This is a genomic window from Streptomyces sp. 5-10 (genome assembly GCF_014712245.1).
Classification (GTDB): Bacteria; Actinomycetota; Actinomycetes; order Streptomycetales; family Streptomycetaceae; genus Streptomyces; species Streptomyces violaceusniger.
Window position 1 is genome coordinate 1 of the sequence record NZ_JACVYG010000032.1, and the last position, 57,080, is coordinate 57,080.

General features: G+C 71.5%; 47 protein-coding genes and 1 tRNA gene (1 of these 48 running past the window's edge). 25 read left to right on the top strand and 23 right to left on the bottom strand.

Translation table 11 applies throughout. The features are described from left to right. Positions 1-145: 145 nt before the first annotated feature. Entirely contained in the window at positions 146-1,552 is a 1,407-nt protein-coding gene (locus IEJ02_RS29545; RefSeq protein ID WP_191067622.1) for a S28 family serine protease, read from the bottom strand. Between the two features lie 183 nt (positions 1,553-1,735). Between IEJ02_RS29545 and IEJ02_RS29550 the strand changes: the two genes are divergently transcribed. After that, positions 1,736-2,179: a hypothetical protein gene (locus IEJ02_RS29550; protein WP_020871152.1), complete on the top strand. Its 444-nt coding sequence runs from the start codon at positions 1,736-1,738 to the stop codon at positions 2,177-2,179. Between the two features lie 181 nt (positions 2,180-2,360). Here IEJ02_RS29550 and IEJ02_RS29555 read toward each other — a convergent pair whose 3' ends face one another. Continuing rightward, positions 2,361-6,821, bottom strand: coding sequence for an ABC transporter transmembrane domain-containing protein (locus tag IEJ02_RS29555; RefSeq protein WP_191067696.1), 4,461 nt, complete (start codon positions 6,819-6,821; stop codon positions 2,361-2,363). Between the two features lie 296 nt (positions 6,822-7,117). Beyond that, a complete protein-coding gene (locus tag IEJ02_RS29560) occupies positions 7,118-7,405 on the bottom strand; it encodes a helix-turn-helix domain-containing protein (RefSeq protein WP_191067623.1) in 288 nt (95 codons plus the stop codon). A 74-nt stretch (positions 7,406-7,479) separates the two neighbouring features. On the opposite strand from IEJ02_RS29560, the gene map reads away from it, so the two are divergent. Continuing rightward, positions 7,480-8,247 carry a type I methionyl aminopeptidase gene (gene map / locus IEJ02_RS29565; RefSeq protein ID WP_191067624.1) on the top strand — a complete coding sequence of 256 codons (768 nt, stop codon included), beginning with the start codon at positions 7,480-7,482 and terminating at the stop codon, positions 8,245-8,247. A gap of 197 nt (positions 8,248-8,444) precedes the next feature. After that, positions 8,445-9,437, top strand: a complete 993-nt coding sequence (locus tag IEJ02_RS29570) for a helix-turn-helix domain-containing protein (protein WP_191067697.1) — start codon at positions 8,445-8,447, stop codon at positions 9,435-9,437. Between the two features lie 175 nt (positions 9,438-9,612). Here IEJ02_RS29570 and IEJ02_RS29575 read toward each other — a convergent pair whose 3' ends face one another. The 5 genes from IEJ02_RS29575 to IEJ02_RS29595 all read right to left on the bottom strand — a co-directional run bounded on the left by IEJ02_RS29575 (position 9,613) and on the right by IEJ02_RS29595 (position 16,856). Further along, complete coding sequence (locus tag IEJ02_RS29575) at positions 9,613-12,393, bottom strand: glycosyl hydrolase family 65 domain-containing protein (RefSeq protein ID WP_191067625.1); 2,781 nt, start codon at positions 12,391-12,393, stop codon at positions 9,613-9,615. Positions 12,394-12,559: 166 nt separating this feature from the next. After that, positions 12,560-13,237, bottom strand: a complete 678-nt coding sequence (locus IEJ02_RS29580) for a response regulator (protein WP_191067626.1) — start codon at positions 13,235-13,237, stop codon at positions 12,560-12,562. Beyond that, positions 13,234-14,589 (bottom strand): sensor histidine kinase, encoded by a 1,356-nt coding sequence (locus IEJ02_RS29585; RefSeq protein WP_223864659.1) that lies wholly within the window; start codon positions 14,587-14,589, stop codon positions 13,234-13,236. The genes IEJ02_RS29580 and IEJ02_RS29585 overlap by 4 nt, the downstream gene beginning before the upstream one ends. A gap of 10 nt (positions 14,590-14,599) precedes the next feature. Next, entirely contained in the window at positions 14,600-15,940 is a 1,341-nt protein-coding gene (locus IEJ02_RS29590; protein WP_191067628.1) for an acyltransferase family protein, read from the bottom strand. After that, a complete protein-coding gene (locus IEJ02_RS29595) occupies positions 15,933-16,856 on the bottom strand; it encodes an alpha/beta hydrolase (protein WP_191067629.1) in 924 nt (307 codons plus the stop codon). The genes IEJ02_RS29590 and IEJ02_RS29595 overlap by 8 nt, the downstream gene beginning before the upstream one ends. 205 nt (positions 16,857-17,061) lie before the next feature. Here IEJ02_RS29595 and IEJ02_RS29600 point away from each other — a divergent pair, with 205 nt between their 5' ends. Beyond that, complete coding sequence (locus IEJ02_RS29600; RefSeq protein WP_191067630.1) at positions 17,062-17,496, top strand: VOC family protein; 435 nt, start codon at positions 17,062-17,064, stop codon at positions 17,494-17,496. Between the two features lie 115 nt (positions 17,497-17,611). Here the strand turns inward: IEJ02_RS29600 and IEJ02_RS29605 are convergent, their stop codons facing one another. Beyond that, positions 17,612-18,244, bottom strand: a complete 633-nt coding sequence (locus IEJ02_RS29605) for an SRPBCC family protein (protein WP_191067631.1) — start codon at positions 18,242-18,244, stop codon at positions 17,612-17,614. A 3-nt stretch (positions 18,245-18,247) separates the two neighbouring features. Next, positions 18,248-18,619 carry an ArsR/SmtB family transcription factor gene (locus tag IEJ02_RS29610; RefSeq protein WP_137978066.1) on the bottom strand — a complete coding sequence of 124 codons (372 nt, stop codon included), beginning with the start codon at positions 18,617-18,619 and terminating at the stop codon, positions 18,248-18,250. A 309-nt stretch (positions 18,620-18,928) separates the two neighbouring features. Here IEJ02_RS29610 and IEJ02_RS29615 point away from each other — a divergent pair, with 309 nt between their 5' ends. From IEJ02_RS29615 to IEJ02_RS29625, 3 genes are all read left to right on the top strand, one after another. Further along, positions 18,929-19,132 (top strand): cold-shock protein, encoded by a 204-nt coding sequence (locus IEJ02_RS29615; RefSeq protein WP_020871138.1) that lies wholly within the window; start codon positions 18,929-18,931, stop codon positions 19,130-19,132. A 98-nt stretch (positions 19,133-19,230) separates the two neighbouring features. Further along, entirely contained in the window at positions 19,231-20,652 is a 1,422-nt protein-coding gene (locus IEJ02_RS29620) for a DEAD/DEAH box helicase (RefSeq protein ID WP_191067632.1), read from the top strand. Positions 20,653-20,804: 152 nt separating this feature from the next. Continuing rightward, positions 20,805-21,614 (top strand): phosphatase, encoded by an 810-nt coding sequence (locus tag IEJ02_RS29625; RefSeq protein ID WP_370467153.1) that lies wholly within the window; start codon positions 20,805-20,807, stop codon positions 21,612-21,614. Positions 21,615-21,662: 48 nt separating this feature from the next. Here IEJ02_RS29625 and IEJ02_RS29630 read toward each other — a convergent pair whose 3' ends face one another. From IEJ02_RS29630 to IEJ02_RS29640, 3 genes are all read right to left on the bottom strand, one after another. Further along, complete coding sequence (locus tag IEJ02_RS29630; protein WP_137978069.1) at positions 21,663-22,565, bottom strand: acyl-CoA thioesterase; 903 nt, start codon at positions 22,563-22,565, stop codon at positions 21,663-21,665. A gap of 59 nt (positions 22,566-22,624) precedes the next feature. Beyond that, the gene (locus IEJ02_RS29635; RefSeq protein WP_191067634.1) at positions 22,625-23,782 is read right to left on the bottom strand and encodes an acyl-CoA dehydrogenase family protein; all 1,158 of its coding nucleotides are present in this window, start codon (positions 23,780-23,782) and stop codon (positions 22,625-22,627) included. A gap of 251 nt (positions 23,783-24,033) precedes the next feature. Further along, positions 24,034-24,699: an SACE_7040 family transcriptional regulator gene (locus IEJ02_RS29640; RefSeq protein ID WP_191067635.1), complete on the bottom strand. Its 666-nt coding sequence runs from the start codon at positions 24,697-24,699 to the stop codon at positions 24,034-24,036. A 103-nt stretch (positions 24,700-24,802) separates the two neighbouring features. Here IEJ02_RS29640 and IEJ02_RS29645 point away from each other — a divergent pair, with 103 nt between their 5' ends. The 4 genes from IEJ02_RS29645 to IEJ02_RS29665 are packed head-to-tail and all read left to right on the top strand — an operon-like array spanning position 24,803 to position 31,100. Then, the gene (locus IEJ02_RS29645) at positions 24,803-26,455 is read left to right on the top strand and encodes a carboxyl transferase domain-containing protein (protein ID WP_137978071.1); all 1,653 of its coding nucleotides are present in this window, start codon (positions 24,803-24,805) and stop codon (positions 26,453-26,455) included. A 50-nt stretch (positions 26,456-26,505) separates the two neighbouring features. Continuing rightward, on the top strand, positions 26,506-28,998 hold the full coding sequence (locus IEJ02_RS29650) for an ATP-binding protein (RefSeq protein ID WP_223864671.1): 2,493 nt from the start codon (positions 26,506-26,508) through the stop codon (positions 28,996-28,998). Continuing rightward, positions 28,998-29,930 (top strand): hydroxymethylglutaryl-CoA lyase, encoded by a 933-nt coding sequence (locus tag IEJ02_RS29660; RefSeq protein WP_191067636.1) that lies wholly within the window; start codon positions 28,998-29,000, stop codon positions 29,928-29,930. Before IEJ02_RS29650 ends, IEJ02_RS29660 begins: the two co-directional genes overlap by 1 nt. Before the next feature lie 3 nt (positions 29,931-29,933). After that, positions 29,934-31,100 (top strand): acyl-CoA dehydrogenase family protein, encoded by a 1,167-nt coding sequence (locus IEJ02_RS29665; protein WP_191067637.1) that lies wholly within the window; start codon positions 29,934-29,936, stop codon positions 31,098-31,100. Between the two features lie 582 nt (positions 31,101-31,682). Here the strand turns inward: IEJ02_RS29665 and IEJ02_RS29670 are convergent. Then, complete coding sequence (locus tag IEJ02_RS29670) at positions 31,683-33,356, bottom strand: beta-N-acetylhexosaminidase (protein WP_191067638.1); 1,674 nt, start codon at positions 33,354-33,356, stop codon at positions 31,683-31,685. A 103-nt stretch (positions 33,357-33,459) separates the two neighbouring features. Between IEJ02_RS29670 and IEJ02_RS29675 the strand changes: the two genes are divergently transcribed. The 3 genes from IEJ02_RS29675 (at position 33,460) to glmS (ending at position 36,837) form a co-directional block, all read left to right on the top strand. Further along, the gene (locus IEJ02_RS29675) at positions 33,460-34,383 is read left to right on the top strand and encodes a DUF4429 domain-containing protein (protein ID WP_191067639.1); all 924 of its coding nucleotides are present in this window, start codon (positions 33,460-33,462) and stop codon (positions 34,381-34,383) included. Positions 34,384-34,582: 199 nt separating this feature from the next. After that, the gene (locus tag IEJ02_RS29680; protein ID WP_037953108.1) at positions 34,583-34,858 is read left to right on the top strand and encodes a hypothetical protein; all 276 of its coding nucleotides are present in this window, start codon (positions 34,583-34,585) and stop codon (positions 34,856-34,858) included. A gap of 146 nt (positions 34,859-35,004) precedes the next feature. Continuing rightward, on the top strand, positions 35,005-36,837 hold the full coding sequence (glmS, locus tag IEJ02_RS29685; RefSeq protein ID WP_191067698.1) for a glutamine--fructose-6-phosphate transaminase (isomerizing): 1,833 nt from the start codon (positions 35,005-35,007) through the stop codon (positions 36,835-36,837). Between the two features lie 626 nt (positions 36,838-37,463). Here glmS and IEJ02_RS29690 read toward each other — a convergent pair. Beyond that, positions 37,464-37,985, bottom strand: coding sequence for a universal stress protein (locus IEJ02_RS29690; RefSeq protein WP_137978075.1), 522 nt, complete (start codon positions 37,983-37,985; stop codon positions 37,464-37,466). 498 nt (positions 37,986-38,483) lie between these two features. Between IEJ02_RS29690 and IEJ02_RS29695 the strand changes: the two genes are divergently transcribed. The 5 genes from IEJ02_RS29695 (at position 38,484) to IEJ02_RS49000 (ending at position 41,893) form a co-directional block, all read left to right on the top strand. Continuing rightward, entirely contained in the window at positions 38,484-38,858 is a 375-nt protein-coding gene (locus IEJ02_RS29695) for a hypothetical protein (RefSeq protein ID WP_223864661.1), read from the top strand. Positions 38,859-39,378: 520 nt separating this feature from the next. Further along, the gene (locus IEJ02_RS29700) at positions 39,379-40,701 is read left to right on the top strand and encodes a helix-turn-helix domain-containing protein (protein ID WP_191067640.1); all 1,323 of its coding nucleotides are present in this window, start codon (positions 39,379-39,381) and stop codon (positions 40,699-40,701) included. A 5-nt stretch (positions 40,702-40,706) separates the two neighbouring features. Then, entirely contained in the window at positions 40,707-41,315 is a 609-nt protein-coding gene (orn, locus tag IEJ02_RS29705; RefSeq protein WP_191067641.1) for an oligoribonuclease, read from the top strand. Positions 41,316-41,424: 109 nt separating this feature from the next. Then, positions 41,425-41,497 (top strand) — tRNA-His (locus IEJ02_RS29710). Between the two features lie 165 nt (positions 41,498-41,662). Further along, positions 41,663-41,893, top strand: a complete 231-nt coding sequence (locus IEJ02_RS49000) for a hypothetical protein (RefSeq protein WP_223864662.1) — start codon at positions 41,663-41,665, stop codon at positions 41,891-41,893. A 25-nt stretch (positions 41,894-41,918) separates the two neighbouring features. On the opposite strand, the gene IEJ02_RS29720 is transcribed toward IEJ02_RS49000, so the two are convergent. Next, positions 41,919-42,296 carry a MerR family transcriptional regulator gene (locus tag IEJ02_RS29720; protein ID WP_191067642.1) on the bottom strand — a complete coding sequence of 126 codons (378 nt, stop codon included), beginning with the start codon at positions 42,294-42,296 and terminating at the stop codon, positions 41,919-41,921. A 36-nt stretch (positions 42,297-42,332) separates the two neighbouring features. Then, positions 42,333-42,734, bottom strand: a complete 402-nt coding sequence (locus IEJ02_RS29725; RefSeq protein ID WP_223864663.1) for a helix-turn-helix transcriptional regulator — start codon at positions 42,732-42,734, stop codon at positions 42,333-42,335. Between the two features lie 109 nt (positions 42,735-42,843). On the opposite strand from IEJ02_RS29725, the gene IEJ02_RS29730 reads away from it, so the two are divergent. Next, positions 42,844-43,284, top strand: coding sequence for an STAS domain-containing protein (locus IEJ02_RS29730; protein ID WP_275560415.1), 441 nt, complete (start codon positions 42,844-42,846; stop codon positions 43,282-43,284). On the opposite strand, the gene IEJ02_RS29735 is transcribed toward IEJ02_RS29730, so the two are convergent. After that, positions 43,262-44,011, bottom strand: coding sequence for a Clp protease N-terminal domain-containing protein (locus tag IEJ02_RS29735; RefSeq protein ID WP_191067644.1), 750 nt, complete (start codon positions 44,009-44,011; stop codon positions 43,262-43,264). The two genes, IEJ02_RS29730 and IEJ02_RS29735, sit on opposite strands and share 23 nt — an antisense overlap. 54 nt (positions 44,012-44,065) lie before the next feature. Continuing rightward, complete coding sequence (locus IEJ02_RS29740; protein WP_191067645.1) at positions 44,066-44,338, bottom strand: hypothetical protein; 273 nt, start codon at positions 44,336-44,338, stop codon at positions 44,066-44,068. A 121-nt stretch (positions 44,339-44,459) separates the two neighbouring features. Between IEJ02_RS29740 and IEJ02_RS29745 the strand changes: the two genes are divergently transcribed. Next, entirely contained in the window at positions 44,460-46,061 is a 1,602-nt protein-coding gene (locus tag IEJ02_RS29745; RefSeq protein ID WP_370467154.1) for a N,N-dimethylformamidase beta subunit family domain-containing protein, read from the top strand. 51 nt (positions 46,062-46,112) lie between these two features. Here IEJ02_RS29745 and IEJ02_RS29750 read toward each other — a convergent pair whose 3' ends face one another. Then, positions 46,113-49,004 carry a glycoside hydrolase family 48 protein gene (locus IEJ02_RS29750; protein ID WP_223864664.1) on the bottom strand — a complete coding sequence of 964 codons (2,892 nt, stop codon included), beginning with the start codon at positions 49,002-49,004 and terminating at the stop codon, positions 46,113-46,115. Positions 49,005-49,334: 330 nt separating this feature from the next. On the opposite strand from IEJ02_RS29750, the gene IEJ02_RS29755 reads away from it, so the two are divergent. Together IEJ02_RS29755 and IEJ02_RS29760 are read left to right on the top strand one after the other, a co-directional pair. After that, complete coding sequence (locus IEJ02_RS29755; protein ID WP_191067647.1) at positions 49,335-50,501, top strand: glycoside hydrolase family 5 protein; 1,167 nt, start codon at positions 49,335-49,337, stop codon at positions 50,499-50,501. Continuing rightward, positions 50,498-51,865: a glycoside hydrolase family 6 protein gene (locus IEJ02_RS29760; RefSeq protein WP_191067648.1), complete on the top strand. Its 1,368-nt coding sequence runs from the start codon at positions 50,498-50,500 to the stop codon at positions 51,863-51,865. Before IEJ02_RS29755 ends, IEJ02_RS29760 begins: the two co-directional genes overlap by 4 nt. A gap of 420 nt (positions 51,866-52,285) precedes the next feature. Here IEJ02_RS29760 and IEJ02_RS29765 read toward each other — a convergent pair whose 3' ends face one another. Continuing rightward, positions 52,286-53,995, bottom strand: coding sequence for a hypothetical protein (locus IEJ02_RS29765; protein ID WP_191067649.1), 1,710 nt, complete (start codon positions 53,993-53,995; stop codon positions 52,286-52,288). A 337-nt stretch (positions 53,996-54,332) separates the two neighbouring features. After that, a complete protein-coding gene (locus IEJ02_RS29770) occupies positions 54,333-54,812 on the bottom strand; it encodes an ATP-binding protein (RefSeq protein ID WP_191067650.1) in 480 nt (159 codons plus the stop codon). 331 nt (positions 54,813-55,143) lie between these two features. Here IEJ02_RS29770 and IEJ02_RS29775 point away from each other — a divergent pair, with 331 nt between their 5' ends. After that, positions 55,144-56,007: a helix-turn-helix domain-containing protein gene (locus IEJ02_RS29775; protein ID WP_191067651.1), complete on the top strand. Its 864-nt coding sequence runs from the start codon at positions 55,144-55,146 to the stop codon at positions 56,005-56,007. A gap of 2 nt (positions 56,008-56,009) precedes the next feature. Further along, positions 56,010-56,282: a DUF397 domain-containing protein gene (locus IEJ02_RS29780; RefSeq protein WP_191067652.1), complete on the top strand. Its 273-nt coding sequence runs from the start codon at positions 56,010-56,012 to the stop codon at positions 56,280-56,282. Between the two features lie 88 nt (positions 56,283-56,370). Here IEJ02_RS29780 and IEJ02_RS29785 read toward each other — a convergent pair whose 3' ends face one another. After that, positions 56,371-57,080: the 3' portion of a LacI family DNA-binding transcriptional regulator gene (locus IEJ02_RS29785; protein ID WP_191067653.1), read on the bottom strand. The gene runs 337 nt beyond the window's last position; only the last 710 of its 1,047 coding nucleotides appear in the window; its start codon lies off the right edge, out of view; it ends in the stop codon at positions 56,371-56,373.

Genomic DNA, 57,080 nt, shown 5'->3' on the forward strand with positions numbered 1-57,080 from the left:
ACCACTGAGAACATCGGACTCATTCATCTAGGGGCCCGCCGGTACGCGCACGCCTGCGGCGGGCCACGCGGCGGAGCCGCATATCGGTGCTTCGCCCGCCGGCCACCCCCTGGCGCCCGTGCCCGATCGGGCCCGCGGACGCGCCCTACGGGCGCAGCGTCACCGGCTCGCGCTCCACCTCACGGCGGTCGAGCCTCGCGTCGTGCCGGGCGAGGGGCTTGCTGGTCGGGCTGACGCCCGCCCATCGCTGCACCTCGGCGGTGGCCTTGGCCTTCTGGTCGGCCGTCAGCTGGGCGATGCTGGAGCCGTGGTTGCCGCCGGCCACCGTGTAGACGTACGCGTCCTTGGCGCCCTTGCCGACCCGGAAGCGCTCGGCGCCCCACGGGTCGTTCTGGCCGTAGACGAAGAGCATCCGGTGGGCGTCGTGCCGGACCCAGCGGTCGATGTCCCGCATCACGCCCGGCTTGAAGCGCATCGGGATGTCACGCGGCACGTAGTTGCGCGGGGCGTAGATGCCGGGGTAGCGCAGCAGCCCGTCCAGGTGCGGGGTCTTGAAGGTGGGCGAGCCGAGCTCGGTGCCCGCCTGGTAGTAGTACGGCGTGTAGGTCTCCAGGCCCTGGTCGGTGTAGGCGGAGAAGCCCGAGATCTCGTCGATGAAGCCGTACAGCTCGTCGGTGGACGCGGTCGGGGCGGGGACGTCCGCGCAGTCCTTCAGCAGGTGGTACTGCCAGAAGGCCCACACCAGGTCCAGGACCACGTTCTCGTACGCCTTGTCGGCGCTGCCGACGACGGTGAAGGTCCGCTTCTCGTCGTCCGCCCACTTCTGGTAGCGCTTGACGATCTCGTCGCGCCGCACCAGCGCCTCGCGCTGCACCGCGTTGAGCTTGGTGCGGCATTCGGCGGTGCCCACGCCCGCGAAGAAGCGGTCGTAGGCGGAGTCCTCCTTGTCGGCCACGTCGTTGGGCGCGACATAGGCGACGGTGCCGTCCATATCCCGGGGGTAGAAGCGGCGGTAGTAGGTGGCCGTCATCCCGCCCTTGCTGCCGCCGGTGGCCAGCCACTTCTTGCCGTAGATGGGCTTCAGGGCCCGGAAGAGCCGGTGCTGGTCGCTCGCGGCCTGCCAGATGTCCAGCTTGGACCAGTCGGCGGGCTGGGGCCGGGAGGGAGTGAAGAAACGGTACTCCATGGACACCTGGTTGCCGTCCACGAGCTGTGTGGGCTCACTGCGGCGCGGGGCGGTGGTGACGTTGTAACCCGAGGTGTAGAAGACCGTGGGCCGGTCGGTGGCCTTGTGCAGCAGGGTGAACCGCTGCTGGAAGCTGCCCTTGGAGGGATTCCGGTGGTCCACCGGCTGGGCGTAGCTGAAGACGAGGAAGCGATAGCCCTCGTAAGGCTGCTCCTCGACGAAACGCATTCCGGGAATCGCCAGGACACGTTCCTTGATGTCCGGCGGGGCGGGGGCGGCCGGCGCCGCGGACGCGCTTCCGGCGCCCGCGCCGACCGTCCCCACCAGTATCGCGAGCGCCACCAGCCATCTGAGCATCTTGCGCATGCACCCTCCCCTTTGTTGCCGTGATGACCCATTGCCCCGTGAATTCGCACAGGTCGCCGAGAACCTATCCGGGCACACACTCGCGTCGCCAGATGCCGTGAACGCTCCAACCCGAGGCCGAATACGGAGAGTTGTTACCGCCGCCCTCTTTCGTAGCGGGCTGTGATGGCTCATGCTGCCTGTATGGACCGAGACGAACGGCACGACCGGAGTGAACGGGCCGAGCGACTGACGCGGTATCTGAACGAATTGCAGGAACGGATCGATCCTCGCTCGCTCGAGCTGCTGATGCGGCTGCTGCGCGAGTTGAGCACCTCACCGGCCGTCCGCGGGGGGACGTACGAACTCGGCATGGGGCCGGAGGAGAAAGAGCTGTTCACCCCCGCTCTCCAGGCCGAGCTGCTGGTGCTGTTCGGCCTGCTCACCTCCCAGGACGAGCGTGTGGTGGTCGACCTCGGCGACAGCCCGCACGCCAAGGGCATGAAGGTGCTGGTGCCTCAGGAGCGGGCCGGGGACCCCGACTTCCTACACCGCCACAAGCAGCGGGTGGCGGCCGAGGCGGAGCAGCGGGAGCGGGACCGGCGGGAGGTGGAGGGCATAGCGAGGGCGAGCGGCATGGAACCATGACGTTACCGTACGTAACAACCGGCGAACGCTGAGCGTTACCGGTCGTAAGCCGGATGACCGGTGCGGAAGAAGTCCGCTGCGGTTCGACAGCGCCCCGAAGGGGCGCGGGGCTGTGTCGATGTGCGGCTCCGCCGCGCGGGCGCGACCAGCCACGACGGAGCCGCAGACGGCCAAGCACCGGTTACGCCACGGCGGGAGCCGTCTCACCCGAAAAGGTGCGCCACAGCGCGGCGTACCGCCCGTCCCGCGCCACCAGCTCCTCATGGGTGCCGTCCTCGACGACCCGGCCGTGGTCCAGGACCACCACCCGGTCCGCACGGGCGGCGGTGGTCAGCCGGTGGGCGACGACCAGTGTGGTGCGCCGTCCCGTCAGACGATCCGTGGCCTGGTTGACCAGGGCCTCGGTGGCCAGATCGAGCGCGGCCGTGGCCTCGTCGAGCAGCAGGATGTCCGGGTTCACCAGCTCGGCGCGCGCCAGCGCGATCAACTGCCGCTGCCCGGCGGAGAGATTGCGCCCGCGCTCGGAGACCTGGTGCAGATAGCCACCGTCGAGCGACGCCACCATGGCATGGGCGCCGACCGCCCGCGCGGCGGCCTCCACCTCCGCGTCGCTCGCGCCGGGCCGTCCGTAGGCGATGGCGTCGCGCACCGTCCCGGCGAAGAGATACGGCTCCTGCGGGACCACCCCGAGGTGGCCGCGGTATCCGGTGAGGTCGAGCTCGCGCAGATCCACACCGTCCACCCGCACGGCGCCCCGCGTCGGGTCGTAGAACCGCGCCACCAGCTTGACCAGGGTGGACTTCCCCGCCCCGGTCTCCCCGACGAACGCCACGGTCTGCCCCGCGGGGATCGTGAGCGAGATGCCCGCCAGCGCCTCCTCGCCGTCCCCGTCCCCACCCCCGTACCGGAACCGCACATCGTCGAAGACGATCTCGCCGCGCATCGCGCGCACCTCGCGCGGGGCCTCGGCCACCGGTGTGGTGGTGGGCTCGCGCAGCAGCTCCTGGATGCGGCCCAGCGACACGGTGGCCTGCTGATAGCCGTCGAAGACCTGGGAGAGCTGCTGGACGGGGGCGAAGAACAGGTCGATGTAGAGGAGGTAGGCCACCAGCGCGCCCGCCGTCAGCGTGCCGTCCCCGACCCGCCCGGCGCCCACGATGAGCACCAGCGCGGAGGCCACGGACGACAGCAGCTGGACGAACGGGAAGTACAGCGAGATCAGCCGCTGGCCGCGCAGCCGCGCCTGGCGGTAGGCGTCGCTGCGGGCCGCGAACCGCTCCCGGCCCGACCGCTCGCGCCGGAACGCCTGCACGATCCGCAGCCCCGCCACGCTCTCCTGGAGGTCCGCGTTGACCACGCTCACGCGCTCGCGCGCCAGCTCGTACGCCTTGACGCTGCGGCGCCGGAACACCACCGTGCCGATGATGAGCGGCGGCAGGGTCAGGAAGACCACCAGCGCGAGCTCCACGTCGATGATGAGCAGCGCGACCAGGATGCCGAAGAAGGTCAGCAGGCTGACCACGGCGGTGACGAGGCCGGTCTGGAGGAACGTGGACAGCGCGTCGACATCGGTGGTCATCCGCGTCATGATCTTGCCGGTCAGCTCGCGCTCGTAGTAGTCGAGACCGAGCCGCTGGAGCTGGGCGAAGATCTTCACGCGCAGGGCGTAGAGCACCCGTTCACCGGTCCGCCCGGTCATCCGCGTCTCGCCGATCTGGGCGGCCCACTGCGCGAGGACGACGAGGAGCGCGAGTCCCGAGGCGGCCCACACCGCGCCGAGCGAGAGCCGCTGGACGCCCTGGTCGATCCCGTGCCGGATGAGCACCGGCAGCAGCAGCCCGGCGATCGCGTCCACGGCCACGAGCGCCAGCGCGACCAGGAGCGGCGCCCCGAAGCCGCGCAGCAACCGCCGCAGCCCGTAGGCCTCCTCGGGGCGGGCGGCCCGCTCCTCGTCGATGTCGGGGGTGTCGGTGGCGGGCGGCAGTGCGGCGACCTTGGCGAGCAGCTCGGGGGTGGCGGGCATCCCGGACAGCGCCCCCGCGAGCCCGGGCCCGGCCACGGCCCCGGCCCCCGGGCCCGCGCCCGCCGCCGTGTCGCCCTTACGGCCGTCACCATCCTTATGGTCGTCACCATCGGGCCGCACCCACAGCTCCGGGGTCACCCGAAGCTCGCGGCCCGCCCCGGCCCCGTCGGGCCCGGCTCCCCTCGCGGGACACGGCTCGCTCGGGTCCTCAGCGCCCGGCTCACCGCCGGACGCCCCGGCGAACCCCGTCGCCCCCGCCCGGTCCCCGGCGCAGGCGTGGTCGGGGTCGTCCCCACCGTGCGGGCGGCAGCGCCCCTCGCCGCCGTCGGGCCGCAGCCATGTGTCGGCCGACACCCCGTCGCCATCCCGCCTCAGGCCCGTCGCGGACCCGGTCGCGTCGGTCGCGGCCTGCGCCGGATCATCCCCACCACGCGCCCGCAGGGGCGCCGTCGCGCGGGGGCGGTTCGCACAGCCATGCGCCGTGCGCTCACCATCGGGGGACGGCTCCCCGCCGAGACGGGGCTCGGCCAAGCCGGTGGCGGCGGCCTCCCCGCCGAACGCGGCAGCGAACCCCGCCGCGTGCGCGTCGCCGCCACGCGGCTCGGCATGGTCCGGGGCCGGACGGTCGCCGTCCGTGGACGGCTCACCGTCGAGACACGGCTCGGCCAACCCCGTCACGGCGGCCTCCCCGCCGAACGCGGCGGCGAACCCCGCCGCGGGCGTGGCGCCGCCGCCACGCGGCTCGGCGTGGTCCGGAGCCGGGCCGTCGGCCCCGGCCGATGGCCGGTGGCCGTTCCCGGTCGGCGGCACGGCCGCGTGCCCGGCCGGACCGCCGCCCGGGGCGGCGACGTCCTCGGCGTCATCCGTCAGCAGCCGCCGGTACAGCTCGCTCCGGGCCCTCAGCTCCTCGTCCGTGCCCACGTCCACGACCCGGCCCCGGTCCATCACCGCGATGCGGTCGGCGAGGGCGAGGGTGGAGGGGCGGTGGGCGATCAGCAGGGTGGTGCGGCCCGCCATGACGCCCCGGAGCGCCTCGTGGATCTCGTGCTCGACGCGCGCGTCCACCGCCGAGGTGGCGTCGTCCAGGACGAGCAGCCGGGGGTCGGTGAGGATTGCGCGGGCCAGGGCCAGCCGCTGGCGCTGGCCGCCGGAGAGGGTCAGCCCCTGCTCGCCGACCTCGGTGTCATAGCCGTCCGGCAGCGCGGAGATGAAGCCGTCGGCCTGCGCGGCGCGGGCGGCGGCCCGGATCCGCTCCTCGCTCGCGTCCGGCAGCCCGTAGGCGAGGTTGGCGCGCACGGTGTCGGAGAAGAGGAAGCTGTCCTCCGGCACCAGCCCGACCGCCCGGCGCAGCGAGTCGTACGTCAGCTCCCGGACATCATGGCCGCCGATCCGCACCGCGCCCGACGACACGTCGTAGAAGCGCGGCAGCAGCATGGACAGCGTCGACTTGCCGCTTCCGGAGGCGCCCACGACGGCCAGGGTCTCGCCCGGCTCGATGCGCAGGGACACCTCGGACAGCACCGGCCGCTCGGGGTCGTAGCCGAAGCTCACCCGGTCGAACTCGACCGTCGCCGGGGCGTCCTCGGGAAGCTCCCGGGCGTCGGGGCGCTCGTCGATGACCGGCTCGGTGTCGATGAGCTCGAAGACCCGCTCGACCCCGGCCCGCGCCTGCTGCCCGATGGTCAGCAGCATCGTGAGCATCCGCACCGGGCCCACGAGCTGGGCGAGGTAGGTCGAGAAGGCCACGAAGGTGCCGAGGGTGATCTGGCCCCGCGTGGCCATCCAGCCGCCGAGCGCCAGCATGGCGACCTGGCCGAGGGCGGGGACGGCCTGGAGGGCCGGGGTGTAGCGCGAGTTCAGCCGCACGGTCCGCAGCCGGGCGGCGAACAGCCTGCGGCCGACCTCCCGCAGCTTGTCGGTCTCCTGCGCCTCCTGCCCGAACCCCTTGACCACCCGGACACCGGTCACGGCCCCGTCGACCACGCCCGCGACGGCGGCCGCCTGCGCCTGGGCGTACCAGGTGGCGGGGAAGAGCCGGACGCGGCTGCGCGAGGCGAGGATCCACAGGGCGGGGGCGACGGCGAGGGCGACGACGGTGAGCAGCGGCGAGAGCACCGCCATCACGACGAGCGAGACCAGGAAGAGCAGGATGTTGCCGATCATCATCGGCACCATGAAGAGCAGGCCCTGGATCAGCTGGAGGTCGCTGGTGGCCCGGCCGATGATCTGGCCGGTGGAGAGCTTGTCCTGCCGTCTGCCGTCGAAGCGGGCGATGGCCGCGAACATCTCGGTGCGCAGGGCGTGCTGGACGTCGAGGGCGAGCCGTCCGCCGTAGAAGCGGCGGACGTAGGTGAGGACGTACACCACGAGGGCGGCGACGATCAGCAGGGTGGCCCAGGGGGCGAGGGGGCGATCGTGCGAGACGATCACATCGTCGATGATCAGCTTCGGCACGAGCGGGACGAGCGCCATGACGGCCATGCCGGCGAGCGAGGCGCCGAGGGCGAGCAGCACATCGCTGCGGTACTGCCAGCAGTAGCCGAACAGCCGCCGCACCCAGCCCCGCCCGGCTTCCGGACCGTCCGGGCCCGGCCCACCCGCACCCTTTGCGCCCGCCACTACGTCCGCCACCCGTGAACCTCCCGATCCGCACACGCTTCCGGAAGGCACCAACACACTGATGTGCGGATTTCATCCTGCCGCAACAAATGGGATCGGGGCGGACGCGTCCGCTCACGGGGCGCCCGGCGGGGCCCGCTGGGCACCTCCCAGCTAAGCGGATCGGCGGAAGTCGGCTGCGGTTCGGTACGCCCCGAAGGGGCGCGGGGCTGTGTCGATGGGCGGCTCCGCCGCGTGGGACCAGCCACGACGGCGCCGCGGACGATCGACGGCAGGTCAGGGCAACAGCGGAGCGCTTAGGCCGCCTCCTCCGCCACCCCCTCCCCCGGCTTCGGGGCCGTGACGGCGGCACACCGCTCCGCGATCTCGCCCAGGGTCAGCCCAAGAGTGGCGGCGAGCGCCGCGATGGTGAAGAAGGCGGGGGTCGGGGCCCGGCCGGTCTCGATCTTCCGAAGGGTCTCGGCGGAGATCCCGGCCCCGGCGGCGACCTCGGCCATGCTCCGTTCGCCACGGGCCTGACGCAGCAGGGCGCCGAGGAAGCGGCCGCGTTCACGTTCCAGCGGGGTGAGAGGAGTGCGCACCATGAGCGTGATACTAATACCGGTATAGTAATTGGCACACACCGAACCGGTGGTTCGGTCACCCGAAGGGGTCACCCATGGTGGAAATCAAGACCGACGCGTCCCTGGACGCCATGCGCGAGGCGGGGCGCGTCGTGGCCTCGGCGCTCGCCGCCGCGCAGGAGGCGGCGGCCATCGGCGTCTCGCTGCGCGAGCTGGACGAGGCGGCGCGGGAGGTGCTGCGCGAGGCCGGGGCGAGCTCCCCGTTCCTCGGCTACCGGCCGCAGTTCGCGCCCACCCCCTTCCCCGCCGTCGTCTGCGCCTCGGTCAACGACGCCATCGTCCACGGCATCCCCGACGACTACCGGCTGCGCGACGGCGATCTGGTGACCATCGACTGCGGTGCGACGCTGGACGGCTGGAGCGGCGACGCCGCCGTCAGCTTCACCGTCGGCACCCCGCGCCCGGCCGACCTCCGGCTGATCGAGACCACCCGGCAGGCACTGGAGGCGGGGATCGCGGCGGCCGTCGCGGGGGGCCGGATGGGCGACATCTCCCATGCCGTGGGGACGGTGGGGCGCGCCGCGGGCTACGGCATCATGGAGGACTTCGGCGGCCATGGCATCGGCCGCCGGATGCACGAGGATCCGCCGGTCCCCAACGAGGGGCGGCCCGGCCGGGGCTTTCCGCTGCGGCACGGGCTGGTGCTGGCCATCGAGCCGATGTTCCTGGCGGGCGGCCTGGACTCGTACACCACCGACGCCGACGGCTGGACGCTGCGGACGACGGACGGCAGCCGCGCCGCCCACTGCGAGCACACGGTGGCGATCACGGACGACGGCCCCCGGATCCTGACCGCGCTCTGAGAACACGGAGCTGACCCGAGAAAGCTCCGAGAAGACAGAGGAGACGCGGCGCCTCGCCCGCCGCTCCCGACCGGACACACGCTCGCGGAATCGCCCAGAAGCGGACTGTTCAATACCGGACCGTTCATCAAACACTTAGCAGGGCTGTCTAAGGTCGCGCCCATCGAAAAGCGCACCACCGGCCAGGCGAAAGGATGATGATCGTGACGGTGCCCCAGATCGACGACATCCCGCCCGCGGAACGGTTCGCGGCGTGGCGCGCCCTGTGCGAGCTGACGTCGATACCCATGGAGCTGCGCAGCGACCATGAGCACGACTTCCGCGCGCACGTACGGGGCGGAGTGGACATCGGCGAGGTGATGCTGACCTACACCTCCGTACCGTCACTGCGGAACGAGCGGACGGCGGCCCACATCCGGCGCTCCGACCCCGAGCTCTACCATCTGCGGCTCACCCTGCGCGGGGAGAGCGACGTGTGCCACGGGGACGCCGCAACCACGGTCGGCGCCCGGCAGCTCATGCTCACCTCCACCTCCACGCCGTATCTGGCGGTGTGCGAGCGCGGCAGGGTCGACGGGATGACGGTCACCCTCCGTCCCTCGCTCCTGCCGTTCCCGCCCGCCGACCTCCGGCGGCTGCTCGGGCGGCGGCTGTCCGGGCGGTCCGGGATCGGTGCCATGCTCGCCGACCTCCTCACCCGTCTGGCCACCGAGTCCGACACCTACGGCCCGGCCGACGCACCGCGCCTCGGCACCGTCGTCGTCGATCTGCTCAACGCGCTGCTCGCGCATGAGCTCGACGCCGGTGCCGAGGCGGACGCCGAGAACAGGCTCACCCCCGAGAGCCGTCGGCGTACCCTGCGGTTACGCATCCAGGAGTTCATCCAGCAGAATCTGGACCGCCCGGATCTCACCCCGGCCTCGATCGCCGCCGCCCATCACATCTCGCTCCGGTACCTCTACCGCCTCTTCGAGGAGCAGGGGCACACCGTCTCCGCGTGGATCCGCGCCCAGCGCCTGGAACGCTGCCGCCGCGACCTCGCCGATCCCGCTCTGGGCGACACCCCCATCCATGTCATCGCCGCCCGTTGGGGCTTCGGGCACGCCGCGGACTTCAGCCGTGCCTTCCGCAGCGCCTATGGCGTGCCCCCACGGGACTTCCGCCATAGGGCGCTCGCGGCGAACAGGTGAGCGGGGCTCCCCCCGTAGCAACCCTGCTCACCCGTCACTGATCAGCATGGGCCCGCCGGGGCCGGGATGTCGTTGGCCTCCTGTGCACACTGTCTTGATCCTGCGTGCACGGACCGCGTCCGCCGTGCACGGACCGCGCATCCCGACCCCCAACGGGATCACTTGGCCCCACGGGTCACTTGGCGCGGGTCACCCGCAACTCCTCGATGCCCGCGCGCTTCTTGTCGTCCGCCGACCGCACGGTGACCCGTACGAAGCGGGCCGGGCCGGTCGTCCCCTCGCGCCAGTGGCGGCCGTCGAGCGAGGTCCGCACCTCGTGGGAGGCGGGGTGGGTGCGGGTCCACTCCGGGCTGACCTTCGCCAGCCGCACGGCGCGCCCGAGGTCGGCCGTGAGCGTGCCCTCGGCGGCGTCCGGCACCCAGGCGGTGGCCGCGTTGCCGTCCACGGCGGCGCCCGCGTACATCCCGGGCTCCTCCGTGCTCGCCGTCGCCTCACCGCAGCGCGCGACGTTGTCGGTCGGCTCGAGGTCCGGGCGGCGGGTCTTGAGCACCGCGGGCGCGCCCCGGCTCACGATCCGCTCCCCGCGCCCCGGGGTCCCGATCCGCATCGGCGCGCCCGCCGTCAGCCTTACGGCCGTCTCGTGCGGGCCGATGGCCACGTCGTAGGTGCGGCCCCGCCACCGCAGCCCCCGCAGGGTGACACCGTCGTGGAGCTGCGGCGGCAGCGTCGGGTCGAGCCGCACACCGTCCTCGTCCATCCGCATCCCGGTCAGACCGTGGGTGAAGACCTGGAGGAAGCCGCCCTTACCGGTGAGGAAGTCCTGCGCCGGGGAGCCGGACAGGGGGTCCTGCGCGCCCGCCTTCTCGCCCCGCGCCTCCGAGAAGGTGTCGAAGGGGCCGCGGACGAACGGCTTGATGGCGCGCTGGAGGTAGGTGTACGTGGAGCAGCCGGGCTCGCCGATGGCGGCGGCGTCGATGGCGTGCACCGAGTCCGTCATGGCCGGGCCGTCCGGGTCGGTGCGGGCCGCGTAGTAGTCCAGCGTCCTGGCGGCCGCCTGCCCGGACATCGGCCACTCCAGCGGGTACATCAGCAGCACGGTGTCGGCCTGCTTGATCAGCGAACCCTTGTAGCCGTCGTACTGCTGGAAGACCTGGCTCTTCTCGTCGTACGGGATCCGCAGCCGGTCGGCGATCCGGTTCCAGGCGGCGGGCACCGGCTCGCCGAGGAGGCGGGCGGCGCGGGCCGCGTCGCGCAGGGCGGTGGCGGCCCCGGCGTTGGTGAAGACCGCGTCGTCCACGCCGTTGCTGTACTCGTCGGGACCGGCCACGTTCTTGATGGAGTAGCTGCCGTCGGCGTTGTGCGTGGCGCGTCCCGCCCAGAACTCGGCGATCCCCTTGAGCACCGGCCAGCCGCGTCCGCGCAGCCACCGGGTGTCGCCCGTCGACTGGTAGTACTGCCAGGCCGCCACGGCGATATCGCTCTGGAGGTGGTTCTGGGTGCGGCAGTGCGGCGGGTCCCAGCTGTGGCACTCGGTCCACAGCCCGCCCTCGCTCGCACTGGTCCAGGGGTAGAACAGACCGGGGTAGCCCAGCTTGCGGGCGTTGGCGCGGGCGCCGGCGCGGGTCTTGTAGCGGTACTCCACCACCGACTTGGCGAGTTCGGGATGGGTGGCCAGCAGCCCGGGGTACATCCAGGTCTCGGCGTCCCAGAAGATCAGCCCGCCGTAGTTGTCGCTGCTCAGTCCGGTCGGGGAGATGCTGTTGCGGGAGCCGGCGCGAGTGGCGGACAGCAGTCCGTACTGCGCGGAGCGCACCCAGTCCTGGAGGTCGCGCTGACGGCGCCCGGCCACCTCGACGTCGGAGCGCCACAGCCGCTTCCAGGCGGCGCTGTGGGCGGCGAACAGCCCGTCCCAGCCCTGGTCCGCCGCGCGGCGGGAGGCGGCGAGGGCGTCGGCGCGCGGGGTGGGGGAGGTCAGCGCGGTGTCCACGCCCACGTACTTGGTGAACTCGTAGGAACGGCCGGGGTGGACGGGGAAGCGGAGGGCCTGGCGCGCGGACAGGTCCCGCGCCGCCTCCGTGCCACCGGTCTCCGTCCCACCGGTCTTCATCCGACCCGCCTCCGTGCCGCCCGTCCTCGCCTCGGCCGTCCGGACACCCGGGCCGGGGCGCAGCGTGGAGGCCACGGCTCCGTCGGTCTTCGTGCCGTCCGTACGGAAGGCGACATCGACCGTGCCGTCCTTATGGGCGCCACCGCCGGTCCCGCTCATCCGCCGCGCACCGCGCCCGTCGAGCAGGTCGGTGACGGTCGCGTCCCCGCCCCAGTGCGGGGTCATCCGCATCCTTACGGCGCCCACGTGCGCGTTGGCGCGGTCGGCGACGATGTCATAGGTGAGGTCGGTGGCGCGCCCGTCGGACGCGGTCCAGGTGAGGGAGGTCCGCACCAGACCGCAGCGCATGAAGACCGTCTGCCGGTAGTGGGAGATCCGCCCGGCGGGCGTCCGCGAGCCGAAGGTCTCCGAACGGTCGCCCCCGGTGGCCACGTTCAGCGTGGACCAGGTGGGAATGGCGGCGGCCACCTGCCGGTTCTCGGTCGTCTTCGCGTTGTGCGCGTAGAGGCCGGAGACGAAGGCGCCGTCGTAGCGGGGGGTGAACAGCGGCCATCCGGTCTTGTCGCCACCTCCGGAGTACCCGGTCCCCTGGGGCGGCACCCGCTGCCCCAGATAGCCGTTGCCCACGTACGCGTGGGAGCTGTCCTTGGGGTCGATACGGCTGGAGGAGAGCGCCCAGCCGTCGGACGGCCCGCGCGTGCAGTCCCCTCCGGCGGTGGCGTCGGCCGCCGCGGAGGAGTCGGATTCGGGAGCGGCGGACGCCGGGGGCACGGCGGCGATCAGCCCGCAGACGAGGAGCGGGGCGATCAGCCGGACGGGCCGGGGCGGCCGGAGGGGGGAGTACGTCATCGTTCTCCGTCGTGGTTCGCCGGTGACGGTCGCAGTGACCATAAAGAGGTGAACACGGCAGGTCAATGGATGACGCAATGCCTTCAACACCTGAAGATATGCGGCTCCATCGCGTGGCAGGGGCGGGGAGGGGAAAGGTCCGCCGGACCCCTCTGGGAGAGCCGGGTCAGGACGCCGACGGGCGCACCAGCCCCGTCTCGTACGCGAAGACCGCCGCCTGGGTCCGGTCGCGCAGCCCCAGCTTGAACAGGATCCGGCTCACATGGGTCTTCACGGTCTGCTCGGCCACCACCAGCCGTGCCGCGATCTCCGCGTTCGACAGCCCCTGGGCGATCAGCGTGAGCACCTCGGTCTCGCGCTCGGTCAGATCGCCCACCCGGGCCCGGAGGGGCCCGCGCGGGGCGGCGGCGGTCACCCGGGAGAACTCACCGATCAGGCGCTTGGTGATGTTCGGCGCCAGCAGCGCGTCACCGGCCGCCACCACCCGTACCGCATGGGCCAGTTCGTCCGCCGAGGCGTCCTTCAGCAGAAACCCGGACGCGCCGGCGCGCAGCGCCTCGTAGACGTATTCGTCCAGGTCGAAGGTGGTGAGGACGAGGACCTTGACGGTGGCGCCGGCGGGTTCGGTGAGCCGGCGGGTGGCCTCGATACCGCCCACCCCCGGCATCCGTATGTCCATCAGGACCACGTCCGGGGCGAGTTCGGCGGCCTGGGCGATGGCGTCGGCCCCGTCCACGGCCTGGCCGACGACCTCGATGTCCGGTTCGGCGTTGAGCAGCACCGTGAAGCCCTGGCGGACCATCATCTGGTCGTCGGCGATCAGGACGCGGATGGTCGTCGTCATACGGGATCCTCGGCGGTCTCGGGCGCGGCGGCGGACGGGGCGGGGTGGTCCGTGGGCAGTACGGCGATCACCTCGTAACCGCCGTCCGGCGTCGGGCCGGTGGTCAGCTCGCCCCCTAGCATCGCAGCGCGCTCCCGCATCCCGAGCAGCCCGTGCCCGGCGCCCGGCGAGGGCGGGGCGGGCCGGGCCGGCGCGGTGTTGACGACCCGGACGGTCAGCCCGCGCCGCTGGTACCCCAGCTCCACCCGCGCCTTGGCGCCCGGCGCGTGCCGCATCACATTGCTCAGCGCCTCCTGGACGATGCGGAACGCCGACAGCTCCACGCCCGGCGGCAGCGCCCGCCGCTCCCCGGTGACATCGGTGAGGATCATGATCCCGGTCCCCCGCACCGTGCCCACCAGCTCGTCCAGCCGGTCCAGGGTGGGCTGCGGGGCGTGCCGGGCGCCGTCGGCCAGGGCGTCCTCGGAGCGCAGCACGCCCAGCACGCGGCGCAGTTCGGCCAGCGCCTCGACCGCGTTCTGCCGGATGCCCGCGAGGTTCTCCTTGAGTTCGTCGGAGGGATTCTCGGCGAGGTGCGGGGCGACCTGGGCCTGGATGGAGATCACCGACATGTGGTGGGCGACCACGTCGTGCAGCTCGCGGGCGATGCGGTTGCGCTCCTCCAGCAGGGTGCGCCGGGCCCGTTCCTCCGCGGTGAGCTCCTCCTGCTCGACCAGCCGGGTCCGCGCCACCCGGCGGCCCCGCAGCGCGGCGCCCACCACCACGGCGGTGGTGAAGGACACGATGGCCTCGTCCAGGCCGTCCGCGTGGGTCCGGGTGGCGAGGGCCGAGGTGACCACCCCCACCAGCAGGGTCAGGACCAGCGTCTCGGCGGCGATCCGCGGGCGGACCCGCAGCGCGAGGAGGAACAGGACGGCGGTGTGCAGCGCGATCTGGCCGTAGTTCCAGGGGTAGAGCACATACGCGGGGACGCGGTCGTCCACGGCCAGCGCCGTCACCAGGAGCATGGCGGTCGAGAGCCACCACGCCGGTATCGGGCGGGTCAGCGCCAGTTGGACGGCCAGCGCTTCGAGCACGACGAGCCCGATCAGCGGCACCGGGTCCTGGGCCGTCCCCGGGCGGGCGGGCTCCTGGAACTGCGCCATGCTGAGCCAGGCCATGAGCACCGCGAACAACACCACATGGCCATGGGGCAACCGGCCCAGCCAGCGCATCCGCGGCAGCGGATCGCGCGCCACCGTCCACAGGTCCTCGCGCAGGATGCCCGGCGCCGCGCGCAGGGCCTCGCCCACCGTGCGCGGCAGGGCGCGCAGACCACCCGCCAGCCGGTCCGCGATCTTGCCGCCTGTCATGCCCTTGACTCTAGACACTCCGCTGCTCCACGTTCCGTGCCCGCTGTGCCTGTCGTGCCTGATGTGCCCGATGTGCCTGCTTCCCGGGACGTCCTTCGCGGACGACCCGGCCGCCGCCGTCCTTCCGCGACCGCCCCGCCTCGTACGCGTGGAACGCCGCCCAGCAGATCAGCAGCGCCCCCGCGAACACCGGCAGCCAGCACAGCCGGGCGAGCACCCAGCCGGGTCCTTCGGGCACGGTGTGCAGCCCGGTCTGCGGTCCGGCGAGCCGCAGCGTGGTCACGCTGACCGCCATCATCGCGGTCTGGTGCCACAGGAAGACCGTCATCGCGGCGAGGTTGACCAGCGCCACCACCGCCCACGCGGCGGGCCGCGCCAGCACCCGGCGCAGCGGGCCGCGCAGCAGCAGGGCCGCGCCGCACTGGGCGAGCCCGAAGGTGACGGCCGCCAGGGTGGGCGGGTTGAGGTTGGAGATCGAGGCGCCGGGCACCCCGACCATCGCCGCCGGATAGCCGCCGAGCAGGACGAGCCCGGCGGTGACCGCCGCGCCCCCGGTCAGCAGCACCCACCCGGCCGTCCGCCCGCGCAGCCTGCCGCGGCCCCAGGCGGCGCCCAGGCAGTACGGGACCAGCCAGCCCGCCGCCAGGTTGACCCAGCCGAGCCAGGCGGGGCCGTCGAAGCCGAACCGGATCAGGTCGACATGCAGCACGACGGCGAGCGGCCACAGCGGATGCAGCCGCGCCACCAGCGGGGTCGCGGCCGTGAGCACCGCGTAGACCAGCAGGAACCACAGCGGGGACAGGACGAGTTTGAGCAGCGTGTGCACGGTCAGCAGGCTCACCCCGGCACCGAGCAGCGCCCCCGCCGCCACGGCCCATACGGTCAGCACGGCGGCCACGGGCCGGAACAGCCGGGCCAGCCGGGCGCGCAGCCACCGCCGGTAGCTGATGCCCCGGGCGCGGGCGCACTCGTGGCTCTTGGCGCCCATCTGCCCGCCGACCAGGAAGAACACCGCGAGGGTCTGGAACACCCAGGAGACGGGGGTGAGTCCGGGCTGGTACCGCAGCGGGCTGGCCACGCGCAGGGTGCCGCTGTCGGCCACGAGGGCGGTCACCAGCCAGTGGCCGAGCACCACGCCGAGGATGGCGACGGCCCGCAGACCGTCCACGGCGCGGTCGCGGCCGGACGGGGTGGCGGCCTCGATCCGCCGGACGAGGCCACGTACGCGAACCGCCTCACGCGGCTGGACCGTCTCACGCGGCCGGGGCGTCTTACACGGCCGGACCGTCACACTCGGCCGGGGTGTATCGCTCAGCCGGGGCGTATCGCCCGGCCGGACCGTCTCACGCATCGCGGCCCTCCACGATCCGGCCCAAGCTCGCCAGGGCGACGGACCCGGGCTTGAGGTAGTCGCTGTGCCCGACGTCCCCCGCGTCGAAGATCCGCGCGCCGAACCGCCGGGAGACCGGGTCGGTCCCGAAGCCGATGGTCGTGCCCAGCAGCGGGATCCGCACATGCGGCACCCCGCCGATCCAGTCGTCCCCGCCCCGCCCGGCCCAGACGGTGGCCCGGGTGTGCAGCTGCCGGGCGTCGTCGTACCCCGTCCCGGGGCTGCCGTACAGGACGATGTCCGCGGCGTTCAGCCCCCGTGCGGCCCGGGCGCAGACCACCGAGCCGTAGGAGTGGCACAGGAGCGAGATCCGGGCCCGGGGCGCCGCCGCGTTCAACTCCCGTACGAACGCGGCCAGTCCGGGAGCGGCACCGGCGGCCCGGTCCGTGGTCAGCACCTCGGGCGCCACGGTGCCGGGCGTCTTGTACCCGAGCCAGCCGATGACGGCCGTACGGCGCCCGAGTTGACGGCTCAGCGCGAGCGCCCCGTCCCGGAACCGGTCGTACGTCTCCAGGTTGGTGTCCGACCCCGGCACCAGCACCGCGATGCGCGTGGCGCGCCCCAGATCCCCGTACACCTCGACGGCACGGCCCCCGTTCCGCCCGTCGAAGGACAGGAAGTGCCGCGACGCCCCCCGCATCTTCCGCAGCGCCCGCGCCCGCTCGCGGTCCCCGTGCCGGGCGGCCATCACCTCGGCCGCCCGGATTCCCTCCCGGTTGGCCGCGTACCGGTGCTCAAGCCCCGCGACGCGCACCGGCCCCAGCGCCACCGGCGCGGGCGCGGGCACCTCACTGGGCCCAGCGGCCCCCACCAGGGGCGCCACCACCGAGGCGGTGACGAGCGCCGCCAGCAGGGCGCGGCGAAGACGGGACGCCATGGCTGATTCCTTCCGTACCAACGGATGTCGTGGATACGGAAGGTATGGAGCCGGCCGCGTGGTTGGCGTCCCACCGGGGAGTGCATCTCCGGGGTAGTCCCCAGGTATGACGGGTAGGGGGTGCGGCGGCCGGCCGCCGCCGGGGGCCGACGGCCCTGTTCCCGAGGGCGGCCATGGCGACAGAGCCCCCTGCTATGGTCCGACGATGTCATCGATCAAGCAGGTCCAAGTCACCTTCGACTGCGCGAAACCCGAACGCGTCGCTCGCTTTTGGTGCGAGGTGCTGGGGTACGTCGTACCGCCGCCACCGGAGGGGTTCGCCACGTGGGATGAGTACGACCGCTCCCTGCCGCCTGAGCGGCAGGGAGCGTCGTTCGCCTGCGGTGATCCCTCAGGCGTGGGCCCGCGCCTGTACTTCCAGCGCGTCCCCGAAGGCAAGGTCGTCAAGAACCGGGTCCATCTTGACGTGCGAGTCGGCACCGGGCTCGTCGGTGAGGAGCGCCTCGCCGCGCTCGAGGCCGAGTGCGAGCGACTGGTCGCGCTCGGCGCGACACGCGTGCGCGTGCTGCTCGCCGATGAGCACAATGAGTCGTGCATCCACATGCAGGACATCGAGGGCAACGAGTTCTGTCTCGACTGAGCAGCCCCCGGGAGGGCGCGACAGGACGGCTCCGACGCCGGGACCGGAGATCAGCTCACCCGTGACCAGCGGATACCGGACAGCCCTTACGTGACCAGCGGATACCGGACAGCCCTTACCGCGCGGGCACGTAGAACTCCGTCGTGGCGCGCGTCGTCGCCGCCGCCACCTCCGCCGGGGCCCCCGAGGCTTCGTACGCGGCGCCCCAGCGCTCGCTGCTGCGGGTCATGAACTCCCGCGCCTCGTCCGAGGCCTGCCACGCCTCCGGGTCGGCGGGCGCGCCCTCGCCCGTCAGGTGCAGGGAGAGGCCGAGCAGCGCGCCGTCCCAGCCGACGCCGACCGCGCCGGGGCCGTACTGGTCCCACATCTCGGGCGGTACGACGGCGACGTGCTCCAGCTCGAAGACGGTCCGCTCCTCGCCCTCGGCGGTCAGCCGGACCTCGACCTCGCTGAAGCCGGGGTTCTCGCCGAACAGCCAGCTCACCGCGAGCAGCCGCGGGGGTTCGCAGCGCAGGATCTCGCCGCCCGCGTTGCCCGTCAGCTGGTAGTGGCCGCCGAGCTTCAGGTCGCCGCTCACCGGCAGGAACCAGCGGCTGATCCGCTCCGGGTCGGTGCATGCGTCCCAGACGTCCGCGATCGCGGCGTCGTAGGTGCGCCGCAGCAGGACGGTACGGGCCTCGCCGTCGGGCACCTCACGGGTGCCGACCTCGCGATGGACGTGGTTGATCTGATCGACGATCTCGCTCATGAGTCATGTCTCCGCATCGGTTCCGCTGCCGCCGCCGCGCCCCTCGTCGAGCCGCCGCTGCCGCTTGCCCCGCGCCAGTTCCGTCCCCAGCGCGTCCAGCCGCTGCTCCCAGAAGCCCCGGAACCGGTCGAGCCACCGGTCGACCTCCCGCAGGGGCGCGGCCTCGACGGCGTACAACCGCCGTGTGCCCTCGGCCCGTACGGAGGCGAATCCGGCCTCCCGCAACACCCGCAGATGCTGCGAGACGGCGGGCTGCGAGATGCCGAACTCGGCCCGGACGACGGAGCTGACCTCGCCGGAGGATCGCTCCCCCTCGGCGAGCAGCTCCAATATCCGGCGCCGGACGGGGTCTCCGAGGACATCGAGTGCGTGCACGCCCGGACTATGCCAGCCGCCGCTTATATAAGTCAACACTTAACTTTGCCGCCCCGCGCCGCGGCGGTCAGGCACCACCCACTCGCCGTCCACGCCCCCACGCCACACGCCTCCGCCACTCCGAGGCCGTACGTGATAGGATCTCCTTCAGTTGCAGTTTTGGTACCCATGAACTCTGTGTGCGCCTGACGGTATGTAGCGTCAGGCGCATTTCTCGTTTTTGCCGGTCATTTCCGGATGGGGTCATTTCGGCGACTCGGGATGCATTCCCTGTGCATTCCGGACCGACCCCATATGAAGGAGAAGGACATGGCTACTGGCACCGTGAAGTGGTTCAACGCGGAAAAGGGCTTCGGCTTCATCGAGCAGGACGGCGGCGGCGCCGACGTCTTCGCCCACTACTCGAACATCGCCACCAGCGGCTTCCGTGAGCTGCAGGAAGGCCAGAAGGTGACCTTCGACGTCACCCAGGGCCAGAAGGGCCCGCAGGCCGAGAACATCGTTCCCGCCTGATCGCAGCGCCTGTCACGAGCCGGGGCCCGTGCCTGAAGGGGTGCGGGGCCCCGGCTCGTCCGCGTTTCCGCAGACCGCGCCCAGCAGAAGGCACCACATTGAGCCGATCCGCCCGCTCGTACCGCAAAAAACCCGCACCCTCCCGCTCCACCGGCAAGGGCCGTCCCCGCTCCACCGGCGGAAACGCCCGCGGAAAGGACGGCGGAAACGAATTCGCCCTGCCGCCCGGCTCCGCCCCGGTACTGCCCGCCGTCACGTCGTTCTCCGAGCTCGACATGCCGGAGGAACTGCTCGCCGAGCTGGCCCAGCAGGGCGTCACCGTGCCCTTCCCGATCCAGGCGGCCGCCCTCCCCAACGCCCTCACCGGCCGGGACGTCCTGGGCCGTGGCCGCACCGGCTCCGGCAAGACCCTCGCCTTCGGCCTCGCCCTGCTGGCCCGCACCGCCGGGCGGCGCGCGGAGCCCGGCCGCCCCCTCGCCCTGGTGCTGGTCCCCACCCGGGAGCTGGCCCAGCAGGTCACCGACGCGCTCACCCCCTACGCCCGGCGGCTGCGGCTGCGCCCGACCACCGTGGTCGGCGGAGTGTCCATCAACCGCCAGGCCGAGGCCCTGCGCGGCGGCGCGGAGGTGGTCATCGCGACCCCCGGACGCCTCCAGGACCTGATCGAACGCGGCGACTGCCGACTGGACCAGGTGTCCGTCACGGTCCTCGACGAGGCCGACCAAATGGCCGACATGGGCTTCCTGCCCCAGGTGACCCGGCTGCTGCGGCAGGTCCCCGCCGACGGCCAGCGCCTGCTGTTCTCCGCGACCCTCGACCACAACATCGGCCTGCTGGTGCGCCAGTTCCTCCACGACCCGGCCGTGCACTCGCTCGACCCGTCCGCCGGTGCCGTCACCACGATGGAGCACCATGTGCTGCACATCGAGGACACCGACAAGCGCTCCGTCGTCACCCGGGTCGCCGCCAGGGACGGCCGCGTCATCCTGTTCCTGGACACCAAGCGCGGCGTCGACCGGCTGACCCGGCATCTGCTGACCAGCGGCGTACGGGCGGCCGCGCTGCACGGCGGCAAGTCCCAGCCGCAGCGCACCCGGACCCTGGACCACTTCAAGTCCGGCCATGTCACCGCGCTGGTGGCCACGAACGTCGCCGCCCGGGGCATTCATGTGGACGATCTCGATCTCGTCGTCAATGTCGACCCGCCCGCGGACCACAAGGACTATCTGCACCGTGGTGGCCGTACCGCCCGTGCGGGCGGATCCGGCAGCGTCATCACGCTGGTCACTCCGGACCAGCGCCGGGACATGGTCCGTCTCATGGCCGACGCGGGCATCACTCCCCGGACCGCCCGGGTCCACTCCGCCGACCCCGAACTCACCCGTATCACCGGCGCGCAGGATCCCTCCGGCGTTCCCGTGACCATCAGCGCGCCCGTGCCGCCGCAGCCGCGCCGTGCGGGCCAGGCCGCCCGTCGCCCCGCCAGGAGCCGTCGGCCCCGCCGTCAGGCCCGGTCCTGACGGCCCGGCCGTGAGGGCCGGTGCGGGGCCCGGGCAGCGGCTGTCCGGGCGGACATGCGGCGGCCGTCCGGGCGGACATCCGGCATTTCGCCATGATCGCGTCAGGCCCGACCGACGGTGGATGTCCCCATTCCCCCGTCGGAGAGGCGACAATGGGCCACATGCCGATACCCAGCGCCGTGCCCAGCCGTGCCGAACTGATCGACCATCTCGTCCGTACGCGCATCGCGGGCGACGTCGCCACCCCTCGTGAGAACAACCTCTCCCACTACCGCAAGCTCGCGAACGGCGACCGCCACTACTGGCTGGGCCTGGAGCTGGGCGACCGCTGGACCGATGAGCAGGACGTGCTGGCGGTCATGGCCGAGCGGTGCGGTGTGGTGGACGACCCGCAGCACCGCTCGGGGCAGGACACCATCGACCCGGAGCTGACGGTCGGCGCGCTGGACCGGATGGCGTCGGTGCTGCGGAAGGCGGCGGAGGCGAGCGAGCGGGTGCTGTTCGCCACCGGGCACCCGGGCGGGCTGCTGGAGGTCCACCGGGCCACGGCGGCGGCGCTGCGGGCCGCCGGGTGCGAGATCGTGGAGATCCCGGGCGGGCTGCAGGCGGACGAGGGGTACGTCTTCCAGTTCTGCGATGTGGCGATGCTGGAGCGGGGCGCCACGCTGTGGCACACCCACTCCCCCGCGCCCATGGCGGCGATCCTCGACGGGCTGGCCCACGAGGGGCGGCCGCTGCCCGATCTGGTGGTCGCCGACCACGGCTGGGCGGGGTGCGCGGGGCAGCGGGGCATCGACGCGGTGGGCTACGCGGACTGCAACGACCCGGCGCTCTTCCTCGGCGAGTCCGAGGGGACGCTGTCGGTGGTGGTCCCGCTGGACGACCACGTCACCAACCCGAGGTTCTACGACGCGATGACGGCGTACCTGCTGGACGCGGCGGGGCTGACGGCCCAGTTCTGACGGGCTGGTCCCGGCGGCCCGGTTTCCGACGGCTCCGGGCCGCCGCGTTCACTTCTTCCCGCTCTTCCCGCGCGGCACCCGCATGACCCCCTCCTGGATCACGGAGACGGCCAGCCGCCCGTCGGCGGTGAAGATACGGCCCTTGGCGAGCCCGCGTCCGCCGGACGCGGAGGGGCTCTCCTGGTCGTACAGCAGCCAGTCGTCCACCCGGAACGGCCGGTGGAACCACATGGCGTGATCCAGGCTGGCCCCGACGATGTCGCCGACCGCCCAGCCGCCGCGCCCATGGGCGAGCAGCACGGAGTCCAGCAGCGTCATGTCGGAGACATAGGTCGCCAGGCAGACGTGGAGCAGGGGGTGGTCGGCGGCGCCGTCCAGTTTGCCGTCGGTCCGGAACCAAACCTGCGACTTGGGCTCGCGCGGCCGTCCGACGCTGCCGAACGGCGGCTCGTCCACGTACCGCACATCGACCGCGGCCCGCGCCTGGAGCATCCGCTCGGTCACCCCGGGGCCGAGGAAGAGGTGCTCATAGCGGGGCAGCAGCTCCTCGGCGGTGGGCAGGGAGAGCGGGTCGGGGACGTCCGGCATCGGCTCCTGGTGCTCGAGGCCGTCCTCGTACAGCTGGAAGGAGGCCGAGAGATGGAAGATCGGCTGTCCGTGCTGGACGGCGACCACCCGGCGGGTGGTGAAGGAGTGGCCGTCCCGGATCCGGTCGACCGTGTAGACGATGGGCGCCCCGGGGTCGCCGGGCCGCAGGAAGTACGCGTGCAGCGAATGCGCCGAGCGGTCCTCGGGCACGGTGCGCCCCGCGGCGACCAGGGCCTGGGCGGCGACCTGACCGCCGAAGACCCGCGGTACGAGGGGTGCGGCGTCGCTGGTGCCACGGAAGATGTCCTCCTCAATCTGCTCGAGGTCGAGCAGATCGAGGAGGCCCTGAAGTGCGTCACTCATGATTCAAGCAGTCTTGCAGACCCGTATTGCGGCCCTGTTGCCCCTGGTCATGACGGTCGTCACAGACCCATGGACTTGGCGACGATGGACCGCATGACCTCGCTGGTGCCGCCGTAGATCCGGTTGACGCGGGTGTCCGCGTACAGCCGGGCGATGGGGTACTCCATCATGTAGCCGTAGCCGCCGTGGAGCTGCAGGCACCTGTCGATGACGACGGCGGCGCGCTCGGTGGTGAAGAGCTTGGCGGAGGCGGCGTCGGCGGCGGTCAGCTCACCGGCGTCGTGCGCGTCCAGGGCCCGGTCCACGACCGCCTGCATCGCGTCCACCTCGGACTTGCAGTCGGCGAGCACGAACTTGGTGTTCTGGAACGACGCCACCGGCTGGCCGAAGACCGTACGGTCCCGGACGTACTCGGTGGCGAACCGTACAGCGGCCGCGGCCTGTGCGTACGCCCCGACGGCGATCCCCAGGCGCTCCTGCGGCAGGTTGTGGGCGAGGTAGCCGAACGCCTTGCCCTCCTCGCCCAGCAGGTCCTCCACCGGCACCTTGACGTCGGTGAAGGAGAGCTCGGCGGTGTCGGAGGTCTTCAGGCCCAGCTTCTCCAGCTTGCGGCCGACCGCGTAGCCCTCGCTCTTGGTGTCCACCACGAGGATGGATATGCCGCCGCGGCGGTCCTCGGGGGTGGGCGGGGCGGTGCGGGCGCAGACCAGCACCCGGTCGGCCAGGACGCCGCCGGTGATGAAGGTCTTGGCGCCGTTGAGGACGTAGTGGGTGCCGTCCTCGGAGAGCTTGGCGGTGGTCTTCATGCCCGCCAGGTCGGAGCCGGTGCCGGGCTCGGTCATGGCGATGGCGGTCATCATGTCGCCGGTGACGAAGGAGGGCAGCCAGCGCCGCTTCTGCTCCTCGTTGGCGTACTTGAGCAGGTACGGCAGGCACAGCGCGGTGTGGACGCTGCTGCCACCGAAGCTGACCCCGGCGCGGGCGGTCTCCTCGGTGATGACGGCGTTGAACTTGAAGCTGGTCTCGCCGGCCCCGCCGTACTCCTCGGGCACCTCGATGCCGAAGACACCGAGCTCACCGAGCTTCTTGTAGAACTCGCGCGGGGCCTGGCCGGCCTCCCGCCACGCGTCGTAGTACGGCACGACCTCGGCCGCGATGAAGTCGCGGATGGTCTCCCGGAACGCCTCGTGGTCCTCGTTGAACACCGTGCGGCGCATTTTGGCGGCCCTCCTCGCGGCTAAGCCGCCGCCGCTCCCGCGGATCCGCCCGGCCGCCGTCGTGATTCCTCAATGATGGCTTGGCAACGCTCACCTAAGCGCTTGCTCAGTGAAAGCTACCCGCGAGTTACCCAGCCTGTCCAGCCTTATAGGGCTCGACTCTCCCCCGGCTACCGCTGGGAGGTGTCCCCTGTCGACGACTCGAACGTGCTCGGTCCTCCGCGCGGCGGCAGCCGCATGTCGATCACACATCAGGACCTGCGCGCGCCCTGCTCGCCGACAGCGGCGCGCCCCTTCGGCTCACTCGCCGCGCCGTCCGCGCCATGGGCGCCGTCGAAGGCGCCCAGGGCCAGCCGGTGCAGCAGGGCGGCGGTGGCCGCGCGCCCCGGGAGGGCTCCGGGGCGGCCGAGGTGGGGCGTGGAGTTGAGCAGCCCGAAGACGGCGTGGACACACGCGCGGGCCTCGGCCTCGGCGAGCCGGGGGTAGACCTTGCGCACCACCTCGACCCACAGCTCCACGTACTGCCGCTGGAGGGAGCGCACCAGCTTGCGGTCGGTGTCCCGGAGCCGGTCGAGCTCGCGGTCGTGGAGGATGATCAGCGGACGGTCGTCGAGGGCGAAGTCGATATGCCCCTCGATCAGCGAGTCCAGCACCTCCGCGGGGGCGCGCCCCGCCCCCTCCCCCTCCGCGGCCCGCCGCTTGCCGCCCGTCAGCAGCCGGCCGCTGATCCCGACGAGCAGCTCGGCCAGCATCGCCTCCTTGCCGGGGAAGTGGCGGTAGAGACCGGGGCCGCTGATGCCGACCGCGGCGCCTATCTCATCGACGCCGACGCCGTGGAAGCCGCGCTCGGCGAAGAGGCGGGCGGCCTCCTTGAGGATCTGCTCACGGCGGCTCGGGGCGGGTGCTTGCGTGCTCATGGACGCAATTCTAGACAGCGGGGTTAGTGGTCGTTAACCTGGTGGGGAGTAGTTAACGTTCACTAACGGTACCGAGCGGGACCGAACGAGGGGGCTCGTAGCCATGGAGCAGGCACCGGCGCTGCGCAGCGGCGCCGACCCGGGGTCCGACGCCTGGCAGGCCAATGAGGCCGGGCACCGCGAGCTGGCCGCGCGGCTGCGCGAGAAGCTGGCCGTGGCGCGCCTGGGCGGCGGGGAGAAGGCGCGGGCGCGGCACACCGCGCGCGGCAAGCTGCTGCCGCGCGACCGGGTGGACACACTGCTGGATCCGGGCTCCCCGTTCCTGGAGCTGGCACCGCTCGCGGCCGAGGGGATGTACGGGGGCCAGGCCCCGGCGGCGGGGGTGATCGCCGGGATCGGGCGGGTGTCGGGCCGCGAGGTGGTCGTGGTCGCCAATGACGCCACGGTCAAGGGCGGCACGTATTACCCGATGACGGTGAAGAAGCATCTGCGCGCCCAGGAGGTCGCGCTGGAGAACCACCTGCCGTGCGTCTATCTGGTCGACTCCGGCGGTGCCTTCCTCCCCATGCAGGACGAGGTCTTCCCGGACCGCGACCACTTCGGGCGGATCTTCTACAACCAGGCGCGGCTGTCCGGCTCCGGGATTCCGCAGGTCGCGGCCGTGATGGGGTCCTGTACGGCGGGCGGGGCGTATGTCCCGGCGATGAGCGACGAGGCCGTGATCGTGCGCGGGCAGGGCACGATCTTCCTGGGCGGGCCGCCGCTGGTGAAGGCGGCCACCGGTGAGGTCGTCTCGGCGGAGGAGCTGGGCGGCGGCGAGGTCCACTCCCGGGTCTCGGGCGTGACCGACCACCTGGCCGAGGACGACCCCCACGCGCTGCGGATCGTCCGCTCCATCGTCGCCACCCTGCCGCCGTCCCCGATGCGGCAGGGGTCGCCGCCGTGGCCGCTGGAGCCCTCCGAGGAGCCCGCGGTGGACCCGGCGGGGCTCTACGGGGCGGTCCCGGTCGACTCGCGGACGCCGTACGACGTGCGGGAGGTCATCGCGCGGGTGGTGGACGGCTCGCGGTTCGCCGAGTTCAAGGCCGAGTTCGGCACCACGCTGGTCACGGGCTTCGCCCGGATCATGGGCCATCCGGTGGGCATCGTCGCCAACAACGGCATCCTGTTCTCCGAATCGGCCCAGAAGGGCGCCCACTTCATCGAGCTGTGCGACCAGCGCGGCATCCCCCTGGTCTTCCTGCAGAACATCTCGGGGTTCATGGTGGGCCGCAGCTACGAGGCGGGCGGTATCGCCAAGCACGGCGCCAAGATGGTCACCGCCGTGGCCTGCACCCGCGTCCCCAAGCTCACCGTCGTCATCGGCGGTTCCTACGGCGCGGGCAACTACTCGATGTGCGGCCGGGCCTATTCGCCGCGCTTCCTGTGGATGTGGCCCAACGCCAAGATCTCCGTAATGGGCGGTGAGCAGGCCGCCTCCGTGCTCGCCACCGTCAAGCGCGACCAGATGGAGGCGCGCGGCGAGGAGTGGAGCGCCGAGGAAGAGGAGGCGTTCCGGGCCCCGGTCCGCGAGCAGTACGAGACGCAGGGAAACGCCTATTACGCCACCGCCCGGCTGTGGGACGACGGCGTGATCGACCCCCTGGAGACCCGCACGGTGCTCGGCCTCGCCCTTACGGCCTGTGCCAACGCACCGCTGCCCGGCCGTACGGCCGCCGAACCCGTGGCGCCCGGCTACGGCGTCTTCCGGATGTGAGGGGGATGCACCCGATGAGTGCCACGAAGGCGACCGGCCCGTCGCCCGCGATGTTCGACACCGTCCTGGTGGCCAACCGCGGCGAGATCGCCGTGCGCGTCATCCGCACCCTGCGGCGGCTCGGGGTGCGCTCGGTCGCCGTCTACAGCGACGCGGACGCGGACGCCCGCCATGTGCGCGAGGCGGACACGGCGGTGCGGATCGGCCCCGCGCCCGCCGCGGAGAGCTATCTGTCCATCGAGCGACTGCTGGAGGCCGCGACCCGCACCGGCGCCCAGGCCGTCCACCCCGGCTATGGCTTCCTCGCGGAGAACGGGGCGTTCGCCCGCGCCTGCGCCGACGCCGGGCTCGCCTTCATCGGCCCGCCCGCCGGGGCCATCGAGCTGATGGGCGACAAGATCCGCGCCAAGGAGACCGTGCGCGCGGCCGGGGTGCCGGTGGTGCCCGGCTCCTCGGGCAGCGGGCTGACGGACGAGCAGCTCACCGCCGCCGCACGGGAGATCGGGACGCCGGTGCTGCTGAAGCCCTCGGCGGGCGGCGGCGGCAAGGGCATGCGGCTGGTCCGCGACGAGGCGCTGCTCGCCGACGAGATCGCGGCCGCCCGGCGGGAGGCGCGCGGCGCCTTCGGCGATGACACGCTGCTGGTGGAGCGCTGGATCGACCGGCCCCGGCACATCGAGATCCAGGTGCTGGCGGACGGTCAGGGGCATGTGGTCCACCTCGGGGAGCGCGAGTGCTCGCTCCAGCGCCGCCATCAGAAGATCATCGAGGAGGCGCCCAGCCCACTGCTGGACGAGGCCACCCGGGCGCGGATGGGCGAGGCCGCGGTGGCGGCGGCCCGGTCGTGCGGCTATGTGGGCGCGGGCACGGTCGAGTTCATCGTGCCGGGCGACGATCCGTCGGCGTACTGCTTCATGGAGATGAACACCCGGCTCCAGGTGGAGCATCCGGTGACCGAGCTGACGGTGTCGGTCGGCGGGCGGCCCGGCCTGGACCTGGTGGAGTGGCAGCTGCGCGTCGCCGCGGGCGAGCCGCTGCCGTTCGGGCAGGACGAGATCGCCTTCGCGGGCCATGCGGTGGAGGCCCGTATCTGCGCCGAGACCGCCCGCGCGGCGGCCGACGGCCGGGTGGACTTCCTGCCCTCGGCCGGCACTGTGCTGGCGCTGGACGAGCCGGAGGGCGAGGGGGTGCGGGTCGACTCCGGGCTGAGCCAGGGCACCGAGGTCGGCACGGTCTACGACCCGATGCTCGCCAAGGTCATCGCCCATGGCCCCGACCGCCCCACCGCCCTGCGCCGGCTGCGCGCCGCCCTCGGCTCCCTGACCGTCCTCGGCGTGGACACCAACACCGGCTTTCTGCGCCGTCTGGCCGCCCACCCCGCGGTCGCCTCGGGCGAGCTCGACACGGGCCTGGTCGACCGCGCGGCGGCCCAGCTGATCCCGGCGGCCATACCGGAGGAGGTCTACGCGACGGCGGCCCTGCTGCGCCAGGCGGCCCTGGAGCCCGCCGCTCCGCGTGGCGGCGGATCCGGTGGGCGCCCGGAGCCCGGCGGCTCCGGCCTCGGCGGCCCGGCCGCGGACGTGTGGGTCGATCCGTTCTCGGTGCCGACCGGCTGGCGCCTCGGCGGCGACCCCGCCTGGACGGTCCACCGCCTCCGCGTAGCGGGCCACCCCCCGGTGACGGTCCGCGTGCGCGGCCGCGCGCACGAGGCGGAGGTCCGCATCGAGCACCCCGACGGCAGCACCTGGGCGGCGGCCGCCCCCACCACGGACCGGCCCGGTGGGCCACAGGACGCGGCGGCCGAGGCCACCCCACCCCTGGGCGCCCCGGGCGAAGGCGGCGCGGAGGGCCCGGCCACCCGGACCAGCCCCGGCTCCGCCGTCACCGGCGCCAGTGTGTGCGCCCCGAAAGCGGAGGTGGACGAGCGGGCTGCCGCCGCCCATCACGCGGCGGCGGACCGCCGCCCCGGCGGGGTGCACGAGGCAGTGGACACGGCCCCGCGCGCGACGGACCCGCGCCCGGCCGCCGACGCGGGCGCGGGCACGACCACCGCTCCGGCCCACGCGGGGGCGGACGCCACATGGCGCCCGGCGGCCGACGCGGGTGCCGCCATGCGGGCGCGGCTCGTCGCCCTCGACGAGGGCACCGTGCTGCTGGACCTCGGCGGGGTCACCCACCGCTTCCGGCATGCCGCGCACGGCGCGAGCCACTGGCTGGGGCGGGACGGGGACGCCTGGCGCGTGGTCGGGCACGACCCCGTGGAGGAGGCGCTGCGGGGCGGGGCCGCCGCGGCGCACGCCGGGGAGCTGACCGCGCCCATGCCCGGCACCGTCACCGTCGTGAAGGCGGCCGTCGGCGACGAGGTCGCCGCCGGTCAGGGGCTGCTGGTGGTCGAGGCGATGAAGATGGAGCACCTCATCTCCGCCCCGCACGACGGCACCGTCACCGAGCTCGAGGTGACCCCCGGCAGCACGGTCGCCATGGATCAGCTGCTGGCGGTCGTCACCCCGCACGAGCCGCACCAGAGCGAGGAGCGTGAGTGATGACCCTCCCCATGACCGTCCCCGCCCCCGGGCTGCCCACCCGGGTCCGAATCCACGAGGTGGGCCCCCGGGACGGGCTGCAGAACGAGAAGGCGCTGGTCCCGGCGCCCATCAAGGCCGAGTTCATCCACCGGCTCGCCGAGGCCGGTCTCACCACCATCGAGGCCACCAGCTTCGTCCACCCCAAGTGGGTGCCCCAACTGGCCGACGCCGAGGAGCTGATGGCGCTCATCGACGACGTGGACGCCCGGCTCCCCGTGCTCGTGCCCAATGAGCGCGGGCTGGACCGTGCCCTCGCGCTGGGCGCGCGCGAGATCGCCGTCTTCGCCAGCGCCACGGAGTCCTTCGCCAAGGCCAACCTCAATCGCACGGTGGACGGCGCGCTGGAGATGTTCGAGCCGGTCGTCGCCAAGGCCCAGGACGCGGGCGCGGCCGTGCGCGGCTATCTGTCCATGTGCTTCGGCGACCCGTGGGAGGGCCCGGTCCCGATCTCCCAGACCGTCTCGGTCAGCCGCCGGCTGATGGACATGGGATGCGACGAGATCAGCCTCGGCGACACCATCGGCGTGGCCACTCCGGGCCATGTGCGGGAGCTGCTGGACACGCTCAACGAGGCGGGCGTCGCCGACGACCGGCTGGCCGTGCACTTCCACGACACCTACGGCCAGGCGCTCGCCAACACCCTCGCCGCGCTCGAGCACGGCGTGACCACCGTCGACGCCTCCGCCGGCGGCCTCGGCGGCTGCCCGTACGCCAAGAGCGCCACCGGCAACCTCGCCACCGAAGACCTCGTGTGGATGCTCGACGGCCTCGGCATCGAGACCGGGGTCGACATCGGCCGTCTCACCGCCACCAGCGTGTGGATGGCCCGGCATCTGGGCCGGCCCAGCCCGTCCCGCACCGTCCGCGCCCTCTCCCAGAAGGAGATCTGAGCCATGCCGATCGACCACCGACTCAGCCCCGAACACGAGGAACTGCGCCGCACCGTAGAGGCGTTCGCGCATGATGTGGTCGCCCCCAAGATCGGGGAGTACTGGGAGCACCATGAGTTCCCGTACGAGATCGTCCGCGAGATGGGCCGGATGGGCCTGTTCGGCCTGCCCTTCCCGGAGGAGTACGGCGGTATGGGCGGGGACTACTTCGCGCTCTGCCTCGCCCTGGAGGAGCTGGCCCGGGTGGACTCCTCGGTGGCGATCACCCTGGAGGCGGGGGTCTCGCTCGGCGCGATGCCGATCTTCCTCTACGGCACGGAGGAGCAGAAGCGCACCTGGCTGCCGGGGCTCTGCTCCGGGGAGGCCCTGGGCGCCTTCGGCCTGACCGAGCCTGGCGGCGGCTCGGACGCGGGCGCCACCCGCACCACGGCCCGGCTGGACGAGGCCACGGGCGAGTGGGTGATCAACGGCACCAAGTGCTTCATCACCAACTCCGGTACGGACATCACCGCGCTGGTCACCGTCACCGCCGTCACCGGCCGCAAGGAGGACGGCCGCCCCGAGATCTCCTCGATCATCGTGCCGTCCGGCACCCCCGGCTTCAGCGTGGCCGCCCCCTACTCCAAGGTGGGGTGGAACGCCTCGGACACCCGCGAGCTGTCGTTCGCCGACTGCCGGGTCCCGGCCGCGAACCTGCTGGGCGCGGAGGGCCGGGGCTACGCCCAGTTCCTGCGGATACTGGACGAGGGCCGGATCGCGATCTCCGCCCTGGCCACCGGGCTCGCCCAGGGCTGTGTGGACGAGTCGGTGGCGTACGCCAGGACCCGCGAGGCGTTCGGCCGCCCCATCGGCGCCAACCAGGCGATCCAGTTCAAGCTGGCCGACATGGAGATGCGCGCCCATATGGCCCGGGTGGCCTGGCGCGACGCGGCGTCCCGGCTGGTGCTCGGCGAGCCGTTCAAGAAGGAGGCGTCGATCGCGAAGCTCTACTCCTCCGAGGTAGCGGTGGACAACGCCCGCGAGGCCACCCAGATCCACGGCGGCTACGGCTTCATGAACGAGTATCCGGTGGCCCGGATGTGGCGGGACTCCAAGATCCTGGAGATCGGCGAGGGCACGAGCGAGGTCCAGCGCACGCTGATCGCCCGAGAGCTGGGCTTCGCGAGCTGAGCACCAATGGAGCCCACCCGGCGAGCGCCCGCCCCAACTGGGGCGCCCCGCCCCTACGGGTGTCTGGCAGACCACGCGGCGGAGCCACACATCGATGCTGCCCCTCCCCGCCCCTACCAGCAGTACCGATACGCGGCTCCCCCGCACGGCAGACGCTCCGCCACACGGCAGGACCCCGCCGCACGACAGAGGCTCCGCCACACGGCAGGCGCCCCACCGCACGGCAGAGGCCCCGCCACAAGGCAGGCGCCCCACCGCACGGCAGGACCTCCACCGCACGGCAGGGGCTCCGCCACACGGCAGGGGCTCCGCCACACGGCAGACGTTCCACCGCGCGGCAGGGGCTCCGCCCCTGGGTTCCGGGGGCTGGGGCGGGGCCCCAGTTGTGGGAAGGGGCGGGTAGGGGAAAGCAGCCCGCCGCAGGCGTCACGAGCCACCGGACAACACACCTAGCGCCAGGGCCGCCCGTAGCGTCGAGGTCGCGGCCCGCGCTGGGCGGGGCGGAGCCCCGGGCCTCGGCCGAGCGGAGGCCCGGGGCCCTCGGCCACGCGGAGGCCCGGAGCCCTCGGCCGAGCGGCGGCCTCAGCTCGTGGGCCAGGGGATCTGCGGGGAGCGGTAGTACGCGATGCCCATCGCATCCCAGCGGGGCCCCTGCGCGGCCACCCGCATCCGATAGTCGCTCCAGTCGTGCGTGCTCGCGGGCGACCAGCCGAGCTCCGCGATGCCGGGGAGGCGAGGGAAGGCCATGTACTCGATCTGCGGGCTGGTCTGGAGGGTCTCCGACCACAGCGGCGCCTCGACACCGAGCACCGATGACGCCGGGGCGTCCTTGATGTACGTGCCCGGGTCCCAGTCGTAGGACTGCTTCGCCTCGACGTACCCCGCCCAGTCGAGCCCCAGGGGCGTATTGGCGTCGTACTTCATGTCCAGATAGGCGCGGTTGGCCGGGGAGAGGACCAGCTTGGTGCCCGTCTTGGCCGCGTCCGCGACCTCCTTCTCGCTCCCGTTCGTCCCCCAGTACTGGGCGATCGCGCCCTTCGCGGGGTGCGCACCGGTCAGCTGGTGCCAGCCGACCACCGTCTTGCCGTACTTGGCGACCACCGGCTGCACCCGGTCCATGAAGGCCACATAGTCCTCATGGCTGGTGGAGTGGGCCTCGTCACCGCCGATGTGGAGATAGCGGCCGGGGGTGAGCGCGGCGAGCTCGCGGATGACGTCGTCCACGAAGTCGTACGTCACCTCCTTCGGCACGCACAGCGAGCTGAAACCGACCTCGGTGCCGGTGTAGAGCGGCGGGGCGACGCCGTCGCAGTTGAGCTCCGCGTACGAGGCGAGCGCCGCGTTGGTGTGGCCCGGCATGTCGATCTCGGGGACGACGGTCAGCTCACGGCTGGCCGCGTAAGCCACGATCTCGCGGTAGTCGTCCTTGGTGTAGTAGCCGCCGGGCCCGCCCCCGACCTGTGTGGAGCCGCCGTGCCTGGCCAGCTTCGGCCAGGAGTCGATCGCGATCCGCCACCCCTGGTCGTCCGAGAGATGCAGATGCAGCTTGTTGATCTTGTAGAGGGCCAGCTGGTCGATATAGCGCTTGACCTGGTCCACACCGAAGAAGTGCCGCGAGACATCGAGCATCGCGCCCCGCCAGGCGTAGCGCGGCACATCGGTGATGGTGCCGCCGGAGACCCGCCAGGGGCCCGGCTGCCGGGTGGTGCGCTCGATGGACGCGGGCAGCAGCTGCCGCAGCGTCTGGACGCCGTGGAACAGCCCGGCGGAGGCGCGTGCGGTGAGGGTGATCGCGCGGCCGGTGACCTGGAGCCGGTACCCCTCCTCGCCCAGTGTCCGCACCCCGGCCGCCTTGGGCGTCAGCCGCAGCCGGATGCCGTCGTCACCCGACCGCGTGGTGACGGGCAGCGAAAAGCCGGTGGCGGGACGCAGCACCCGCGCCAGGTAGTCGCCCACCCGACGCGCCGGGCGCGCCGAGCCGTCGGAGCCGGACACCCGGATGCGGGCGTCGGGGCGAATCGCGTACGAGCCCGCCGCGGGCCGTACGGACGCGGGCGCGGGCACGACCCGGTCCAGCGGGGTCGGTGCGGCCGCGGCGGCGCCTTGGGCGGAAGCGGAGGAAGTGGCGGAAGCGGAGGACGGGCGAGAGGACCAGGGAGAAGCCGGAGAAGCGGAGGCGGAGGAGGCTGCGGTCCCCGCCCCGGCCACCACGGTCAGCAGCAGGGAACACAGAAGTCGAGCACGGCGTCGTCTCACAGGGGATCCCTTCAACGAAACGTGGCATCTTGGGTACCGCGAGGGTCAGTTGCGGTCAAGGTGTAGACCAATGTGTCGCTGAGCGCCTGTCAGAATTCACCGCATGGCGGAAATCACCCAGCGCGATGGCGCCTGGAGTTTTGACGGGGAAGCGATCCGGATCGTCCCGGGACGGGACCGCGGCGTGCACGCCGTACGGCAGGCGCTCGGCGAACTGACCGTCCCCCTGGTGGCGTTGGCCGGGGTGGCCTACGAGCCGGGGCGGAAGTCGGGCCGGCTGCGGCTGCGCCTGCGCGAGGGGGCGGACCCGGTGCTCCAGGCCACGGGCGGCAAGCTGCCGGATGCCGCCGATCCGTATCAGCTCTCGGTGGAGCCGGAGCGCAGGGACCTGGCCGAGTATCTGGTCGACGAGGTCCGCCAGGCGCTGACCCTGGAGCAGGTGCCGCCCGGCCCCTGCGACCGCTATGTGCTGCCCGGCCCCTCGGTGCCGATCTCGGCGTCGGCGGGCGACGCCACGGCCTCCTTCGACGGGGAGCGGGTCCGGCTGGACTGGAACTGGAAGACCGAGGAGTCGAAGAAGTCCGGCGGTCCCCGCACGATCCTCCTGCCCGACCTGGAGATGGTGGAGTGGGTCCCGGCCGCCGGGCTGGAGAACGGCTACCTCCGCTTCGTCACGGCGAAGGCCACGGCGACGGCCGCGCCCAAGTACGACCCGCACGCCGTGGTGCTGTACGGATTCAAGAAGGATCCGCTGATGGCGCTGGTCGCGGCGGCCGTCATGGCGCGGATGCCGCATCCGGGCGCCCCCGCGAAGGCGCTCGCCGCCCAGCCGCCCGCCCCCGCCCCCGCCCCCGAGCCGACGCCCGCGGACGCCCCGCCCGCCGGGGGCGACGAGGGTGAGGTGGATCACGACGTCCTGCTGCGACGGCTGCGCGAACTCGGCGATCTTCACCAGAGCGGGATCCTCACCGAGGAGGAGTTCACCACCGCCAAACAGGCCGTGCTCCGCCGCTTCTCCGGCGCCTGAGAGACGGCTCCCCCGCGACCGAGGGACGGTTTCCCCGCGCCTGAGAGACGGCTCCCCCGCGACCGAGGGACGGTTTCCCCGCGCCTGGAAGACGGTTCCCCCGCCGCCGAGGGCCGGATTTTCCGTCACCGAGGCCCAACCCTGCCCGATATCGGGCAGGAATGTTGCGAAACACCGCGCCGCATCGCAGTATCTACGGATGCTCGACCGCCGTATGTCCCACGATGACCTTATCGACCACCTGGTCCGCAGTACGCCGCTCAGCCGCGGCGAGGCGGGCCGGGTGGTGCTGGACGTCCTGGCGTACTTCGACGAGACGACGGAGGAGTTCGTCCGGCGCCGCCACCGCGAGCTCCAGTCCGGCGGGCTGACCAACGCGGACATCTTCGAGCGGATCACGGCCGAGCTGCCGTACCGCGCGGTGGCCCCGCCCGAACTCTCGCTGCGCCAGCTGCGCCGCATCGTCTACGGCTGACCACGCCGGTACGCACCTGTACGCACTGGTGCGCACTGGTGCGCACCGGCATGACGCCGGTACGACGCCGGTCCACGACGGCGGCCGCCACCGCCGGACACGAGCACGAGCATGCACGAGCGATCCAATGGGAGGGCCTGAACACCATGTGCGGAATCGTCGGATACATCGGGAAACGCGATGTGGCACCGCTGCTGCTGGAGGGGCTGCAGCGACTGGAGTACCGCGGCTATGACTCCGCGGGGCTGGCGATCCAGGGCAAGCCCGCCAAGGGCACCCAGAGCGCCGGGCTGAAGACCGCCAAGGCCAAGGGCCGGGTCCGGGACCTCGAGGCCAAGCTGCCCAAGCGGTTCGCGGGCACCACCGGCATCGCCCACACCCGCTGGGCCACCCACGGCGCGCCCAACGACATCAACGCCCATCCGCATCTGGACGCGGACGGCAAGGTCGCCATCGTCCACAACGGCATCATCGACAACGCCGCCGATCTGCGCGCCAAGCTGGCCGCCGACGGCGTGGAGCTGGTCTCCGACACCGACTCCGAGACGCTCGCCCACCTCATCGGCCGCTCCCAGGCGCCCACCCTGGAGGAGAAGGTCCGCCACGCGCTGGCGATGGTCGAGGGCACCTACGGCATCGCCGTGCTGCACGCGGACTTCCCCGACCGCATCGTCGTCGCCCGCAACGGCTCGCCGGTGGTGCTCGGCATCGGCGAGAAGGAGATGTTCGTCGCCTCGGACGTCGCCGCGCTGGTCAGCCACACCCGCCAGGTGGTCACCCTGGACGACGGCGAGATGGCCACCCTCAAGGCCGACGACTACCGCACCTACACCACCGAGGGCAGCCGCACCTCCACCTCCCCCACCACCGTGGAGTGGGAGGCCGAGTCGTACGACATGGGCGGCCACGACACCTATATGCACAAGGAGATCCACGAGCAGGTCGACGCCGTGGACCGGGTGCTGCGCGGGCGGATCGACGACCGCTTCTCCACCGTCCGCCTGGGCGGGCTCAACCTGGACGCCCGCGAGGCGCGCGGGGTGCGCCGGGTCAAGATCCTCGGCTGTGGTTCGGCGTACCACACGGGCCTGATCGGCGCCCAGCTGATCGAGGAACTGGCCCGGATCCCGGCGGACGCGGAGCCCGCGAGCGAGTTCCGCTACCGCAACCCGGTGGTGGACCCGGACACCCTCTACATCGCGGTCAGCCAGTCCGGCGAGACCTACGACACGCTGGCCGCCGTCCAGGAGCTCAAGCGCAAGGGCGCGCGGGTGCTGGGCGTGGTCAATGTCGTGGGCAGCGCGATCGCCCGGGAGACGGACGGCGGGGTGTACGTCCACGCCGGTCCTGAGGTGTGCGTCGTCTCCACCAAGTGCTTCACCAACACCGCCGTCGCCTTCGCCCTGCTCGCCCTCCACCTGGGCCGGATCCGCGACCTCTCGGTCGCCGACGGCAAGCGGATCATCGCCGGGCTGCGCAAGCTGCCGGAGCAGATCGCCGAGGTGCTGCGCGGCGAGGAGGAGATCAAAAAGCTCGCCGCGGAATATGCGAACGCAAAGAGCATGATGTTCGTCGGACGGGTCCGCGGCTACCCGGTGGCGCGCGAGGCGTCCCTGAAGCTGAAGGAGGTCTCCTACGTCCACGCCGAGGCGTACCCGGCCTCCGAGCTCAAGCACGGGCCGCTCGCGCTGATCGAGCCCGAGGTGCCCACCGTGGCGGTCCTGCCGGACGACGACCTGCTGGAGAAGAACCGCGCGACGCTGGAGGAGATCAAGGCCCGCAGCGGCCGGATCCTGGCCGTGGCCCACCGGGAGCAGGAGAAGGCGGACCACACGATCGTGGTCCCCCGCAACGAGGTGGAGCTCGACCCGATCCTGATGGGCATTCCGCTCCAACTGCTCGCCTACCACACGGCGCTGGCGCTCGGCCGGGACATCGACAAGCCCCGCAACCTCGCCAAGTCGGTGACGGTCGAATAGGCCCGCACCGCCCGCGACCTCGACGGATCCCTCGGTGGATCCCTCGGCGGTCCCCCGCGTGTGCCACCACGCACGCGGGGGCCGCCTCCCCTTCGCCGACGTCGCCTCTCATACGCCGGCGGCTGGCCGTCGCGCGGGAACCGTCACTTCCCGCGCGACAGCACGATCGAACGGTTTGTACCCCTCACAAACGCACAATCCACCTCTACGCACGGGTAGGTTCGTCCGTTGTCAAGCGGACTTGACGCCATCTCACCTGCGGTCAAGGGGAGTTGAGGGTGTCCGGTTCCAGGCCCCCGCGCCATGTCGTGCCGACGGCAGAGGTTTCGGAATGAACAACATCGCTTGACGAGGAGGCGCGCCGGGTGCCGTGCGTCCAGAGTCTCAGGGACTCAAGCGAACCCAGAAGGGCCGAAGGGCCCAGGAAGCAGCCAGGACGGCCCGGAAGAGCGGGCAGGAAGGGCGGCGGGATGGGCAGGACGGCCCGCGAGAAGAGGCCCGAGGGCGCTCAGGGGATGACGGCACGCAGACGCTCAGGGGTGACGACGCGCGGACGCGCTCAGGGGGGCGACGGCGCGCGGACGCCCAGAAGACGACGACGGACGGACGGTCAGACGGTCGGATGGTCAGGGGATGACGACGACGGGCCGCTGCGCCCGCCGCGCGAGCCGCCCCGCGACCGAGCCGAAGATCCGCCCCACCAGCCCGTGCGTGGAGCCCACCACGATGGCGTCGGCCGCGTACTCCCGGCCGACCTCCTCCAGCTCATGGCAGATGTCCCCGCCCCGTTCGACGAGGATCCAGGGCACCTCGGAGAGATGATCGGCGCAGGCCAGCTCGAGCCCCAGCACCTCGGTGCGGTGATCGGGGACGTCGACGAAGACCGGCGGCTCACAGCCCGCCCAGACCGTCGTCGGCAGCCGGTTGGCCACATGGACGATGATCAGCCCCGAGCCGGAGCGCCGGGCCATGCCGATCGCGTAGGCGAGGGCTCGCTCGCTCGACATGGAGCCGTCGAATCCCACCACAACACCGTGCTGGAACGCTGGATCGCAGGAATGACGTGTTTCTTCCGCCGCTTCGGGGTGCGCCATGTGATCGGCGACCCGCTTGCGGTCCGCGGGTTCGGGGATTTCGTAACCGGCCATCGGTGTCTCGGCGAAGGATGTCCTCGTGCGGAGGGATCGGCGGGGGCTCAGGTAGGGGGTTGTCGGGGGACTTGAGCTCCGCTGGAGCTCGGGGGCGGTCTCGAGGGGTCGAAATCCGTCCGGGATTCATCTTTCCAAGCCCTTACCCCCAAGGGTACGGCGGCATTCACCACCTGCCCAGAGGTCGCCACGGGAGCGGAGCCGCCCGAAGCGTTCCCCGGAGCATGCCGGAGGGCGGCCCGTAACGCAATGCCCCAAGTGGTCCCCTGTCGGCCCGGACCCCGGCCCGGACCCCGGCCCGGCGGGGCCGCCGCGGTACGCCGTGCGGCCGCCCGGCAGTGACCTGGGGGCGGGCCGGGCGTTGTAGTAGCGACACCGGGTGCGGCGGCCCCGGCCCGCCCCGCTCACCTGCCCGGATCCCCCGCCCGCCGCCCCCTCGCCACCCCCGCGTCGAGCCCCCGCCGGCACCTCGCCGGCCGCTCGAGAGGAGCCCTGCCCGTGCCCGTCGCCCCCGAGTACGACGCCCCCGGCGGCACCCCGGGCGGCCGGGCCGGGACACCCGGACGGCCGCACGCTCCGAGCCCCCTTCGAGCCCAGGTCCAGGCCCCCGCTAGCGACGCGGTGAGCGAGGTGATCCGCTGGGCGGCCTTCAGCTGCGCCGTGGTGCCCGTCGTCCTGCTCCTGTGCGGATCGCCCTTCGGCGCCGCCCTGGGGGCCGCCGCCGGCCTCGCCGCCGTGACGGCCGCCAGCCGCGCCCTGCTGCGCCACGCCGAGCGCACCGCGGCCCGGCTGGGCGCGGACGGCGTCAGCCCGCACCGGGGCCGCCACGGCCGTACGGGGATCGGCGCGCACCGGGGCGGCCGCCGCGTCTGAGGGCCGACCGGAATGGCCCGGAGCCGGGGAAGCGGTGCGTAGCGCTCCGCGTACTCAGCGCCGATGGAGCGCCGCTATAGCGCCGCTCAAGCGATGGAGACGGCCGCATGAGCCCTGAAGAAGTACGAGCGGGACGTACGCCGGTCGTATGACGCATCCGTACGTCTGCGCCCGCTTGTTTTCAGCCAACTTCCGGCCACACTTCTTTCCTTGGCAAACGCCGTGCTCAACACCCGTCCGGCCAGCGTGGAAAGGGGTCCGGGACGCACGTACCCCCTACGGGAAGTGGGTGTCCGCACAAGGCGTACTTCACAGCGAGGGCTACGAGTGCAACGCTTCGTGATCGAATGCTTCGCGCCAAGTTGTCATGTCGACATAGTGGCGGGTGGTGAACTGGTCACGGCGACCACACGCGACACAGTAGATTCGATCTTGGCCATGACCGGCGGGGGAACCGTTCAGGACCGAGGGGAAACGTGCAGGACCGAGAGGACGCGACCACCGAGGGGGGCTTAGTGCCATGAGCCAGGACTCCACGACCGTACCGGAGACCTCGCGCAAGCTCTCCGGACGCCGGCGACGAGAAATCGTCGCGGTGCTGCTGTTCAGCGGCGGCCCCATCTTCGAAAGCTCCATCCCGCTCTCCGTCTTCGGTATCGACCGGCAGGACGCCGGAGTTCCTCGGTACCGACTTCTGGTGTGCGCGGGCGAAGATGTGCCATTGCGAACGACTGGCGGACTGGAACTGACCGCACCATACGGCCTGGAGGCACTCTCCCGGGCCGGCACCGTCGTCGTACCGGCCTGGCGGTCGATAACCCAGCCGCCACCGGCCGCCGCGCTCGACGCGCTGCGCCGCGCGCACGAGGAGGGCGCGCGGATCGTGGGCCTGTGCACCGGGGCCTTCGTACTGGCCGCCGCCGGGCTGCTGGACGGCCGCCCGGCGACCACCCACTGGATGTACGCGCCGACGCTCGCCAAGCGCTATCCGTCGGTCCATGTGGACCCCCGCGAGCTCTTCGTGGACGACGGCGACGTACTGACCTCGGCGGGCACCGCCGCCGGGATCGACCTGTGCCTGCACATCGTGCGCACCGACCACGGCGCGGACGCCGCCGGCGCCCTCGCCAGGCGCCTGGTCGTCCCGCCGCGCCGCAGCGGAGGGCAGGAGCGCTATCTGGACAGGTCGTTACCAGAGGAGATCGGGGCGGACCCGCTCGCCGAGGTGGTGGCGTGGGCGCTCGAGCACCTGCACGAGCAGTTCGACGTCGAAGCCCTGGCCGCCCGCGCCTACATGAGCCGCAGGACCTTCGACCGCAGGTTCCGCTCGCTCACTGGGAGCGCTCCACTCCAGTGGCTGATCACCCAGCGGGTGCTCCAGGCGCAGCGGCTCCTGGAGACCTCCGACTACTCGGTCGACGAGGTCGCGGGGCGCTGTGGCTTCCGCTCGCCGGTCGCGCTGCGCGGGCACTTCCGGCGGCAGCTGGGGTCCTCCCCGGCCGCCTACCGGGCCGCGTACCGCGCCCGCAGGCCCCAGGGCGGGGCCGCGGAGCGCCCGGACCGCCCCGACCGCCTGGAGCGGCTGGAGCGGGCCGACCGGCCCGACCGCGCCGAGGTGATCGAACCCCGCGCCGGCGACCACTCCCTGCCGCTGCGGCGGCCGGGCGCGCCCGGCGCCTCCACCGGCCACGCGGGGCACCCTCCGCACCACCATCACGCTCCGCATCCGGAACCTGGCAAACCGGAGTCGGACGCCTACGCCCCACGCCTGCCCGAACAGGCCGCGGGCCGGGCCCCGGGCCGTCCGTCCCTGCCCGGCCAGCGGGAACGCCCCGTAGGGTGAGACGTATGAACGATCGCATGGTGTGGATCGACTGCGAGATGACCGGGCTCTCGCTGGCGAACGACGCGCTTATCGAGGTGGCCGCGCTGGTCACGGACTCCGAGCTGAACATCCTGGGCGACGGAGTGGACATCGTTGTCCGGCCTCCCGCGGAAGCGCTGGTCACCATGGTCGAGGTGGTGCGCGAGATGCACACCACCTCCGGTCTGCTCGCCGAGCTCGAGGGCGGGACCACGCTCGAGGATGCCCAGAACCAGGTCCTGGCCTACATCCGCGAGCACGTCCCCGAGGCCGGCAAGGCCCCGCTGTGCGGAAACTCGGTCGGCACCGACCGGGGCTTCCTCCTCCGGGACATGCCGACGCTCGAGAGCTACCTCCACTACCGGATCGTCGACGTCTCCTCGATCAAGGAGCTGGCCCGCCGCTGGTATCCGCGGGCCTACTTCAACAGCCCCAAGAAGAACGGCAACCACCGCGCGCTCGCGGACATCCACGAGTCCATCGCCGAGCTGCGCTACTACCGGGAAGCGATCTTCGTGCCCGCTCCCGGCCCGGACTCGGACACGGCGAAGGCCATCGCGACCAAGCACGTCCTGCCCGCCCGGCACGCCTGACCCTGCCGCCATCCCGGTGCTCGCTCCCGACTCCCCGAAAAGCCGGGAGCGAGCACCCCTGAAGACCCTGTACACTTTTTCTCGGCCGGTGCGGAAAGCACCGGTCATGGTGGGTATAGCTCAGCTGGTAGAGCACCTGGTTGTGGTCCAGGATGTCGCGGGTTCGAGTCCCGTTACTCACCCTTAACGATCAAGGGCCTGGCCTGCGGAAGCGGGTCGGGCCCTTGGTGTTTCCGGCCCCTCGCTGCCGCATGCGGCGGCGAGGACGACAAGGACAGCGGCATCAGCACCGCCCCGAAGAGCGAGTGCCCCCAGTCCGGCGTGCCCGGACAGATCGTGCCACCGACATGACAGGGGACGGAGGGGGCTCCGGCGCGGCAGGACCGGCGGACCGGAGCCCGTCCGGTACGGCCCGGAGAATCGACACCGGGCTCGCCGCCTACAACCGGACGCTGGAACCGAAGCGGCTGGTGACGATCCCGGGCGGGCACTTCGCCCCGTACACCACCGAGTTCGCTCGGGCCTCGGCGGCGGCCACCGCCTTCTTCCGCGACCATCCGGCACCGGACGGAGACTGACCGACCCACCAAGGGCCGTTTCGGATCAAGCGCTCTGCGGGATGCGGCACACTTCGCCCCTGACCGTGCCGCTGGCCGCCGCGATGACGGCGTCGAGGCGGTCGCGGGTGGTGGCCAGGTTGGCCATCTGGGCGTCGATGCGGTCGCGTTCCGCGGTCAGGCGGGCGATGTCGGCGGGGGTGGCGACGCTGGTGGACGTGCAGGGGAGGAATTCGCGGAGGGTCTTGCTCGACAGGCCCGCCGCGTAGAGGCACTGGATCCACAGGACGCGGTCGACCGCGGTCTCCGCGTAGTGGCGCTGGCCGCTGGGGCTGCGTTCCGAGGCGAGCAGGCCCTGCTCCTCGTAGTAGCGCAGCGCGCGCACGCTGACGCCGGTCCTGGCGGCGAGTTCGCCGATGCGCACCGTGACTCCTCCTGGCTCTGACGTCAGGGATGCGCTTCAGCGTAGTCGAGGCGCGTGGGGGTCGGAGGCCGGTTGGGCAGGAGCCTCATCGGCCGCCGGCCTCCCGTCGCCGAGGGGGCCGTCGGCGTGTTTGCGCCGGTCCTCGTCCTCGACGAGCAGGGAGAGGAGCGAGGCCACGGGGAGCCCGGCCTCGGCGGGGTGGCGCAGGACCTTCCCCGGCTCGATGCGGTACGTGTTCGTACGCCCCTCACGGGTGTGGGACAGATATCCGTCCTGCTCCAGGTCACCGATGATCTTCTGGACGCCACGCTCGGTCAGCCTGCAGTGCGCGGCGATGTCGCGGATCCGAACGTTCGGATCGTCGGCGATCGCGGCCAGCACGCGGGCATGGTTGGTCAAGAACGTCCATCCAGTGTGCGATTCAGGCACTCCTCCCATGGCCTCATGATATTGCCGAAGCAATAGCGCATCTGGAAACATGAATCAGACTTCGTGTATAGCGAGTAGGCGTGACGCCGGCGAGGCGACCCCGAGGGGAGACAGACAGGTGCACGCACGAGACGTCTCCGCGCCCGAGCCCGGACATCGCTCGCCGTACCGGCCCGTGATCGGCACGGCACCGGGGACACCGGACGGCTCGACGCCACCGAACCCCTCGTCCCTCCTGCTCACCGACAGCTACGCGGAGGGCCCCCGGAAGGTTGTCGTGGTCAACGGGGAGGTGGACTACGAGACCGCCCCCGTCATGTCCGCCGTCCTGCGCAACGCCCTCCGCGATTCCGCCGAGGGCGTTGACGTGGACCTGAGCGCGGTGAGGTTCTGGGACTGCTCGGCGCTCAACGCGCTGCTGAGACTGCGCCGGGAGGCGCTCGCACACGGCAAGACGGTCATCGTCCGCTCCCCGAGCCGCGTGGTCAGGCGCGTCCTCGGCCTGACCGGCACCGCACGGCTGTTCCGGCCCTCGGCTATCCCTTCCCCTCGTCCCTGACGGCCTCGGCGACGCGGGTCAGCGCCTCGGCGATGAACTCCGCGGAGGCGGCCTTGTCGATGCCGAGGCCGGTCAACAGCCCCGCGCCGTCCTCGTGTTCGAGGAGGGCGAGGAGGATGTGCTCGGTGCCGATGTAGTTGTGGCCCAGCCGCAGGGCCTCGCGGAAGGTGAGTTCGAGGACCTTGCGCGCGTCGGCGTCGAAGGGGACCAGCGCGGGCATGGAGTCGGATGCGGCCGGGAGGGCGGCGGTGGCGGCCTGGCGGACGGCGTCCAGGAGGACACCCTGGGCGACGATCGCCTTGGCGGCCAGACCCTCGGGCTCGGCCAGGAGGCCGAGGATGAGGTGCTCCGGGCGGATCTCGGCGTTGGCGGCGGCGCGGGCCTCGTTCTGGGAGGCGACCACGACGCTCCGGGCGCGCGGCGTGTAGCGGCCGAAGCCCTGGCTGGGGTCGAGGTCCGACGGCTCGCCGGAGGCCTTGGGGACGAAGCGCTTCTGGGCCGCCTGCCGCGTCACCCCCATGCTCTTGCCGATGTCGGTCCAGGAGGCGCCGGAGCGGCGGGCCTGGTCCACGAAGTGGCCGATGAGGTGGTCGGCCACCTCGCCGAGGTGCTCGGCGGCGATCACCGCGTCGGTGAGCTGGTCGAGGGCGTCGGGGTGGACCTTCTTGATGGCCTCGATCAGGTCGTCGAGGCGCACGGGATGGGTGAGTCCGACTGGTTTCGTCATGCGTCAACCATAGGTTGACACCGGATAGGCGTCAACGCTGAGTTGACAGTGAATCTAGCCCCGGTGTTCGCCGTGCGGCCGGCTCGGGGGCCAGAACGACGTCCAGGTGAACTTGTCGCCGCCCACCCACCGGACCACATCCGGATCGTCCAGATCGATGTCGTCCAGGCCGACCTCCCGGGCGATCTCGATGACGTCCAGGACCGAGTGCGCCTTGCCCGCCAGCTCACCGGCGATCTCGACCAGTCGGAACGGGGGATTGTTCTGCTGCACCCCGAGCACCACGATCGGCGGCCGGTGGATGCGCGGGGCCTGGGATTCGGTCATATGTCCCAGGCTGCGCCCCACGCCCTCCCGTCGCACCTCGGAGGTGCCGGACCGCGCGGCCGGATACTCCGTCGGACCGCACCGGCTCGCCCGCCCCCGCACCGCGCCCCACGATGGTCCGGTGGACGCAGAACACGGCCGCATATCCGGCGGACTGGGCCGCCGCCGCTTCCTCGGGGCCGCCGCGGCGGCCGGTGCCGGGGCCTCGGCGGTGGTCGCGACGGGCTGCGACTCCTCCTCCGAACGCACCGGCCACCGCGCCCGCCCGTCCCGCCGCGCCGACGCCGCGCGCCGGGCGGAGGAGGCGGAGCGGGCCCGGCCGGGCAGTGCCGACTGGCGCATCCGCTCGGTGGGGCCGCCCGACGCCATCGAGGGCTATACCGACCGGGTGAGCGTGCTGCCCGACGAGGAGTTCGGGCTCCATGTGTCGACCACCGCGCCCGCCTTCCGCGTCTCGGCCTACCGGATCGGCTGGTACGGCGGGGCGCAGGCGCGGCTGGTGTGGCGGTCGCGCCGGGTGGACGGCCGGAAGCAGGGCCCGCCCGTGTTCCTCGACGCCACCCGCACGGTGCGGGCCGACTGGGACCGTTCGCTGCGGGTCCGCGCCCGGAACTGGCCGGAGGGCGCGTATCTGCTGCGGCTGGACGCCTCGAACGGCCATCAGCGCTATGTGCCGCTGATCGTGCGCTCCCGGCAGGCGCGGGGCCGGACGCTGCTGATGCACGCACCGGCCACCTGGCAGGCGTACAACACCTGGGGCGGCTACAGCCTCTACCAGGGCCGGGACGGTGCGTACGGGAGCCGTTCGCTCGCCGTCAGCTTCGACCGGCCGTACGCGAAGAGCGGGGCGGAGAAGTTCCTGGTCTACGAGCGGGCCCTGGTGGTCCTCGCCGAACGGCTGGGCCTTCCGCTCGCGTACACCACGGGCGTGGACGTCCATCTGCGACCGGCCGTGCTGAAGGGCGCCTCGGCCGCCCTGTCGCTCGGCCACGACGAGTACTGGACCCCGCAGCAGCGGCAGTACGTGACCCGGGCCCGGGACGACGGCACCAATCTGGCCTTCCTCGGCGCCAACACCTGCTTCCGCCGGATCCGGCTGGAGCCCGGCCCCGGCGGTGCCCCCGCGCGCACCGTGGTCTGCTACAAGACCGCCTACCGGGACGACCCGTACCTGGTGAACCACCGCGACCTGGCGACCACCGACTTCCGCCAGCCCCCCGCGCCCGATCCCGAGTCCTCACTGACCGGCGTCCTCTACGAGGGCTACCCGACCGACGCCCCGTACGTCGTCCTGGACAGCGGCCACTGGCTGTTCGCCGGGACCGGAGTGGACGACGGGGACTCCTTCGACCATCTGGTGGGGGTGGAGTACGACCGGGTCACCCCGGGCGATCCCACCCCGGCGCCCCTGCGGATCATCGCCCACTCCCCCCTGGTCTGCCGGGGGCGGCACAGCCACTCCGACTCCGCGTACTACACCGTGGCGAGCGGGGCGGGGGTCTTCGCCTCGGGGACGATGCGCTGGGTGGAGGCCCTGATGGCGGGGACCCGTGAGAACGGGCGCGACCACCGGATGGACGCGCGCACCGGGGCCTTCGTCACCCGCGTCACGGAGAATCTGCTGCGTGCCTTCGCGGCGGGGCCCTGCGGCAGGAACAAGCCGCGGCCGGAGGACAATGTGCGCGCGGTGTACGGGACCGGGGCGCGCGCCGAACTCGCGTGAGCGGCGGGGCTCCCGCGCCCGGGAGCCCCGCCTGTCAGGCGCTGGAACGGCCTACTCGAAGAGGTCCGCGTACGACCCCATCGCCAATGCGATGTCCGCCTGGGCCCAGAACCGGTGGTACGTGAAGCTGGGCACCGCGCCGCCCTTCAGATACGCCTCGACCTTGGACCAGGCCGGGTCGGATCTGTAGAAGGAACGGATCGACAGGAAGGTGGAGCTGGAGTCGATCTTGTCACCGTTCGGCATGGTCCCGGTCCAGCCGCTGGGGACGTAGACCGGGTCGTCGAAGCGGTTGTAGTCGGCGCGGGTCTCGGGGACCGCGATGCCGAGGGCGTCCTGGTAGTTGTTCCACATGCCGTCCAGCAGCGCCTTCGCGGTGTCCCTGGCCTTGGTGTCGCCGGACTTGGCGGCGTAGTAGGACAGGGTCTTGGCGTACGCGGCCGCCACGCCGACGTCATTGGTGTAGTCGGCGACGGTGACGTGCAGGTTCGCGTTGGCGCCGGGGCTGGAGGCGTTCCAGGTGTCGGGCTGGCCGGACCACTGGAGGGTGGACGGGATCTGGTACGTGCCATCGGCGTTGACGGTGGTCTTGGACAGCGCCCACTTCACCCACTTGTCCAGGACCGTCTTCGCGGAGGCGTCGCCAGTGCGGTTGTAGTACTCCGCGACGCGCTCCATGGACCACGCCTGGAAGCCGAACCACTGGTTGGACGGCGGGTCGTGGTAGACCGGCTTCTCGTCGTAGTACATGCCGTAGAAGGTGGACGTCCCCGACGGCGGCGTGGCGTAGCGGCCCTGCCAGCTGTTGGTGGCCCCGCCCGCGATGGCGCCCTCGCTGGACTGCAGCCAGCGGTAGAACTCCAGCTGTCGCTTGAGGCTGGTGGACCAGTCGCTCGCGCCCGTCGCGGACTTGGGCTTGAGGTCGGCGTACGAGCTCAGGGCCCAGGCCGCCATGGGGTTCTGGTAGCCGCCGTGGGCGTGGCTGGAGCCGATGCGCCAGGACCAGCCCGCGGAGGTGTCGGTGGCGCCGCCCCAGGCGTAGTACCAGGACAGCAGGTAGTGGGAGCTGTTCTTGCCGCTCCCGGCCGCGCAGCCGGTCTCCCCGACGCAGTTGCCGATCTTCTTGAAGTACTTGTCGTACATCGCGTAGCGCAGATAGTCGCCCATCTTGGCGGCCTTGGCGATGTTGCCGGAGATCTGGCCGCCCTTGCCCTGCGCCTTGGCCCACTCCGAGGCCCAGTAGGCGGCCTGGACGACCCGGGCGTCGGCGTCGGGGGCGTTGGTGAACTTCCACTGCTTGGCGTACGCGGCGTCGCCGGTGAACAGGTCCAGATAGCCGTTCTTGCCGCCGTACTTGAAGCTGTCGCAGGTGGGCTGGGTCACGGTCTCCCAGACCGACTCCTGCGGGCCGCGCTGGAAGGTGTTGACGTAGCTGGGGCCGGTGTCGCTCGGGCCCGCCTCGCACTTGCCGGGCGCGTTGCCGTAGCCGTAGACGTTGTCGACGTCCTGGATCCAGTGCATGCCGTAGATGTCATCGGTGCCGTACGCGCTCTTCAGCTCGGCGGCGATGGGGTCGTTGCCGACCGGGACATTGCCGTTGAGCTGCGAGGGGTACTGGGAGGGCTGGTCCCACTCGGGCGCGTAGGTGGCCGGCTTGGAGGCGTTGTAGGAGCTGTTGGTCGGCTGGTCGGCGTGGGTGGGGATCATGTACTTCTCCATGAGGTCCCACGCGTTGTTGAACTTGGACCAGTCGCCCGTGACCTTGCCGTACATCGCCTGGAGCCAGATCAGGTAGCTGTACGCCTCGGAGGTCGTCTCATGGCCGTGGTCGGGGGCCTCGACGATCAGCGTCTCCACCGAGTGGTACGGAACGCCCTCGGGCGAGAAGTAGCCCGCCGAGGGTGCGGTGATCTTGTTGTAGAGGTCCAGGAAGCGGGCGTCGTAGTCCTTCGCGGCGGCCAGCTGGGTGACGGTGACCTCGGCCTTGGTATGGCCGGCGGCGGTCGCGGTGAAGGTCGCGGCGCCGGTGCCGGAGTTCGCTGCGGCGACGGTCACCTGCTGGGCGGTGTCCCAGTTGGCGGGGGTGAAGGTGAGGCTGGCGCCCGAGGAGATCGTCAGGCCGGTGTTGCCCGAGGTCCGGGCGACGGAGACGGTGACGTCTCCGGACGGCTTGGTGGACAGCTTGACGCCGAACGTCCCGGTCTTGCCCTGCTGCACCCCGAGCTGCCCGGGGCTGGCCACCAGCGCGGGCCCGGCCGCCACATGGATGCCGACGGGGGTGGACTCGGCGGCGGCGCCCTGGCTGTCGTACGCCTTGGCGTAGAGCGAGTAGTCGCCCGCCGGGACGTCCCTGTAGTCGAAGGTGTACGGGGAGGTGGTGTCGGCGCCGAGGAGCTTGGTGTCGCTGTAGAACTCCACCTTGCTGATCGTCGCCCCGTCGGCCGCCGCGGCGGTGGCCGTCATCGGGACGGTGTCGCCGGAGGTGAAGACGGCGCCGGGGGACGGACTGCTCAGCACCGCGATGGGCGGCTGGTGGGCGCCCCGGCAGGTCACGCCGTTGACGGCGAAGGAGGTGGGGGCGGCGTTGGTGCCGCTGTAGGTGAACTGGGCGTCGGTGGTGACATTGCCCCCGGCCGCGATCTTCGCGTTGTGCCCGGCGTTGGTGACGGTGACGGTCTTGCCGGACTGCGACCAGCTGCCGTTCCAGCCGCCTGCGAGCTTCTGGTTGCCCGCGTAAGCGTAGGTGAGGGTCCAGCCGTCAATGGCCTCGGTGCCGGGGTTGGTGATGGTGAGATCGGCGGTGAAGCCGGAACCCCAGTCATTGGTCTTGTAGTCGACCCCGCACTGGACCGCCGCGGCGTGCGCGGGGGCGGCGCCGCCCGCGGCGGTCATGGCCACGGGGAGCGAGAGGGCGGCGGCCAGGGTGGTCACCAGCCGTCTCATCCGTCGTCGTGCCCCTGATCGTCGTGGACCGGATAAGGGCGAGCCACGCTGTGGGCGCATCTGGGGGGACCTCCTCGCGGTTCGTGCGGGTGGTGGGGAGTGTGCGAACCATGTGTGCGAACCAGTGGGAGCGCTCCCAAGGTTCGTGTCAGCCCGAAGGAGTGTCAAGTCTTTGAACAACAGCGGGTCGCCGGGCACCCTCGACCGATAATTCGTGAACGAGGGCTGTTGACATGCGCCCGTCGAGCGCTACCTTCACTTCAACCAGTGGGAGCGGTTCCAGCAGTCTGCGCCGCGTCGAACGGCGCTTGGACCCCGAGGAGTCGCTCCATGCGAGCACCCCCGCGCCTTTATGCCTTGGTGGCCGCCGCGGTGTTATCAGTGGCGGGCACCGCCTTGGTGCCTGCCACCGCCTCGGCGGCGAGCGGCCCGGCCACGACCGCTTCGGCCGCGAGCGCCCCAGCAGTGACCGCGCCCAACGCGGCACCGCCCAAGCTCCGCGCCTCCGGCAACAAGCTCGTCGACGAGAACGGGGCCACCCGGCGGCTGCTCGGCGTCAACCGCTCCGGCGGTGAGTTCATGTGCGTCCAGGGGCGTGGCATCTTCGACGGTCCCGTGGACGACGCGGCCGTCAAGGCCATCGCCGACTGGAAGGTCAACGCGGTCCGGATCCCGCTCAACGAGGAGTGCTGGCTGGGCCTTTCCCACATCAACGCGGCCTACGGAGGGGCCAACTACATCGCGGCCGTCAAGGCGCTCGTCGCCCGGCTGGAGGCCCGTGGCATCACGCCCGTCGTCGAACTCCACTGGAGCCACGGCAGATACACCGGCGGCGACAGCCACTGCGCCGACACCGAGTACGCCACCTGCCAGAAGCCGATGCCGGACGCGCAGTACACCCCGGCCTTCTGGACCTCGGTCGCCCAGACCTTCAAGGGCGACCAGGCCGTGGTCTTCGACCTGTTCAACGAGCCGTTCCCGGACCGCGCCACCTCCGACCTCTCGGCGGCGTGGAAGTGCTGGCGCGACGGCGGGAGCTGCCCCGGGATCGACTTCCAGGTCGCCGGGATGCAGACCCTGCTGAACGCCGTACGGGCCACCGGCGCCAGGAACCTGGTGCTGATCCCCGGGGTCGCCTACTCCAACGATCTGCGCCAGTGGCTGACGTACAAGCCCAACGACCCGGCGGGCAACCTCGCCGCCGCCTGGCACACCTACAACTTCAACACCTGTTCCAGCGAGAGCTGTTTCAACGAACAGCTGGCCCCGGTCATCGCCCAGGTCCCCTTCGTGGCGGGCGAGATCGGCGAGAACACCTGCTCCCACGGCTATGTCGACCGGGTCATGGCCTGGCTCGACGCCAAGGGCGCCTCGTATCTGGGGTGGACCTGGAACACCTGGGACTGTTCCTCGGGCCCGTCCCTGATCAGCGACTACAACGGCACGCCGACCAACTACGGCGTGGGACTCCGCGATCACCTGAAGGGAATGCGATGAGCCGCAGAATCCGAATGGCGGGCACCCTGCTCGCCGCCTCCGCGCTGACCATGGGGGCGCTGACCGGCGTGGCGTCCGCCCAGGTGGACAGCGGCAGGGCGGCCGCCGCGAAGGTCGACAACCCGTACACGGGCGCCAAGGTGTACGTGAACCCCGACTGGTCGGCGAAGGCCGCCGCCGAACCCGGCGGCAGCAAGATCTCCAACCAGCCGACCGGCATCTGGCTGGACCGGATCGCCGCGATCAACGGCACGGGCGGCGCGATGGGGCTGCGCGCCCACCTGGACCGGGCGCTGCAGCAGTCGGGCGGCAGCCCGACCGTCGTCCAGTTAGTGGTCTACGACCTTCCCGGCCGTGACTGCTCCGCGCTGGCGTCCAACGGCGAGCTGGGCCCGACCGAGATCGACAAGTACAAGACCCAGTTCATCGACCCGATCGCGGCGATCCTCTCCGAGTCCAAGTACGCCAACTCGAGTCTGCGGATCGTCACCACCATCGAGGTCGACTCGCTGCCCAACCTGGTCACCAACACCGGCGGCAAGCCCACCGCGACGCCCGAATGCGACACGATGAAGGCGAACGGCAACTATGTGAAGGGCGTCGGCTACGCCCTGAACAAACTGGGCTCGATCGGCAACGTCTACAACTACATCGACGCCGGGCACCACGGCTGGATCGGCTGGGACGACAACTTCAACCCCACCGCACAGGTGATCAAGGAGGCGGCGACGGCCGAGGGCAGCACGGTCGACAAGGTGGCCGGCATCATCGTCAACACGGCCAACTACAGCGCGCTGAAGGAGAACAACTTCACCATCAACGACTCGGTCAACGGCACCACCGTGCGCCAGTCGAAGTGGGTGGACTGGAACCGGTACGTGGACGAGCTCTCCTACGCCCAGGCGTTCCGCCAGGAGCTGGTCAACGTCGGCTTCCCGAGCAACATCGGCGCGCTGATCGACACCTCCCGCAACGGCTGGGGCGGCTCGGCCCGGCCCAGCGGCCCCGGCGCGAAGACGGACGTGGACACGTACGTCAACGGCGGGCGCTACGACCGCCGGATCCACGTCGGCAACTGGTGCAACCAGTCCGGAGCCGGGCTCGGTGAGCGGCCCAAGGCGGCACCCGCGGCCGGGATCGACGCGTATGTGTGGATGAAGCCCCCGGGCGAGTCGGACGGCGCGAGCTCCCAGATCCCGAACGACGAGGGCAAGGGCTTCGACCGGATGTGCGACCCGACGTACACCGGCAACCCGCGCAACAACAACAACATGTCGGGTGCGCTGCCGAACGCTCCGCTGTCGGGCCACTGGTTCTCGGCCCAGTTCCAGGAGCTGCTGAAGAACGCCTATCCCGCCCTGTGACGGGCACAGGCGGCAGCCGCTAGACCCCGGGAAGCACCCGCACACGACGGGGCCGGCGGACGCGCACACGCGCCCCGCCGGCCCCGTCGGCGTATCAAGTCGCACGCCTGGGGGCGAAGCGCCACTTAGGCAGGGGCACCTCCCGGACGAAGGCTGGGGACGGGTCGCGCGCAGATCGTCCAGATCGCCAACGCTATGGTGGACGAGGGCGAGTTTCTGGTGGGCGACCGACCAGTCGTCGGGCTCGGACAGGTCCTCGAACTCGCGGGTCGCATGACACGAGCGGTCTCGTCGGGGTTGCCGTCCTTGCACAGCGTGGCCCCCACCCACAACCAGGCACGAGCCCGGTCTCGGTAGAAGAGCCGGTCATCTGTGGGGCCACTGGCTCTCGGTCCAATACCAGGAGCTGCTGAAGAACGCCTACCATTCCTGGCGTTGTTGGCCAGTGTCGGCCGGATCAACGCGTTCCGGGCCAGGCGGGAGGGGTCTGACGCCCGGTGCACCCCGAACGGTCCTGGGTGCGGGGGACAGCACGAGCTGGTCACTTCGGCTCCAACAGGTCTTGCCGCCCTCGTGGGGCGTGCCTGTGGTCCTGGGGGAGCTCGTGGTCCCACACGACCTGGGCGCGGATACGGTCTGGCCGGTAGCTCTCCGCTGCCCGATCCTCGGGTCGGAAGCGGTCACACCTGGCCGACGCCGGATCCGTTGTCCCAGGCCGCGTCTGCCGATCGCCACCGCGGCCGCGTGATGCCGGGTGACTGTGGTTGTCGATTGATCGTCGAGGGGGGCTCGCCAGTGCTGGGCACCCCAGCGGGAGGTGTAGGCCGGGTCCACAGCGACCACGACCAGCCCCTGGTGACAGGCCATACCGCGAAGCCGTTCCCGGAACTTGGCGGTGGGAATACCGGCCACCGCACGGCGGAACGCCTTGCCGCGCCCGCCGCATCCCATCGTCTCCCGGCCTGTGTGCCGGGCGTCGGTGAAGCCCAGGTTCTCAACCACAATCCCGGCACAGCCACGCAACCTGGCGATCTTGATTAGCGAGGTGACAGCGGCCCGCAGTTTTCCGTCCCGACGGGAAACGTCACCGGTCAGCTCCAGCGGCAACGTGACAGGGTCGCCGACAGGGTTGCCGTGCGGGTCGAGCACACACGCTGCGAGGTGGTCGGCGTTCATGTCGACTGCGAGCATGCGCCCGCCTGCCGCGCGGATCTCCTGCGGCGACGGCAATATGGCCTTCGTCGCCGACCACGAGGCGTCGAGATACCAGCGGCCACGCACCGGGTCGCGCACGATGTCGTAGCGGACCGCCTGATGCGCGGTCACGCGGTCCAGCCACTCCGCCCTGCGGTGGTGGAAACTGACAGCGCAGGCCAGCCGGTAGCGGCCACGTGGCGCGTTCGCCAGATGCCTGAGCGGCTCGGGCAGAACGATCGTCACGCTGCCGTCCGCCGGATCCACCGTGATGGTGTAGTTCCCGTGCGGGGCCCCGGATTCACCGTCCGCAGTGAGGAACAGCCGGACCGCATCCCACCGCTTACGCCACTCCCCGGCCGTGAGCCGGGCGTCGGCCAGGTTGTGCCGTATCTTCGCCAGGCGACGCCCGCCCACGACCACGGACGGCCGCTCCGTGGCGATGCGTTGTTCCACCATGGCAAGACGGGCCTTGAGCGCTTGGAGGCGGCGCTGTTTCTGGAAGCGTTCGCCCCGGTCCTGGTAACCGCGCACTTTGCCCTTGCGCTCCCCGCACGGCACGGCGAGGCGAAGGGCGATCTGTCCGATGGCGCGGCGCAACCCGGCTCGCTCGTCGTACAGGCAACGCATGCTGAGCTGGTACTGGTCCTCGCTGACACGGGTCATCGCCCCCGCCCAGCGTGACGACGACACCGCCGTCAGCTTCTTCTTCCGCTCGGCCCGCCGGTTGTCCTTCACCGGCACCAGGCCGACCGCCACGCGCTCAGCGAGATCCGCCCGCTGATGACGGCCGAGGTGCTGCCCGACCAAGGTGAGGACCTGCTCGTCCGCGACATCGACACGCAACCGGTCCCGAATCCGAGCACCCGAGGGTGCGGCCACGGTGAACGGAGGCGCGATCGCGCGCAACACACGCTTCCTGCGCTGACGCGCCACCGACCTCCACCTCTCTCCCTCGGAGCGCGAACCTATTTACCGCCATCGATCATGCATTCCCAACACACGGCGAATTCCGAAAACCGGCACCGTTCACCCTGATGAGGGACACACCGACCCGGTCGTGGTCAACAATTGGCTCAGCAACTGCCGACCCGGCGCTCAGATTGACTACGTGACGGATCTGGGCCCACCTGGCCGGAATCACTCGTGTCGCGGGGAATGCGGATCGGAGCGTGGTGCCACGGCCGGTGCGGTCAATCAGTGGTCGTAGCCTTGAGCACGCCGGAGCAGCGACGGCTTACCTGATGCGCTGGAAGCCGGGCGTGCCGACGTATTACGCCCCTTCGGCGAGCAGATCGACCCACACGACCTTGCCCCAGCGGCGGTAGTCCACGCCCCATTCGTGCGCGACGGCTTCGATGATGAGGAGTCCCCGGCCAGTCTCCATGTCGCCGTCCGGCCGCTGCGGGATCGGCTTGGAACGGGACTTATCGCTGACGGCGAGCCGCACCCGGTCGCCTTCCGAGCGGACCACGATGACGCGCAAGAAGTCACGTCCACTGTGCCGCACCGCATTGGAAACGAGTTCCGAGATGATCAATATCCCAGGGTCGACGAGATGGCAGAGCCCCCAGGTACTCAAGGCCGCGTTGACAAGTTGACGGGCGCGAACTGCCGACCCCTCTTCGCAGGGGAGCGTCTGGCTATAGCCAGGGGCTCCAATGGCATGGGGAGCCGGGGGCTCGTTCGCGCTCAGCACGTCGCTCCCAACGATGGCTCCCGCTCGTTGCCCCAGAGAAGTACTCTCGAACATTTTTCGGATTGGCGGCGACAGAAACGTACATGCGGTTCAGCTCGGTAATGACAGCGGCCATGTAACTGCCTTCCATCACTGAGAAGTTGCTGGGCAGATGGGTTTTTCGGGGGCGCAGAGATCGGCTGGTTCCCGCCGCCGCCCCAACCCGGCCCTCGGTGACTCATCTACTGTTCTGTACCTACACAGGTATCTGCAAGTGAAACTGCCGCTATGGTGAAAATGGCACATGCCTCTGCTCCAACAGAGGCTGTTGCCACCAGAACAGGAGATGGGAGACTCGGTACGGCAACGTGCCGAGGCCGTACAGGGGCACGTGGAGGGAACAGAGATGGCAGCACGACGAGGTGCTACGTTCCGCCGCCGGGAACTCGGCAAAGAGCTTCGCCGCCTACGCGAGAAGACCGGCCTCACCATCCTGGAGGCAGCCGCAGGGCTCGGGTTCTCCGACGCCAAGCTCAGCCGGGTGGAGACAGGCATCAACGGGCTGCCGCGGGTAGCGGACATGGAAAAGCTGCTCGACCGCTACGGTGTCACCGACATCGATGACCGCGAATCCTTGCTGACGCTCCATCGCGAGTCGCTCACGAGTGACTGGTGGAGGCCGTACCGCAGCGTGATGCCATCGGGCTTGCACACGTACGTCGGGCTGGAGATGGACGCTCGTGCGATGCGTTCTTGGCAGTCGAACGTCGTCTTCGGGCTGCTACAGGCCGAAAGCTACACACGGGCCCTGTTCATGACCGCCAAGCCTGTTGACGAGACGACGACGGAGTTCGTGGAACACAACACGCGTGTACGCATGGAGCGAAACGAGATCATCACGAGGGAAGAGAACCCTGTAGAACTCCGGGTCATTCTCGATGAGTCAGCACTTCGCCGCGTCGTCGGTGGCCCAGAGGTCATGCGGGAGCAGTACAAGACCATCGCCGAACTCTGCAAGCTCGACAACGTAACTGTCCAAGTCCTGCCGCTGTCCCTGGCCACGTACCGGGCAACCGACAATTTCATCGTCCTTGACTTCGACGGTGGTGTGGACTCGGTTGTCGGACTCGAATACAGCAGCATGAGCTTCACTGACAAGCAAAGCGAGGTGTGGAAGTACAACCGCCGCTTCGACGCCATGCGCGAGGGCGCCCTGTCTCCGACAGAAACTCCTCGTTTCCTCAAAGAACTAGCACGAGAGTTGGTCTAGTCATGAACGTCCTCAAAGAAGCCACCTGGTTCAAGTCTTCCTACAGCACGCAGGAGGCAGGCGCTTGCGTGGAGGTCGCAAACCTCACCTGGTCCAAATCGTCCTACAGCGGCCAAGACCCGAGCGCCTGCGTCGAGATCGCAAACCTGACCACCGCCGTCGGCGTCCGTGACTCAAAGGACAAGACCGGCCCCGCCCTCCTCATACCCCCCGCCGCGTGGGCCGCGTTCGTGAGCGGCGTCCGTACCGGGCGGCTCGGCCGCCCCATCGAGTAGCCGCACGCCACGCGAGCGCGCCCGCGCCCGCAGACAACGGGGCCGGTGGACGCTCTTCGCGACCACCGGCCCCGCACCCATTAATGCCTCAGGACGACTCCCTCCGCACCAACTGCGTCGGCAGCACCATCTGCGGCCGCTTGGCGGTGCGGTCCGAGCGCCCATCGATCTCCTCCAGCAGCACCCGGACCATCGCCCGGCCCATCTCCTCCGTGGCCTGCCGGACGCTCGTGAGCGGAGGGTCCATATGGCGGGCGACGGCCGAGTCCTCGAAGCCGACCAGCGCCACATCGTCCGGGACGCGGCGCCCGTGCTCGCGCAGCACCTGACGGGCGCCCGCGGCCATCACGTCCGAGGCGGCGAAGACCCCGTCCAGGTCCGGGCGCTGGCTGAGCAGTTGCCGCATCGCCCGGCGGCCGCCCTCCTCGGTGAAGTCCGCGGACGCCACCAGCTCCGCCTCCACCTCCCGGCCCGCCGCGCGGACCGCGGCGCCGTAGCCCTCCAGGCGGCACTGCGCGACATACATGTCCAGCGGTCCGGTGATGGTGGCGACCGTCTCGCGGCCACGGCCGATGAGGTGCTCCACGGCGGACTGGGCGCCGCCGGTGTTGTCCGAGTCGACGTACGGGACGGATTCATGCGCCGAACGGCGGCCGCTGAGCACCGCGGGCATCTCGATCCGCTCCAGCAGGTCCGGCAGCGGGTCGTCCGCGTGGACGGAGACCAGCAGCACCCCGTCGACCCGGTGCGCGGAGAGGTAGTCCGCGAGCCGCTGCCGCTCCTTGGGGGTGCGGATGA

Excerpts from the sequence above, each read along its gene's own strand:
- IEJ02_RS29550 (WP_020871152.1), top strand. The coding sequence starts at position 1,736 with ATGGACCGAGACGAACGGCACGACCGGAGTGAACGGGCCGAGCGACTG.
- IEJ02_RS29775 (WP_191067651.1), top strand. The coding sequence starts at position 55,144 with ATGGCAGCACGACGAGGTGCTACGTTCCGCCGCCGGGAACTCGGCAAA.
- IEJ02_RS29580 (WP_191067626.1), bottom strand. The coding sequence starts at position 13,237 with ATGACGACGACCATCCGCGTCCTGATCGCCGACGACCAGATGATGGTC.
- IEJ02_RS29600 (WP_191067630.1), top strand. The coding sequence starts at position 17,062 with ATGTCATCGATCAAGCAGGTCCAAGTCACCTTCGACTGCGCGAAACCC.
- IEJ02_RS29690 (WP_137978075.1), bottom strand. The coding sequence starts at position 37,985 with ATGGCCGGTTACGAAATCCCCGAACCCGCGGACCGCAAGCGGGTCGCC.
- IEJ02_RS29605 (WP_191067631.1), bottom strand. The coding sequence starts at position 18,244 with ATGAGCGAGATCGTCGATCAGATCAACCACGTCCATCGCGAGGTCGGC.
- IEJ02_RS29625 (WP_370467153.1), top strand. The coding sequence starts at position 20,805 with ATGGGCCACATGCCGATACCCAGCGCCGTGCCCAGCCGTGCCGAACTG.
- map (WP_191067624.1), top strand. The coding sequence starts at position 7,480 with ATGGTGGAAATCAAGACCGACGCGTCCCTGGACGCCATGCGCGAGGCG.
- IEJ02_RS29630 (WP_137978069.1), bottom strand. The coding sequence starts at position 22,565 with ATGAGTGACGCACTTCAGGGCCTCCTCGATCTGCTCGACCTCGAGCAG.
- IEJ02_RS29645 (WP_137978071.1), top strand. The coding sequence starts at position 24,803 with ATGGAGCAGGCACCGGCGCTGCGCAGCGGCGCCGACCCGGGGTCCGAC.
- IEJ02_RS49000 (WP_223864662.1), top strand. The coding sequence starts at position 41,663 with ATGACAGGGGACGGAGGGGGCTCCGGCGCGGCAGGACCGGCGGACCGG.
- IEJ02_RS29570 (WP_191067697.1), top strand. The coding sequence starts at position 8,445 with ATGATCGTGACGGTGCCCCAGATCGACGACATCCCGCCCGCGGAACGG.
- IEJ02_RS29750 (WP_223864664.1), bottom strand. The coding sequence starts at position 49,004 with ATGAGACGGCTGGTGACCACCCTGGCCGCCGCCCTCTCGCTCCCCGTG.
- IEJ02_RS29770 (WP_191067650.1), bottom strand. The coding sequence starts at position 54,812 with ATGTTCGAGAGTACTTCTCTGGGGCAACGAGCGGGAGCCATCGTTGGG.
- IEJ02_RS29725 (WP_223864663.1), bottom strand. The coding sequence starts at position 42,734 with ATGGGAGGAGTGCCTGAATCGCACACTGGATGGACGTTCTTGACCAAC.
- IEJ02_RS29590 (WP_191067628.1), bottom strand. The coding sequence starts at position 15,940 with ATGCGTGAGACGGTCCGGCCGGGCGATACGCCCCGGCTGAGCGATACA.
- IEJ02_RS29680 (WP_037953108.1), top strand. The coding sequence starts at position 34,583 with ATGCTCGACCGCCGTATGTCCCACGATGACCTTATCGACCACCTGGTC.
- IEJ02_RS29575 (WP_191067625.1), bottom strand. The coding sequence starts at position 12,393 with ATGACGTACTCCCCCCTCCGGCCGCCCCGGCCCGTCCGGCTGATCGCC.
- IEJ02_RS29635 (WP_191067634.1), bottom strand. The coding sequence starts at position 23,782 with ATGCGCCGCACGGTGTTCAACGAGGACCACGAGGCGTTCCGGGAGACC.
- IEJ02_RS29755 (WP_191067647.1), top strand. The coding sequence starts at position 49,335 with ATGCGAGCACCCCCGCGCCTTTATGCCTTGGTGGCCGCCGCGGTGTTA.
- IEJ02_RS29615 (WP_020871138.1), top strand. The coding sequence starts at position 18,929 with ATGGCTACTGGCACCGTGAAGTGGTTCAACGCGGAAAAGGGCTTCGGC.
- IEJ02_RS29780 (WP_191067652.1), top strand. The coding sequence starts at position 56,010 with ATGAACGTCCTCAAAGAAGCCACCTGGTTCAAGTCTTCCTACAGCACG.
- IEJ02_RS29700 (WP_191067640.1), top strand. The coding sequence starts at position 39,379 with ATGAGCCAGGACTCCACGACCGTACCGGAGACCTCGCGCAAGCTCTCC.
- IEJ02_RS29595 (WP_191067629.1), bottom strand. The coding sequence starts at position 16,856 with ATGGCGTCCCGTCTTCGCCGCGCCCTGCTGGCGGCGCTCGTCACCGCC.
- orn (WP_191067641.1), top strand. The coding sequence starts at position 40,707 with ATGAACGATCGCATGGTGTGGATCGACTGCGAGATGACCGGGCTCTCG.
- IEJ02_RS29735 (WP_191067644.1), bottom strand. The coding sequence starts at position 44,011 with ATGACGAAACCAGTCGGACTCACCCATCCCGTGCGCCTCGACGACCTG.
- IEJ02_RS29650 (WP_223864671.1), top strand. The coding sequence starts at position 26,506 with ATGTTCGACACCGTCCTGGTGGCCAACCGCGGCGAGATCGCCGTGCGC.
- IEJ02_RS29675 (WP_191067639.1), top strand. The coding sequence starts at position 33,460 with ATGGCGGAAATCACCCAGCGCGATGGCGCCTGGAGTTTTGACGGGGAA.
- IEJ02_RS29640 (WP_191067635.1), bottom strand. The coding sequence starts at position 24,699 with ATGAGCACGCAAGCACCCGCCCCGAGCCGCCGTGAGCAGATCCTCAAG.
- IEJ02_RS29660 (WP_191067636.1), top strand. The coding sequence starts at position 28,998 with ATGACCCTCCCCATGACCGTCCCCGCCCCCGGGCTGCCCACCCGGGTC.
- IEJ02_RS29545 (WP_191067622.1), bottom strand. The coding sequence starts at position 1,552 with ATGCGCAAGATGCTCAGATGGCTGGTGGCGCTCGCGATACTGGTGGGG.
- IEJ02_RS29740 (WP_191067645.1), bottom strand. The coding sequence starts at position 44,338 with ATGACCGAATCCCAGGCCCCGCGCATCCACCGGCCGCCGATCGTGGTG.
- IEJ02_RS29585 (WP_223864659.1), bottom strand. The coding sequence starts at position 14,589 with ATGACAGGCGGCAAGATCGCGGACCGGCTGGCGGGTGGTCTGCGCGCC.
- IEJ02_RS29560 (WP_191067623.1), bottom strand. The coding sequence starts at position 7,405 with ATGGTGCGCACTCCTCTCACCCCGCTGGAACGTGAACGCGGCCGCTTC.
- IEJ02_RS29760 (WP_191067648.1), top strand. The coding sequence starts at position 50,498 with ATGAGCCGCAGAATCCGAATGGCGGGCACCCTGCTCGCCGCCTCCGCG.
- glmS (WP_191067698.1), top strand. The coding sequence starts at position 35,005 with ATGTGCGGAATCGTCGGATACATCGGGAAACGCGATGTGGCACCGCTG.
- IEJ02_RS29665 (WP_191067637.1), top strand. The coding sequence starts at position 29,934 with ATGCCGATCGACCACCGACTCAGCCCCGAACACGAGGAACTGCGCCGC.